Here is a 57671-nt window from a genome sequence, read left to right as displayed (position 1 = left end):
GACCAGGCTGGCCCGCGGACCGTCGAGGCGCCGGGTCAGTCGCGCTTGCGGTGCTCGACGAGGGCGAGCGCGTACGACTCCCACCACTGCCCGGCCGCGGGGCCGCCGTTGCAGGTGCCGTCGCTGAGCCCGGGCGTCTTGACCCAGAGCAGTGCGTCGAGCCGGGTCGAGCCGCCGGTGACGTGCGGCTCCTGGCCGAGGCCCGCGCCCTCGGGGTTGCACCAGGTGCCGCGCCACCCCTGCCCGTTGCGGGAGACGTCGATGACGAAGTGCGGGTCGCCGCCGATCGCGTCGGCGAGCTCGTCGGCGTAGGCGCGCTCCTGGTCGACGCGGTAGAAGTTCGACACGTTCGTGAAGAAGCCCTGCACCTCGTCGACGCCGGCCTGCCGCAGCCAGTCGGCCATGGTCGCGGTCGGGACGCGGTTCTCGTTGCCGCCGTCCAGGTACACGGTCAGGCCGTGACCGGTGAGGGCGTCGACGGCCTTCCGCAGCAGGGGCAGACGTTCGTCCCGCAGCCGCTCGCAGTTCTGGATCTGGGCGATCGAGTCCGGTTCGACGAGCACGACGGCGTGCGAACCGGCCATCGCGCGGACCGCTGACCGCACCCACGGCAGGTACGCGTCGTCCTCGGTGCCGCCCTTCGAGTAGCTGCCGCAGTCGCGGTCCGGGATGCTGTACAGGACGAACACGGGGGTGGCGTCACGCTGCTCGGCGGTGCTGACCACGGACCGGATCGTCGAACGGGTCTCGGAACGCGAGGTGTTCGTCAGCCAGGTCGCGATCGGCTGGTCGGCGATCACCGCGATCTGCTCGGCGGTCTCGGCGTCGCCCTCGGCCCGTGCCTGGCGCTCACGGATGCCGGCCTGGTTCACGGCCGTCGGCTGGCGCGCGAGCCCGCCCGGGAACGCCTCGGCGGCGGACTTCCGCTCCGTGACGGAGCGGCCGCTCGGGGTGGCGCTGCCGTCCGGCTGGCCGCCGTTCCACGGGCCGACGACCACGAGCGTCGTGACGACCGCGGCGACGACGACGGCCGCGACGGCGATCCACCCCCACTGCCGCAGGCCGCCCGTGCGGTTGCGGCGCGGGGTCGGCGGTGCCTCGTGCTCCGGCATGCTGCGGTGCTCCCTGATCTGACCGTTGCGGTGTCGGTGGTCCGGGCGCGGATCGCACCCGGACCCATGCTGACAGGTGCGGGGGAGTCCTGACCAGCACCGACCCGTGATCGCCCAGCTGCCGCACCGGCCCCTGGCAGGAGCGCTCCAGCGACCGTGCAGGACCGTGCAGCACACTGTCCGGATGTTCCGTCGACTGCTCCTCCTCGCCGTGACCGCGGCGTACGCCTGGGTGATCTGGCGGATGACGCTCACCCCGCAGGTCTTCACCTCGGCCCAGAACTCGCTCGTGCTGCACGCGATCGCGTGGGTGCAGCAGCTGCCGCACGGTGCGTGGTTCACCTACGAGCGCACCGAGTTCCTCGCCAACATCGCGATGTTCGTGCCGGTCGGGATGCTCGCGGCCCTCTGGCTGCCCCGGCGCTGGTGGATCCTCGGCGCCCTGGTCGCCGTCGTGCTCTCCACCGGCATCGAGTTCGCCCAGGCCACCTACCTGCCGTACCGCGTCGCGGACCCGCGCGACGTGCTCTCGAACGGCCTCGGCGGGCTGCTCGGCGCGACGCTCGTCGGACTCGTCCGCAGTCTGCTGCCGGAGCGCCGCCGTCGCCGACTGCGCCCCAGGACCGCCTAGGTCTCTGGTAGTCTTGGGCGGTTGCCGTCGAACGGCCGCGGACAAAGAGCGCTCGTGCATCAGGCACGGGCACCGCGCAACGGACAGGAAGGGGATCACCATGGCACTTGACGCACAGGTCAAGCAGGAGATCATCGAAGAGTACGCGACCCACCCGGGCGACACCGGATCCCCCGAGGTCCAGGTCGCCGTTCTGACGCGTCGTATCAACGACCTGAACGAGCACCTCAAGGAGCACAAGCACGACCACCACTCGCGTCGTGGCCTGCTCCTCATGGTCGGTCAGCGTCGCCGTCTCCTCGGTTACCTCTCCGACGTCGACATCGCCCGCTACCGTGCGCTCATCGAGCGCCTCGGTCTGCGTCGCTAGTCGACCGACACACGCTTGACCGAACGCCCCGGTCCTCTTCACGAGGACCGGGGCGTTCTTCGTTCCCGGGGCGTTCGACGCTCGGCGGGGGCGCGCTCCGTCCGCGCTCCGTCCTCGGTCGGTCGCGACACGTCGCCCGCGCTCGTGCGGCGGTCATGATTCGTCGGCCACCGGGGTCCCAAGCGACACTTCGTGACCGGTCCGGAGTCAGCGCGCGGGGAGTCGTGACCGATCGGCACGCTGCTCGATGGCGGGAATGGTTGCGACGATGACCCGGTTGGATGCTATGTTCATGCAAACGCATCGAAAGTCGGGAAGCATCATGACCACCATCGCCGTCGTCTCCGCCGGACTCTCCGAGCCCAGCTCCACCCGCCTGCTCGCCGACCGCCTGGGGGAGGCCGCGGTGTCCTCGCTCGTCGCCGAGGGCACCCCCGCACACGTCGTGCACGTCGAACTCCGACCGCTCGCGCACGAGATCACCGACGCGATGCTCACCGGGTTCGCGGCCCCGGCGCTCTCCGCAGCGACGGCCGCCGTGGTCGAGGCCGACGCCGTCGTGTTCGTCACGCCGATCTTCACCGCGGGCGTCAGTGGGCTGGCGAAGTCGTTCCTGGAAGTGCTCGACAAGGACTCGATGGCCGACATGCCCGTCCTGCTCGGTGCGACCGGCGGGACGTCGCGGCACTCGCTCGCGATCGACCACGCCCTCCGGCCGGTCTTCGCGTACCTGCGCGCGGCGATCGTGCCCACCGGGGTGTTCGCCGCGACCGACGACTGGGGGACCGACGGTGACGCGGCCGCCCTGGACGGTCGCATCCGCCGGGCCGGAGCCGACCTGGCCTGGGCGATCCGGGCCTCCAGGCGGACCCCGCAGGAAGCCGACGCGCTCCCCGCGACCCCGGACTTCGCGAGCCTGCTTGGTGGCCTCGGCCACTGACTCGCTCCCGAGACGCCGTCGTGTTCGCGAGACGCCGCCGAATCCGGCGGCGTCTCGTGCGTTCGGCGGCGTCTCAGTGAAACGACGGCGTCAACCGGACGGTCAGTACCAGTGCGGGTTGACGCTCATCTCGTGGTTCCAGGCGCCGCAGGGTGAGCCGTAGGCGCTCTTGATGTAGGCCAGGCCCCAGTTGATCTGCGTCGCGGCGTTCGTCCGCCAGTCGGCTCCGGCGACCGCCATCTTCTCGGCCGGCAGTGACTGCGGGATGCCGTAGGCGCCGCTCGAGGCGTTCAACGCGTTCGCGCGCCACCCGGACTCCTGCGTCCACAGTGACACCAGGCACGAGAACTGGTCGTCGCCCCATCCGTACGACGCCAGGGCTCCGCGCGCGTAGGCCTGAGCGCCGGCCGGGTCGACGACGACGCCGCCGGTGCTCGGGTAGGACGTGCCGGTCCCGCCGCTGGTCGCGCCGCCGCCGCCGTCGTTCGCCGCTGCCGCGTTCGCCGCTGCCTCGGCCGCTGCGGCTGCGGCCCGCTTGCGCTGCTGCTCCGCCTTCTGCGCGGCGACCCGCTGGCCGAGCTCGTACCCGGCCTCCTGCTTCGCGGTGCTGTCCCTGAGTGACGCGAGCTGCGCGTACAGCTCGTCGCTGTGCCGCTCCGTCGACTCGACGGCGGCGTCCGCCGCCTGTTCCGCCGACTTCGCAGCAGCCGAACGTTCCTCGGCGGCCTGCGCGCGCGTCGCGCGCTCCGTCTCCGCCCGCTGGGCCTGTTCCTGCAGCGACGAGGCCGTTCCGGCGGCGACGGACGCGTCGTCCATGACGCCCGACCAGGTCTCCGACAGCTGGTCGAGCGCGCCGAGCTGGTACAGGAGCTGGTCGGGGTTCGTCGCGGTCGCGATCCGGGTGGTCATCTGGTTCGTGCTGCCGTCGCGGTACAGGTCCGCGGCCAGCTGGCCGGCCCGTTGCTGGGCCCGGTCCGCCGTCTCGGCTGCGTGGTGCGCCTGGGCCTGGAGGCTCGTGGCGGCCTGGGCGGCCGTCGCCAGCTCCGCCTCGGCCGCGTCCGCCTTCGACGAGGCGACCAGGGCGGCCTGCGACTTCGCGGCTGCTTCGTCCTGCGCCGACTGCAGTGCAGCCTGCACCTTCTGCACCTCGGCGCGCTTCGCGGTCTCGTTGCCCTTCGCGCGCTGCACGTCCTGCCAGGTCGGGTACTCGGTCGCGTTCGCGGGCACGGCGGTGAGGGCCGGGGCGACGAGCGCGCCGACGACCACGGCGGCCGCGACGAGCACGCCCCGCGAGGGGGTGAGGCGCATGTCGGCAGGCTACCGATGTTCACCAGGAGTCCAGCGAGCCGCGCCGCCCACAGCCTGAGGACTGGTAAAGTCCATCGTGTCCGAGGACTCATTCCCCGGACGTCACACACAACACTGCGCAGGCCGGGCACGGAGCTGGTCATCGGTGGTGGCTCGCGGGCCGGAACGGTTTCCCGAGTGCTTCTACTGCTGGCCAGACATGCGTCCGGAACGATCGGCGCGCACGCACCATCGAGTGCCGTCGCCACGGCCTGCCGGAAACACATCAAGGAGGCGCCCTTTTGGAGGGTCCCGAGATCAAGTTCGCCGAAGCCGTCATCGACAACGGCAAGTACGGCAAGCGCACCGTCCGGTTCGAGACCGGTCGGCTCGCACAGCAGGCACAGGGCGCGGTCGCCGCGTACCTCGACGAGGAAACGATGCTCCTCTCGGCCACCAGTGCCGGCAAGCACCCGCGTGAAGGATTCGACTTCTTCCCGCTGACCGTCGACGTCGAGGAGCGCTCCTACGCCGCCGGCAAGATCCCCGGTTCGTTCTTCCGTCGCGAAGGCCGTCCGTCGACCGAAGCCATCCTCGTCTGCCGTCTCATCGACCGGCCGCTGCGTCCGTCGTTCGTCGACGGCCTCCGCAACGAGGTGCAGATCGTCATCACCGTCCTGAGCATCGCTCCGGACGAGTTCTACGACGCGCTGGCCATCAACGCCGCGTCCGCGTCGACGCAGATCTCCGGTCTGCCGTTCTCCGGCCCGATCGCCGGTGTGCGCCTCGCGCTCATCGGTGACCAGTGGGTCGCGTTCCCGAAGGCCTCGCAGCTGGCCGACGCCGTGTTCGACCTCACCGTCGCCGGCCGTGTCGTCACGGACGAGGCGGGCAACGAGGACGTCGCGATCATGATGGTCGAGGCCGAGGCCACCGAGCACGCCTGGGACCTCATCCAGGGCGGCGCCACCAAGCCCGACGAGGCCATCGTCGCGCAGGGCCTCGAGGCGGCGAAACCGTTCCTCAAGTCCCTCGTCGACGCGCAGGCCAAGCTCGCCGCGCAGTCGGCCAAGGAGATCCAGGACTTCCCGGTCTTCCCGCCGTACGCGCCCGAGGTCTACTCCGCGGTCGAGGCCCTCGCGCTCTCCGAGCTCGGTGACGTCTACAAGATCGCCGCCAAGACCGAGCGTCAGGACGCCGACGACGCGCTCAAGTCGCGCGTCAAGGCCGCCATCGCGGAGCAGGTCACCGCGGGCTCGCTGCCCGAGGTCGCCAACTCGCAGGTCGGCGCCGCGTACAAGTCGGTCACGAAGAAGGTCGTCCGCGGCCGCATCCTGACCGAGCAGATCCGCATGGACGGTCGCGGCCTCGCCGACATCCGTCCGCTCGACGCCGAGGTCGCCGTGATCCCGCGCGTCCACGGTTCGGCGATCTTCCAGCGCGGTGAGACGCAGATCCTCGGCGTCACCACGCTGAACATGCTCAAGATGGAGCAGCAGATCGACTCGCTGTCGCCCGTCACGAAGAAGCGCTACCTGCACCACTACAACTTCCCGCCCTACTCGACCGGCGAGACCGGCCGCGTGGGTTCGCCGAAGCGTCGCGAGATCGGGCACGGCTTCCTCGCCGAGCGCGCCCTCGTGCCGGTGCTGCCGTCGCGTGACGAGTTCCCGTACGCCATCCGTCAGGTCTCCGAGGCGCTCAGCTCCAACGGCTCGACCTCGATGGGTTCCGTCTGCGCCTCGACCCTGTCGCTGCTCAACGCCGGTGTGCCCCTCAAGGCCCCGGTCGCCGGCATCGCGATGGGCCTGGTCTCCGACACCGTCGACGGTCAGACCCGCTACGCGGCACTGACCGACATCCTCGGTGCGGAAGACGCCCTCGGCGACATGGACTTCAAGGTCGCCGGTACCTCGGAGTTCGTCACCGCGATCCAGCTCGACACCAAGCTCGACGGCATCCCGTCGACGGTGCTCGACGCGGCGCTCAAGCAGGCCAAGGAGGCCCGCTCGGCCATCCTCGGTGTGCTGAACGAGGCGATCGACGCCCCCGACGAGATGGCGGACACCGCTCCTCGCGTGATCTCGGTGCAGATCCCCGTCGACAAGATCGGCGAGCTGATCGGCCCGAAGGGCAAGACGATCAACGGCATCCAGGACACCACGGGCGCCGACATCTCGATCGAGGACAACGGCACCGTCTACATCGGCGCCGTCGACGGTCCGTCGGCCGAGGCCGCTCGTGCCCAGGTCAACGCGATCGCGAACCCGACCAACCCGGAGATCGGGGACCAGTTCCTCGGCACCGTCGTGAAGATCGCCACGTTCGGCGCCTTCGTGTCGCTCCTCCCGGGCCGCGACGGTCTGCTCCACGTCTCCGAGGTGCGCAAGCTCGCCGGTGGCAAGCGTGTCGAGAACGTCGAAGACGTCCTGGGCGTCGGCCAGAAGGTCCTGGTCGAGGTCACCAAGGTGGACGACCGCGGCAAGCTGTCGCTCGCGCCCGTCGTGGCCGACGAGACCGAGGGTGACTCCACCTCGGCCGAGACGGTCCGCGCGCACGCCGAGGACCCGGCCGAGGGCTGATCCTCACCGCGTCCTGACGCACGAACGGCCGCCGTCCCTTCCGGGGCGGCGGCCGTTCGCCGTTGCGGGAGCGTGCGGTGCGTGCGGTGCGTGCGGTGCGCTGCGTCGGTCGCGGAAGTTTCGCGGTGAGCGACACGTCACGGGCGCGGCGCCGCGTGGACTGTCGCTGTGCCCGAAAGGTCGCGGCGCCGGCGCGCACCCGGTCAGGCGGCGGGCGTCTCCTGCGTGCCCATGAGCTGCGCGCGTCCGAGCAGGTGGTCGCGGAGCATGAAGCCCACGACCGCCGGGGTCGCGTCTGCCGGCACCTCGAGCACCGGCACGTCGAGGGCGCTCAGCGTGAAGAAGTAGCGGTGCACGCCGTGGCCCGCGGGCGGTGCGGCGCCGAGGAACGTGTCCGAGCCGAACTCGTTGCGACGGCGGAGCGCCTCGGCAGGCAGCAGGGCGTCATCCGTGCCGGCACCGGCGGGGAGCGAGGTCACCGAGCCCGGGATGTCGGTCAGGCTCCAGTGCCAGAAGCCGGAGCCGGTCGGTGCATCGGGGTCGTACACCGTGAGGACGAAGCTCTTCGTGCCCTCCGGGGCGTCCGACCACTCGAGTGCGGGGGAGCGGTCCTCGCCGCCGACGTCGGAGCCGCGCGCCGAGGTGGGCAGCGCAGCCCCGTCGGCGAAGTCGGGGCTCGTCAGGGTGAAGGACGGGACGTCGGGCAGGTTCCAGTTGGGGTCGTTGGCCATGTCCCCAGCCAACACCCGCCGGCTCGGGCTGCGCTCGATGCGCGCGGCGGGCTGTGGAAGTTCGCACGGGACGGCCTGGAGGCGCGGTGCGGGGCCGCCACGGGCCTCCCGTCCGTCTGCGGTCACCACGACCGCCCCGCGAAGGCGACAGATCTGCGTCACGCGGGTGTATCCCTGCCGCGAAGGCGACAGGATCCCGCGAACTGTTCGCGGTGATCTGTCGCTTTCGTGCAAGCGAGAGCGACAGCCGAACGCGACAGCGCGGGCGGGAGCCGGGCGTCAGCCCGCGAGCACCCGGTCGACCACGCGGTTGAGTGCGGCGGTCGCGGCGATCGCGTCTCCGGCGTAGGCGCCGGCCATCGCTCCGTCACGCGCGAGCATGAGCTCGTCGGCGCCGTCGCCGGGGAGGGGGTGTCCGGCCTCCTGCAACAGGGTCGCGAGCCGCTCCGTGTACCACTCGCGGTGGGTGGCGACGACCTGGCGGACCGGGTCGCGCGGGTCGTGGTACTCGGCGGCGGCGTGCAGGAACGCACAGCCGCGGAACGCCGGGTCGTTGACGTCGTCGGCCAGTGTTGCGACCCAGGCGCGGACGGCGCGCTCGGGGGAGCCAGCGTCGGCGATGAGCTGCTCCATCCGCCCCTGCACGCGCTCGTGCTGGGTGCGGATGTAGGCGAGGATCAGGTTGTCCTTCGACCCGTAGTGCTTGTAGAACGTCGCCTTCGTGACGCTCGCCTCGGAGATGAGACGGTCGACGCCGACGCTGTGGATGCCCTCTTCGTAGAAGAGTCGCGTGGCGGTCTCGAGGACACGGACCTTCGCGCCGCCGGAGCGGGGAGTCGGGGGGACGCTCGACCCGTCCGGCGACGCGAGGTTCTTGCTCGGGCCGGGGAGACGCTGGACGGCCGGTTGGGGGGAATCGACCGTCACAGCGTGTACTCCTCGGACTCATCGGCTCCGCGACCGGAGTGGGGGGACTCGGTGGTCGCGCAGGACTGATGTCCCGAGCCGCCGGATCGGAACTTAGGGGGGCTTTCGATCCGGCGTGAGCAACAGTAGCACAAGGAGGACAGACAGACGAGTCGGTCTGTCCGCACTTTCTGTACCCCACTTCGAGTGTCAGGAGCGCCGGGCCGGGAAACTGGGCGGGCCGCCCCGACGGATCAGTAGGCTCGTCTGCGATGAACCAGCCAGTGCCACTGCCGCTCGGGGCCCCGGACACGTCGTTCCTGACGTCCGGCGGGGCCTTCGTCCGTCGCACCGTGCTGCCGTCGGGTGTCCGTGTGCTGACCGAGGCGGTGCCGGGTGCCGCGTCGACGAGCATCGGGTTCTGGGTCGGCGTCGGTTCGCGTGACGAACGCGACGGTCAGTTCGGGTCGACCCACTTCCTCGAACACCTGCTCTTCAAGGGCACGGAGACCCGATCGGCGCTCGACATCGCCATCGCCTTCGACTCGGTCGGCGGCGAGCACAACGCCGCGACCGCCAAGGAGTACACCTGCTACTACGCACGGGTCCGGGACGCCGACGTCCCGATGGCCGTGAACGTCATCGGTGACATGGTCACCGGCTCGGTGCTCGAGCCGGACGCCTTCGCCGTCGAGCGCGGCGTCATCCTCGAAGAACTCGCGATGGCCGCCGACGACCCGGCCGACGTCGCGGGCGAGGCGTTCTTCGCCGCGGCCTTCGGCGGACACCCGCTCGGCCGTCCGATCGGCGGGACCCCGGACAGCATCCGCGCGGTCCAGCGCGACGAGGTGCTGGCCCACTACCGCGAGCACTACGCACCGAACGGCATCGTCGTCACCGCCGCCGGTGCCGTCGACCACGACCGGTTCTGCGAACTCGTCGCCGGGGTCTTCCACGACGCGCCCGACGCCGACCCGCTGCCACGTCGCACACCCGAGACCGTCGCCGACCCGGTCGAGCCGAAGCTGTCCGTGGTGCACCGACCGACCGAGCAGGTCAGCATGCTCCGGGGCTCGCAGGGCCTCGACCTGCGCGACGACCGCCGGCCCTCGCTCAGCGTCCTGAACGCCGTGCTCGGCGGCGGGATGAGCTCGCGCCTGTTCCAGGAGGTCCGCGAGCGTCGCGGGCTGGCCTACGCGGTGTCGTCGTTCGCCCCGGCCTACCTGGACAACGGCGCCTTCGGTGTCTACGCCGGGTGCGCGCCGGACAACGTCGCCGGCGTCATCGACATCGTCGACGCGGAGTTCCGCCGGATGGTCGACCACGGCATCACCGACGACGAACTCCGTCGCGCGAAGGGCCAGATCGAGGGGGCACTGACGCTCTCGCTCGAGGACTCCGACGCCCGGATGACCCGCCTCGGCCGCTCCGAGCTCGGCACAGGGGAGTACACCGACCTCTCGACCGCGCTCGAACGCGTCGACGGCGTCACCACCGACGGCGTACTCGAACTCGCGCGCGACCTGCTCACCCGACCGACGATCACCTCGGTGGTCGGTGCCGTGCAGCAGGACGAACTCGCCGCGGCCATCGGGATCGGCAGCTGAGCAGGGACATGTCGCACTACCTGTACCTCGTCCGGCACGGCGAACACCAGGACGCCGAACACGGCCTGCGGGACGGCAAGCTCTCGGAGCGCGGGAAGCGTCAGGCGACCCTGATCGCGGACCGACTCGGCGGTGTGCCCTTCGACGGCGTGTACCACTCCCCGCTCGAGGCCCCGAGCGAGACCGCTGCGTTCCTGTCGCAGCGCCTGCCGTCGATCCAGCCGGAGCCCTCGACGCTGCTCTTCGACTGCATCCCCTCCGGTCCGACCCCGGACATGCCGCACGCGTACAAGGGCTGGTACGGCGGCATCACCGAAGAGGAGATCGTCGCCGGACAGGCCCAGATGGGTGACGCCGTGTCGGAGTGGTTCACCCCCGCGCGCGAGGACCGTCACGACCTCCTCATCACGCACAACGCCGTGATCGGCTGGTTCGTGCGCGAGGCGTTCCAGGCTCCGGAGTGGCGCTGGATGGGCACGAACGTCGCGCACACCGCCCTCACGATCATCCGGATCCGCTCGGCGAAGCCCGCCGAGGTCGTCACGCTGAACGACCTGGCGCACCTGCCGGTGGAACTGCGCACCGGTCTGCCGGTCGACCAGCCCGTCTAGCGACGCGCCCTGCCCGGGATCGCCAGCCTGCCTGGAGGCCCGTGGCGGCTCAGGCGATCGGCTTGCGGTACCAGGCGGTCGCGTTCGGGTTGTCGTTGAACGGCTCGACTCGCTCGTAGCCGCGGCTCCGGTACAGCGCGGCTGCGGCGACGAGCGAGTCGTTCGTGTCGAGCACGATGCTCGTCGCCCCGAGGTCGGCCCCGGCACGCTCGAGCAGGTCCATCACGGCCGTCGCGACGCCCTTGCCACGTCCGTCCGGGGCGACGAAGACGTGCTTGACCTCGAACCGGACGTCGACGGCTCCCGACGCGTCGACACCGTCCGCGATCCGGCGGAGCCCACCGCACCCCACGGCGGTGGCACCCTCGTACGCCACCGCGAACACCCCGTTCGGCGGTGTGAACTCGGCCGCCGGGGTGCGTTTCCGCGAGTAGCTGCCCTGCGCGCTCGGGAACGTCGCCTCGCGCTCGTCCAGGTACGCGTCGAGCAGCACGTCGACCTCGGGCAGATCGGCCGGCACGGTCCTGACCTCGACTGACATGCGTCGATCCTAGGATGGACGGCATGGTCACTCCCGTCGCCGTCGTCGGCGCCACCGGTCGTCTCGGGGGCCTCGTGGCCTCCGTCGTCGAGGAACTCCCGGAGTTCGAGCTCGTCGCCCGTCTGTCCTCGAAGGACGGCGCGCACGAGGCGCCGCCCTCGGTCTTCGGCGGCGCGGCAGTCGTCGTCGACGTGACCGTGCCGTCGCTCAGCCCGGCGATCGTGGAGAACGCGCTGTCGAGCGGCGCGAACGTGCTCGTCGGCACCTCCGGCTGGTCGCTCGACCGGCTCGCCAAGCTCCGCTCCGGGCTGCAGGAGCGCCCGGAGCAGGGGGTGCTCGTCGTCCCGAACTTCTCGATCGGCTCGGTGCTCGGCACGCACCTGGCGACGATCGCGGCGCCGTGGTTCCCGGCCGCCGAGATCGTCGAGACCCACCACGCCGGCAAGATCGACTCGCCCTCGGGCACCGCGGTGCGCACGGCGGAGCTGATGGCGGACGCCCGGCGCGAGGTCGGCCCGGTGGACGCCCCGCACGTCGACCAGCGCGCCCGCGGCCAGCAGGTCGCGAGCGTGCCGATCCACTCGCTCCGGCTGCCGGGCGTGAAGGCTGTGCAGGACGTCGTGCTGAGCGGCCCCGGCGAGACGCTGACGATCCGGCACGACACCAACGACGACGTCGCCTACGTGGCGGGCATCCGTGCCGCGCTGGCGAACGTGGTCTCGGCGCGCGGGCTCACCGTGGGCCTCGGCAGCGTCCTCGGCATCGGCTGACGGCCGTGGGTCGGATGGAGCGGGCCGGACGCAGGATCCGCTCACCGTTCTGGGGCGCGGCGCTGATGGCGGTGCTGCTCGCCCTCTACATCGGGCTCGTCGGGCACCGCGCCGTCGCCTTCATCGCGACCGGCGTCCCGATCGGCATCGCCATCGGCGTCGCGCTGTTCGTCGTCGCCGCGATCGGGGCGCTCCTGCTCGTGCTCGAGTTCCGCTTCGGCATCCGCATCACCCGGCTCGGCGCACGGCTCGAGGCCGAGGGTGGGGCACCGGAGGACGTCGTCCCGGTCCGCCCCTCCGGCCGACCGGTGCGCGACGCCGCCGACGAGCTGTTCCCGCAGTACCGCGACGCGGTTGAGCAGGACCCGACCGACTGGCGGGCCTGGTACCGGCTCGGCGTGGTCTACGACGCCGCCGGGGACCGCAAGCGTGCGCGAGCGGCGATGCGCACCGCCCTGGCGCGCGCTGCCGGCCGCTGACCGCTGGCCCGTCAGCCGCTGACCGCTGGCTCGTCGGCGGCCTGCGCGACGGATCAGAAGACGGCGTCGATCGCGTCCGCCGCCTGCGTGTACCGGAACGTGTAGCCGGACTCGAGCAGCTTCGTGGGGACCATCCGCTGGCTCGACAAGAGCATGTCGTCGGCCGCGTCGCGCAGCGCCAGGCGCAGGGCGAACTCCGGGATCCGGAACAGGTACGGCCGGTGCAGCACCTCGGCGACGTGCTTCGTGATGCGGTCGGCGACGACGGGCTCGGGGCCCGCGAGGTTCACCGGACCGGTCACGTCCGGTGCCGCGGTCGCCAGGTGCACGATCGCGCCGACCTCGTCCTCGAGCGCGATCCACGGCCAGTGCTGCCCACCGGTGCCGAGCCGGCTGCCGACGCCGAGCTTCGTGAGCGGGACGAGGGGTGCGAGTGCCCCGCCGCCCTTGCCGATGACGATGCCGGTGCGGAGCGTGACGACGCGGACCCCCGCGGGCGCGGCGTTCGCAGCCGATTCCCACGCCGTGCAGACGTCGGCGAGGAAGCCCGTGCCCGGGGCCGCGTCGTCCTGCAGCACGTCGGCCGGGCGGTCGCCGTACACGCCGGAGGCCGAGCCCGACAGGAACAGTGCCGGGGGAGTGGCGGCGTGCCGCATCGCCTCGACCAGGGTGTCGGTGGCGTCGATGCGCGAGCTGCGGATCTCCTTGCGGTACGCGTCCGTCCACGGCAGCTTGCCGATGTTCGCGCCGGCCAGGTTGATCACGACGTCGGCGCCGTCCACGATCGCGGGGTCGAGGGGACGTCGCCCCGGTGCCCAGCGGAACTCGGTCGCGGTGCGCGCTTCGCGGCGGACGAGCGTGGTGACGTGGTGACCCGCCTCGCGCAGGGCACGGACGAGGGGCGTCCCGATGAACCCGGACGAGCCGGCCACCAGGATCGAGAGCGGTTGTTCCGTCGTGTCGGGCATGCCCGCAACGCTACTCACACCGACGTAGGCTTCTGTGTGTGACCGACAGCGAGACCGTACAGCCCGACGCCTCCGTCCCGACGCCCTACGAAGACCTGCTCCGCCGGGTCCTCACCGAGGGATCGCCGAAGGGCGACCGCACCGGCACCGGGACCCGGAGCCTGTTCGGCGCACAGCTCCGCTACGACCTGTCGGAGGGCTTCCCGCTCGTCACCACGAAGCGCGTGCACTTCAAGTCGGTCGCGTACGAACTCCTGTGGTTCCTGCGCGGCGAGGGCAACGCGACCTGGCTGCAGGAGCACGGCGTCCGGATCTGGAACGAGTGGGCGGACGAGGACGGTGACCTCGGCCCGGTGTACGGCGTGCAGTGGCGCTCGTGGCCGACCCCCTCCGGTGAGCACGTCGACCAGATCGCCCAGGTCATCGAGCAGATCAAGACGAATCCGGACAGCCGCCGGCTCATCGTCTCGGCGTGGAACGTCGCGGACGTGCCGGACATGGCGCTCGCCCCGTGCCACGCCTTCTTCCAGTTCTCCGTCAACGACGGCAAGCTCTCGTGCCAGCTCTACCAGCGCAGCGCCGACATGTTCCTCGGCGTCCCGTTCAACATCGCCTCGTACGCGCTGCTGACCCACATGATCGCGGCGCAGACCGGGCTCGAGGTCGGCGACTTCGTCTGGACCGGCGGCGACTGCCACATCTACGACAACCACGTCGAACAGGTCGAGGAGCAGCTGTCCCGCACCGCCTACCGACTGCCGACGCTCGAGCTCGCCGCGCGCGACTCGATCGACGACTACGAGTACGAGGACTTCACCGTCGTCGGCTACGAGCACCACCCGGCGATCAAGGCCGCGGTCGCCGTCTGATGATCGGCATGGTCTGGGCCCGCTCGACCAACGGCGTCATCGGGGCCGACGGCGGCATGCCCTGGCACGTGCCGGAGGACCTGGCGCACTTCAAGCAGGTCACAGGCAACGCGACCGTGCTGATGGGCCGGCGCACCTGGGGGTCCCTGCCCGAGCGCTTCCGGCCGCTGCCCGGGCGGCGCAACGTCGTGCTGACCCGTGACGCGACGTGGACGGCCGACGGGGCCGAGGTCGTGCACGACCTGCAGGCCGCGCTCGACACCGACGAGACCGTCTGGGTCATCGGCGGCGGCCAGGTGTACGACGCCGCACTCGACGCGGCCGACCACGTCTCCGAGACCCTCATCGACGTCGACGTCGCGGGGGACACCGCGGCGCCCGAGCTCGGCGACGACTGGACCCTGGTCGACGACGGCCCGTGGCAGGAGTCCCGGAACGGCGGCACCCGCTACCGGTTCCTGGAGTGGCAGCGCCGCGCCTGAGTGCCCGGTGTCGCCGGGCGTGACCGGCGGGACGGACGTGATCCGGGCCTCCTGTCCGCGCCGCAGGCGGTCCACCGTCCACACGGACGGCGGTCCTCGCGCGCATCCCCGGTACGCTGGTGCCCGTGTCCCCGCGTGAGAATCCCTTCGGTCAGGTCCTCGTCGCCCTCGTGACCCCGTTCACGGCCGACGGCGAGGTCGACTGGCCCGGCGTCGAGCAGCACATCGACGACTGCATCACCGCCGGCGCCGACGGCATCGTCGTGACCGGTACGACCGGCGAGACGTCGACGCTGACGGACCCGGAGAAGCTCCGGTTGGTCGAGGTCGGCAAGTCCGTCGCCGCCGGCCGCGCGAAGATCATCACGGGTGGTGGCTCGAACGAGACCGCCCACGCGATCCACCTGTACAAGCAGAGCGAGAAGGCCGGCGCCGACGGCGTGATGATCGTCACGCCGTACTACAACAAGCCGACGCAGTCGGGTGTCCTCACCCACTTCCGGATGATCGCGGACGCCACCGACCTGCCGGTGATCCTCTACGACATCCCGGGCCGCACCGGCATCCCGATCACGTACGACACGATCCTGCGTGCGTCGAAGCACCCGAACATCCTCGCCGTGAAGGACGCCAAGGGCGACTTCGCCGAGGTCTCGCGCGTGCTGAACAACACCGACCTGATGTACTTCTCCGGCGACGACACGAACGTGCTCCCACACCTGTCGATCGGCGCCACCGGCCTGATCGGCGTGACCGCGAACATCACGAGCGCGCCGTACCGCACCATCGTCGACGCCGTGAACCGGGGCGACCTGGCCACCGCGACGGCCGAGCACAAACGACTCGAACCGCTCGTCCGCGCCGTGATGACCCACGTTCCGGGTACCGTGGCCGCGAAGTACATCCTGCACGGGCTGGGCCGCATCGGCAGCCCGCGCGTCCGACTGCCGCTCGTCGGCCCCGAGGACTCCGAGGCGTACGCCATCGAGACCTCGCTCGAAGCAGTGTGCGACGTACCCGGCGCCGACTTCTCGAACTTCCGCCCCGACCGCAACGCGGCGGCCGGCGGTGCACTACCGAAGGTGCCAGGCACCACCCGCTAGCGAACACCGCGGCGCGCAGCACGCGCGTCGCCCGAATCCGTAGGACCGAATGCCCACACAGATCTCCGAACCGCAGCCGCTCGAAGCCGGCACCCTCCGCGTCGTCCCCATCGGGGGCCTCGGCGAGATCGGTCGCAACATGACCGTCTACGAGTACGAGGGCAAGCTGCTCATCGTCGACGCCGGCGTGCTGTTCCCCGAGGAGCACCAGCCCGGTGTCGACCTGATCCTGCCGGACTTCTCGCCGATCCGGGACCGCCTCGACGACGTCCTCGGTGTCGTGCTCACGCACGGCCACGAAGACCACATCGGCGCCGTCCCGTACCTGCTCAAGCTCCGCGACGACATCCCGCTGATCGGCTCCACGCTGACCCTCGCTCTGGTCGAGGCGAAGCTCAAGGAACACCGGATCAAGCCGTACACGCTCGTCGTGGCCGAGGACCAGACCGAGCAGATCGGCCCGTTCCACCTCGAGTTCGTCGCCGTGAACCACTCCATCCCGGACGCCCTCGCCGTCGCGATCACGACCCCCGCCGGTCGTGTCCTGCACACGGGCGACTTCAAGATGGACCAGCTCCCGCTGGACGACCGCATCACCGACCTCCGTGCGTTCGCGCGTCTGGGCGAGGCCGGGGTGGACCTGTTCCTGCCGGACTCCACGAACGCCGACGTGCCGGGCTTCACCGCTCCGGAGCGCGACATCGGCCCGGTGCTCGAGAACATCATCATGCGCGCCCGCAAGAAGGTCGTCGTGGCGAGCTTCTCGTCGCACGTGCACCGCGTGCAGCAGGTCCTCGACGCCGCCGCGGCCGCGAACCGCAAGGTCGCGTTCATGGGCCGCTCGATGATCCGCAACATGACGATCGCCGCCGAGCTCGGGTACCTGCGGGTGCCGGAGAACGTGCTCATCGACACGAAGAAGGCGAAGAACGTCCCCGACGACCAGATCGTCTACATGTCGACCGGGTCGCAGGGCGAGCCGATGGCCGTCCTGGCCCGCATGGCGAACCTCGAGCACCAGATCGAGATCGGCGAGGGCGACACCGTCATCCTCGCGTCGTCGCTCATCCCGGGCAACGAGAACGCCGTGTACCGCGTCATCGACGGGCTGACCAAGCTCGGTGCGAAGGTCGTGCACAAGGGCAACGCGAAGGTGCACGTCTCCGGACACGCCTCCGCCGGCGAGCTGCTCTACTGCTACAACATCCTGCGTCCGCGCAACGTGCTCCCCGTCCACGGCGAGCACCGCCACCTGTACGCGAACGCCGACCTGGCGATCCAGACGGGTGTCCCGCCGCGCAACGTCATCCTCGGGCAGGACGGCATCGTCGTCGACCTGAAGGACGGCGTGGCGACGGTCGCCGGGCAGCTCGACATCGGGTACGTCTACGTCGACGGCTCCACCGTCGGCGAGATCACCGACGCCGACCTCAAGGACCGCCGTGTCCTCGCGGAGGAGGGCTTCATCTCGATCTTCGCCGCGGTGGACTTCACCACGGGGCAGTGCGTGATCGGCCCGGAGATCCAGTCGCGCGGGTTCGCCGAGACCGACGCGGTCTTCGACGACGTCCGTCCGCAGATCGCCAAGGCCCTGGCCGAGGCCGCCGCCAACGGCACCCGCGACTCGCACGCGTTCGCGCAGGTCGTCCGCCGCACCGTCGGCCGCTGGGTGAACACGAAGCACCGTCGCCGTCCGATGATCGTCCCGGTGGTCATCGAGGCGTAGCGCGCCACGATCGCGTTCGTCGCGTTCGTCGCGTTCGTCGCGTTCGGCCGGGAGGCCCGTCCAGCGTCCGTCACGGACGCTGCGGCGGGCCTTCCTGCGTTTGTCCTGAGCGGGCGTTAGGGTTCTGCCCATGGCCGGAGGCACCAAGTCGACCACGCGCTCGCGCGCGTCCACGTCGTCCCGTGGCAACGGGACGCGCGGTTCGTCGCGCACCCAGGCCACGACGAAGAAGCTGCCGCAGGCCGCACCGACACCGGTGTTCCGCGAGCAGAACCCGCTCGTGACCTTCTGGCTCGCGATGGCGCACGGCGTCGGGGCGATGTTCCGGCTGCTCGGCAAGGAGACCCTCGAGAAGGACCAGCGGCGCGACGGGTTCCCGTTCCTGCTGTTCCTGCTCGCCATCGCCGGCGGGGTCGTGGAGTGGCTCAACCCGACCAACAGCGTCTCCGTCGCTCTCGACGCGTACACGTTCGGCGGGCTGTTCGGCCGTCTGGCGTTCGCGCTGCCCGTGATCATGATCGTGTTCGCCGGGTGGCTGTTCCGGCACCCCGCGTCCGTGCACGACAACACCCGGATCGGCATCGGGCTGGGCATCCTGATCGTGTCGATCGCCTCGCTCTGCCACGTGTTCGGCGGCCGACCGAGCGCGGCCGACGGCATGCCCGCGCTGGCCGCGGCCGGCGGTGTCCTCGGCTGGGTCGTCATCGGCTGGCTCGTCACCATCGCGACCGCCTGGGTGGCCGTGCCCGTGGCGATCGTGCTGCTCGTGCTCTCGCTCTTCATCATCACCAAGACCCCACCGAACAAGCTCGGTCGGCGTCTGCACGAGCTCTACTCCTACCTGTTCGGCGCACCGGCCCCCGCGGCCGAGCCCGAGGTCGACGCAGCCGCCGTCGCGGAGCCCGCCGCCCGTGCCCGTGCAACCAAGCGGGGCAAGAAGGGCGACACCGACTTCCAGCTGTTCGACGACCTCGGGTTCGGTGACCAGCAGGCGGCCGCCGCGGCCGAAGCCGAGGCCGGTGGCGACACCGTGCCGTGGTGGCGCCGGAACAAGTCCGGTCGCGAAGAAGACCCGGCGTACGACAGCCCGGTGCTGCCCCCGGCCACCGGTGTGGCCCCGGCGGCCCTGCCGGCCGCGCCCGCCGCCGCCGCACCCGCTGCACCGGTCGTCAGCCCGAACGCCGGCGCTGCTGCCGGGCTCGTCGACCTGACGCCGGCCGAGCCCGCGTCGGTCAACCTCAACGACTCCGTCGAGCAGGACCTGCAGGACGCCGAGCAGGCCCTCCGCGCGTTCGGCACCGACGTCCCCGCGCGGCCGGAGCCGACCGCCGACATCCGTCCCGTGGTCCCCGAGGTGCTCTCCGAGCCCGAGGTCGTCGACGAGCCGGAGGACATCGACGCCGCCGCCGAGCTCAGTGCGGCCGCCGCCGGCTCCGACGAGGACCCTTCGAAGCCCTACCGCCTGCCCGCCGCGACGACCCTGAGTTCGGGCACACCCTCGGTCGCTCGCAGCCAGGCGAACGACGACATCGTCGCGGCCATCACCGGCGTGCTCACCGAGTTCAAGGTCGACGCGAAGGTCACCGGCTTCTCCCGCGGGCCGACGGTCACCCGGTACGAGATCGAGCTCGGCCCCGGCGTCAAGGTCGAGCGCGTGACGGCGCTGTCGAAGAACCTGTCGTACGCGGTCGCCTCGAACGAGGTCCGGATCCTGTCGCCGATCCCGGGCAAGAGCGCCATCGGTGTCGAGATCCCGAACACCGACCGCGAGATCGTGTCCCTCGGCGACGTCCTGCGTTCGAACGCCGCACGCAAGTCGAAGCACCCGATGACGATCGGCGTCGGCAAGGACGTCGAGGGCGGCTTCGTCGTCGCGAACCTGGCGAAGATGCCGCACCTGCTCGTCGCCGGCTCCACCGGTTCCGGCAAGTCGGTGTTCATCAACTCGATGATCACGTCGCTGCTCATGCGGGCGAAGCCGTCCGAGGTCCGCATGGTCCTGGTCGACCCGAAGCGCGTCGAGCTCTCGATCTACGCCGGTGTCCCGCACCTCATCACGCCCATCATCACGAACCCGAAGAAGGCGGCAGAAGCGCTGCAGTGGGTCGTGAAGGAGATGGACATGCGGTACGACGACCTGGCGTCGTTCGGTTTCCGCCACGTCGACGACTTCAACAAGGCGATCGAGAACAACGAGATCGTCCTGCCGTCGGGCAGCGAGCGGAAGCTCAAGCCGTACCCGTACCTGCTCGTCGTCGTCGACGAGCTCGCCGACCTCATGCTCGTGGCGCCGCGCGACGTCGAGGAGTCGATCGTCCGCATCACCCAGCTCGCCCGTGCCGCCGGCATCCACCTGGTGCTCGCGACGCAGCGCCCGTCGGTCGACGTCATCACCGGGCTGATCAAGGCGAACGTGCCGTCGCGCATCGCCTTCGCGGTGACGAGCGTCACGGACTCCCGCGTCATCCTCGACCAGCCCGGTGCCGACAAGCTGATCGGCCAGGGCGACGCGCTGTTCCTGCCGATGGGTTCGTCCAAGTCGCTCCGTGTGCAGGGCGCCTGGGTGCAGGAGGGCGAGGTCGCCGAGGTCGTCCAGCACGTGACGCGCCAGGCCCAGCCCGAGTACCGCCAGGACGTCCAGGCCGTGGTCGAGCGCAAGGAGATCGACGCCGACATCGGCGACGACCTCGAACTGCTGCTCGCGGCCGTCGAGCAGGTCGTCTCGACCCAGTTCGGTTCGACGTCGATGCTGCAGCGCAAGCTCCGCGTCGGTTTCGCCAAGGCCGGTCGTCTGATGGACCTGATGGAGTCGCGCGACATCGTCGGGCCGTCCGAGGGCTCCAAGGCCCGCGACGTCCTGGTGACCGCCGACCAGCTGCCCGCGGTGCTCGCGAAGCTCCGCGGCGAGGAGCCGCCCGCCGCAGCCGCTCCGGCAGCAGCCGCGCCGACACCGTCCGCCGACGCTGACCGGTACGGCGCCGACCCCGTCGGGGACATGACCCGCGGGTACGATGAAGTCCACGACGAGCCCGATGAGGACGCGTGGGGACTGACGGGCAGGGAGTGACGGCGATGACCGCCTCGGACAGCACGAACACCACGCACGGCGCACGGTTCCCGTGGCGCGGCCGGTTGCTGCGCAAGGGCCCCGGCCCGGCGTCGACCGCCAACGTGGCGAACATCATCACGGTGGTGCGCATCCTCATGGCGCCGCTGTTCTTCGTCCTGCTGCTGGCCGACACCGGCAACGACGGACCACTGCGCATCTGGGCGGCGGTCGTGTTCGTCGTCGCGATCGTCACGGACAGCGCCGACGGCATCATCGCCCGCCGCCAGAACCTGGTCACCGACTTCGGCAAGCTCGTCGACCCGATCGCCGACAAGGTGCTCATCGGTGGTGCGCTCGTCGCCCTGTCGATCCTGCAGGAACTGCCCTGGTACGTGACAGTGCTGATCATGGTGCGCGAGATCGGCATCACGGTGTTCCGCTTCGCCGTGCTGTCGGACCGGGTGATCCCGGCCAGCCGCGGCGGCAAGATCAAGACCGTGCTGCAAGCCGTCGCCCTGACGGCCGCGCTGTTCCCCTGGTGGAACCTCGTCGGCGACTGGGCGCACTGGGTCAACGGCATCCTGATGACGGCCGCGTTCCTGGCAACGATCCTGAGCGGGATCGACTACCTGTGGCAGGCATGGAAGCACAACCGCACCACAGCGTGACCGGGCCCGACCGCTCGACGCAGGCCGCGCCTCCCGTCCCGGTCGCACCAGGACTCATCGCCGAGCTGACGGCACGGGGGGAGACCCTCGCAGTGGCGGAGTCGCTCACCGGCGGGCTCGTCGTCGCGACGCTCGTCGACGTGCCGGGCGCCAGTGCCGTCGTGCGCGGCGGCGTCGTGGCGTACGCGACGCCCGTGAAGCACTCTGTGCTCGGGGTGTCGGCGTCCCTGCTCGAGGCGGAGGGGGCCGTCCACCCGGAGGTCGCTCGGCAGATGGCCGCCGGTGTCCGGATCGCGCTGTCCGTCGACGGGGAACCCGCGACGTGGGGGATCAGCACGACGGGCGTCGCCGGTCCGGACCCGCAGGACGGCAAGCCCGTCGGCACGGTGTACGTCGGGATCGCGTCCGCCGCCGGGGCCGAGGCCTTCGCGCTCCACCTCGACGGTGACCGGGAAGCAATCCGGCACGCCACCGTCTCCGAACTCCTGTCACGGATGTCGTCCGAAGTCCGGGGCCGGGAATAGGTCCCGTTTCCGCCGGGTTACATCTCACGAAATCTCCAGCAGTACGGCAGCCAGCCTGGCTAGCATGCTGCAACCGGCAACGCTACTGTTGCTGAACCCGAACTCGATCCACCGGACCGAGCGGGCGCGGAGACGACAGAGAGGAGGAGTTCTCATGGTTCTCGTTCGTCAGGAAATCGGCGATGTGCTCCGGGACTTCCGCTTGCAGAAGGGCCGGACCCTCCGTCAGGTCGCGTCCAAGGCCAGTGTCGCGCTCGGGTACCTCAGTGAGGTCGAGCGCGGGCAGAAGGAAGCCAGCTCGGAGATCCTCGCGTCCGTCGCGGACGCTCTGGAGACGCCCATCTCGACCATCATGCGCGAAGTGGGTGACCGCCTCGCGATCGTCGAGGGGCTGACCCCTGTCCCCGACACGCTCCCGGACGACCTCGTCGCCGAGTTCGACAACGACCTCGCGGTGCGCTGACCCGCACCGCACCGAACGCCCCCGCCGGTCCTTCCCGGCGGGGGCGTTCTGCGTTCCGGCCCACGACCGCACGCTTAGGCTGGTCGGATGCGCGTGAGTGAGTTCTGGCGAGCCGTCGACCAGGTGTTCGGGGAGGCCTACGGGTCCGTGGTGACCCGCGACGTCGTGCTCGAGCAACTGGGTGGTCGCTCGGCCGTGGATGCCATCGACGCCGGCATCGACGCCCGCCGGGTGTGGGACGCCCTGTGCGACTCGCAGGACGTTCCGATGGACCGACGGCACGGCAAGGGGCTCGCCGAACCCCAGGACTGACCAGGTTCCACGGAGCCGGTACCCGAAACTGTGTTCGGCGTGTTGCTCGAACGCGTGTTCGATCGGTGGTAGCTTCCTCCACAGCGGCGTCGCCCGGGTGTTCCATCCACAGATCGCGTGACCGTCGGCAGTGATGTCGGTGGCCCGCCATAGGTTGATGGACATCGGGAACAGCCCGAAGCCTTGTCGCAGAACCACCGGCCTTGCACCATCGGCCGGCGTGGACGCGACAGCCTACAGGCGGCCGAACACGAGCACGAAGGAGCACCCCATGCCATCACCGGCAGACCGCGAGAAGGCCCTCGAGACCGCACTCGCTCAGATCGACAGGCAGTTCGGCAAGGGTGCGATCATGCGCCTCGGTTCGGACGAACGCGCCCCCGTCAACGTCATCCAGACCGGGTCGGTGGCGCTGGACGTCGCGCTCGGCATCGGTGGCCTGCCCCGTGGCCGCATCGTCGAGATCTACGGCCCGGAGTCGTCGGGTAAGACGACCCTCACCATCCACGCCATCGCCAACGCCCAGCGCGCCGGTGGCATCGCAGCCTTCATCGACGCGGAGCACGCGCTCGACCCCGAGTACGCCAAGAAGCTCGGTGTCGACATCGACGCCCTGCTCGTGTCGCAGCCCGACACCGCCGAGCAGGCGCTCGAGATCGCGGACATGCTGGTCCGCTCTGGCTCCATCGACCTCATCGTGATCGACTCCGTCGCAGCCCTCGTGCCCCGCGCCGAGATCGAGGGCGAGATGGGCGACTCGCACGTCGGTCTGCAGGCCCGCCTCATGTCCCAGGCGCTGCGAAAGCTCGCCGGTGGCCTGAACCAGACGCAGACCACGATGATCTTCATCAACCAGCTGCGCGAGAAGATCGGCGTGTTCTTCGGTTCGCCGGAGACCACCTCGGGTGGTAAGGCGCTGAAGTTCTACGCGTCCGTCCGCCTCGACATCCGTCGCATCGAGACGCTCAAGAGCGGCACCGACGCCGTGGGCAACCGCACGCGCGTCAAGGTCGTCAAGAACAAGATGGCGCCGCCCTTCAAGCAGGCCGAGTTCGACATCCTGTACGGCGTCGGCATCTCGCGCGAAGGCTCGCTGCTCGACTTCGGTGTCGACCACGGCATCGTCAAGAAGTCGGGTGCCTGGTACACCTACGACGGCGACCAGCTCGGGCAGGGCAAGGAGAACTCGCGTTCCTTCCTGATCCAGAACCCCGAGATCGCTGCCGAGATCGAAGGCAAGATCCTCGCCAAGCTCGGCGTCGGTGGCGCCAAGGCCGAGGACGCCCCGGTCGAGTCGATCGCGCCGAAGCTCGCGGAGCGCAAGGGCGCGTGAGCACCGACCACGACGACGACGGCCTCGCACCGGTCACCGACCTGTTCGGTGCGAGGTCGCGTCGTCGCGCTCCGGTGTCACCCGCGATGCCGGACATCCCCGCACCCCCGGTGTCACCGGACGAGCCGCGTGACGCCGATGGCTGGGCGCTTCCCGGGCCGGACGACGTCCGGCCGGACGAGGCCCCTACCGCGTTCGACGCGGACACGCCCGTGCCCCTGCCCTTGCACGGTGCCCGTGGTCCGGCCGCGTGGGTGTCGCCCGTCATCGGCGACGGCAGCGGGCGCTCAGCGCGTTCCGAGCAGGACGGCTACGCCTCCGAGACCGCCGACGCCACCACGGCCTCGGTCTTCTCGATCGCCGGGGGCGAGGAGATCGACCCCGCCGACGCGCCTCGTCCGCTCGACGAACAGCGTGCCGACGCCGAGCGGCTCAGCCTCCGTGCCCTCGGGCGCAAGGGCGTGAGCGAGTCCGAGATGCGGACGCTGCTGCTCCAGCAGGACCTCGACCCCGACGTGGTCGAGCACGAGATCGAACGGCTGACCCGTGTCGGCCTGCTCGACGACGTCGCCCTCGCCACCGACCTGGTGGACCGCCTGCACGCTCGCAAGGGCCTCGGCCGACAGGGCGTCGTGACCGAACTCCGTCGCCGGGGCATTGACCAGGTGGCGATCGACACCGCGCTGGACGAAGCAGCCGACGACGAGGACGACGAGTTCCTCCGCGCCCAGGAGCTCGCCGACAAGCGTGCTCCGCAGATGCGCGGCCTCGACCGGGCCACGGCGGAACGTCGGCTGTCCGGCTTCCTGATGCGCAAGGGCTACAGCTCCGGCGTCGTCCGGATCGCCGTCGAACGGGCCCTCGGCGGCGGCGGGAAGCGCCCACGACCCGGCGGCGGGACCGTTCGGTTCGAGTAGTCGGCCCGACCTACACTGGGACGACCATGGCCACCGTCGCAGCGCGCCCCCGCACCTACGAAGTCCGCACCTACGGGTGCCAGATGAACGTGCACGACTCCGAGCGGTTGAGTGGGTCACTGCAGGCCGCCGGGTACACCGCTGCCGACGGCGAGCAGGCCGACGTCGTGGTCATCAACACCTGCGCGGTGCGCGAGAACGCGGACAACCGCCTGTACGGCAACCTCGGACAGCTCGCGGGCATCAAGCGCGAGCACCCCGGCATGCAGATCGCTGTCGGCGGGTGCCTGGCGCAGAAGGACAAGAACGTCATCCTCGAGAAGGCGCCGTGGGTCGACGTCGTCTTCGGGACGCACAACATGGGGTCGCTGCCGACGCTGCTCGAGCGGGCGCGGCACAACGACGAGGCGCAGATCGAGATCCTCGAGGCGCTCGACGTGTTCCCCTCGACGCTGCCGACCAAGCGGGACTCCACGCACAGCGGCTGGGTGTCGATCTCGGTCGGCTGCAACAACACCTGCACGTTCTGCATCGTCCCCTCGCTCCGCGGCAAGGAGAAGGACCGCCGCCCCGGTGACGTCCTCGCCGAGATCCAGGCGCTCGTCGACGACGGCGCGATCGAGGTCACGCTGCTCGGCCAGAACGTCAACTCCTACGGCGTGGAGTTCGGCGACCGGCAGGCGTTCGGCAAGCTGCTGCGCGCTACCGGCACGATCGAGGGGCTGGAGCGCGTTCGGTTCACGAGCCCGCACCCGGCGGCCTTCACCGACGACGTCATCGACGCGATGGCCGAGACGCCGAACGTCATGCCGCAGCTGCACATGCCCCTGCAGTCCGGTTCCGACCGGATCCTCAAGGCGATGCGGCGGAGCTACCGCAGCGAGCGGTTCCTCGGCATCCTCGACCGAGTCCGCGCGAAGATCCCGCACGCGGCGATCTCCACCGACATCATCGTCGGGTTCCCCGGCGAGACCGAGGCCGACTTCGCGGACACCCTGCGCGTCGTCGAGCAGGCCCGCTTCGCCTCGGCCTTCACGTTCCAGTACTCGATCCGCCCGGGCACGCCGGCCGCCACGATGGCCGACCAGCTGCCGAAGCAGGTCGTGCAGGAGCGCTACGAACGACTCGTCGCCCTGCAGGAACGCATCACTGCGGAGGAGAACGCCCGCCAGGTCGGTCGCAGCGTCGAGGTCCTCGTCGCCTCGGGCGAGGGGCGGAAGGACGACGCCACCCGTCGGCTGTCCGGCCGTGCCCAGGACTCCCGGCTCGTGCACTTCGCCGTGCCCGCCGGCTCTGAGGTCCCGCGCCCCGGCGACGTCGTGACGGTGGACATCACGCGTGCTGCGCCGCACTTCCTGCTCGCGGACGACGACGCTCCGCTGCGCATCCGGCGCACCCGGGCCGGGGACGCCTGGGACCGCGCGCAGGCCGAGAGCTGCGGCGTGCCCACCCCGGCCGCCGAAGCCGGTGGCCCTCGTCCGGTCTCGCTCGGGCTGCCAACGCTCCGTGTCGGCCGCTGAGCTCCCCGGGGCTGCGCCGACGAGCGCCGCATCGCCCGCGTCCGGTGACGCCGCCGAGTCGCCCGCGTCCGGTGACGCCGCCGAGTCGCCCGCAGACGGTGACGCCGCGGACCTGATCGCAGTCGTCGGGGCGACCGGGACGGGCAAGTCCGACCTCGGCATCGCGATCGCCGACCGACTCCGTGCCGCAGGCCGGAACGCCGAGATCATCAACGCCGATGCGATGCAGCTGTACCGCGGCATGGACATCGGGACCGCGAAGCTCCCGCCGGGCGAACGACACGGGGTCCCGCACCACCAGCTCGACGTGCTCGACGTCACCGACGAGGCGAGCGTCGCCGCGTACCAGGTCGCCGCACGGGCAGACGTCGAACGGATCCAGGCCGACGGCGGCGTGGCCGTCCTCGTCGGCGGAAGCGGCCTCTACGTCTCCGCGGTGCTGTTCGACCTGTCGTTCCCCGGCACCGACCCCGAACTCCGCGCACAGCTCGAGCGGGAGCACGAGGAACTCGGTCCGGGCATCCTGCTCGAACGGCTCCGCACCCTCGACCCGGCGGCCGCAACGACGATCGACGCACGCAACCCACGGCGGTTGATCCGGGCACTCGAGATCGCGAGCCGATCCGAGGTCGTGACCCCGAGCCTCCCGGCCGCGCCCCCCGCCTGGCGACCGTCCCGCATCCTGCACCTGCGTCGTGACCGTGAGCAGCTGGTGTCGGCGCTGCACGCGCGGGCGGCACGGATGTTCGACGCCGGACTCGTCGACGAGGTCGCTGCGCTCCGCGAGCAGGGGCTGGAGCAGGGCAAGACGGCGCGGGGCGCGATCGGGTACTCGCAGGCACTCGAGGTGCTGGGCGGCACGTCGACGGTCGACCACGCGGTGGAGGCGACCGGCATCGCGACCCGGAAGTACGCCAGGCGCCAGGTCTCCTGGTTCCGGCGCTACGCCGACGCCGAGACGCTCGACGTCACCGGGGCGGACCGCGGCGACCTGTCGGCACTGGCCCGTAGGATCGTGCCGTGACCGAGCTGCACTTCACCAAGGGCCAGGGGACCGGCAACGACTTCGTCCTGTTCGCCGACCCCGACGCCACCGTCGACCTGACCCCCGAGCGGGTCCGTGCCATCGCGGACCGACGCTTCGGCGTGGGCGGCGACGGCGTGATCCGGGCGGTGCGGTCCGAGGCGATCCCCGAGGGGCGCGCGCTCGTGGCCGTCGAGCCCGAGGCCACCTGGTTCATGGACTACCACAACGCCGACGGCACGGTCGCGGAGATGTGCGGCAACGGCATCCGGGTGTTCGCCCGGTACCTGACCGAGTCCGGCCTGGTCGACCTCGCCCCCGGTGAGACGCTGACGGTGGGCAGCCGCAAGGGCCTGGTCGACATCCGACGCACGACGAACGGGTTCACCGCCGATCTCGGGCGCTGGGGCCTCGGGATCGAGGGAGGTGGGTCCGACGACGTGCTCGTCCGGGCGAAGAACCTCGACGGGGCGCGGCCGGGCATCGGCATCGACGTCGGCAATCCGCACGTGGTCGTCGCCGTCGAGACCGAAGACGAACTGGCCGACCTCGACCTGACCTTCCTGCCCGTGCTCGACCCGGCGCCGGAGCACGGTGCGAACGTCGAGTTCGTGCTGCCGGGCGATCCGCTCATCAAGGACGGCGTCGGCGAGATCACCATGCGGGTGCACGAGCGGGGGAGCGGTGAGACGCTCTCGTGCGGCACCGGGGCCGTGGCGGCCGCCCTCGCGACGCGCTACTGGGTCGGGGCTGGTGCGCCGGACACCTGGCGCGTGCGGGTGCCGGGTGGGCTGCTGACCGTGCGGATGACGGCGACCGAGGACGGCGAGCACGTGTCGCTGTCCGGGCCGGCCGAGCTCGTCTTCTCGGGCGACCTGACGGTCTGACGCAGGTGCGCGGTGCGCGCGGCTCGGCGCGTGGGCGCTTCGCCCCGCGGCGCTTCGTGAGCAGAAGTGGTCGGGTGCCCAGCGGCAGCCCGACCATTCCTGCTCACGAAGTGCAGACACACGAAGTGCACGCACACGAAGTGCAGACACACGAAGTGCACGCGCACGAAGTGCGCACGCGCCCTACGCGCTGCGCTGCACGCGGATGACGCGGAAGCCCTTGGCAGTCGACTCGCGGGTGACGGAGAACCCCGAGCCGAGCGCCCCGACGAGCCACTTCTGCAGCGAGTCGCCGCCGAGGTCCTTCGACACGACGAGCCAGGCGTCACCCCCGACCTCGAGCCGGGGCAGCCAGGTCAGCAGGATCTCGTGCAGCTCGTCCTTGCCCACGCGGATCGGCGGGTTCGACCAGATCGTGCGGAAGCGCAGGTCGGCCGGCACGTCGTCGGGGAGCGCGATCGTCACGTTCGTCGCCCCGGCGGTCACAGCGTTGGCGCGGGCGAGTCCGAGCACCCGCTCGTTCACGTCGACGCCCCAGACGTGGGCGTCCGGGGACTGCAGCGCCATCGTGATCGCGATCGGACCCCAGCCGCAGCCGATGTCGAGCAGCGCGCCGTCAGCCGCGGGTGCCGGCACCGAACCGAGCAGGACCTTCGTGCCACGGTCGACACCGTCCGGGCTGAAGACCCCGGCAGCGGTGGCCAGGGTGAGGGGCTGACCGGCGAGCGTGACGTCCACCTGGCGGGGCCGGACGTCGCTCTCGGGGTTGGCCGAGAAGTAGTGGTCGTTCGCCATGGATGAACCGTACCGGCAACCGAGTGTGTCGGAGGGCCGCCGGAGGTAGCCTGTGCACAGGATGACGGATACCCATCAGCAGAACCACCAGACCAACGACGACAGCGCAGACGGTGTCGTCGAGAGGGTGTTGCGCAACGCAGACCGCCGCGCGGCATCGTCCATCTTCGCACCCGCCCAGGCCATCCAGACGCAGTCGGTCGACGACCGCAGCTGGACCGGCGACGGCGACCAGTACGACCGTGAGGACCGTGCGGCGCTGCGCCGTGTCGCCGGCCTCTCCACCGAACTCGAGGACGTCACCGAGGTCGAGTACCGCCAACTGCGGCTCGAGCAGGTCGTCCTCATCGGCGTGTACCCCCAGGGCGACGCGCAGGACGCCGAGAACTCCCTGCGCGAGCTGTCCGCCCTGGCCGAGACGGCCGGCGCAGTCGTGCTCGACGGGCTCCTGCAGCGCCGACCGCACCCGGACGCCTCGACCTACCTCGGCAAGGGCAAGGCGGAAGAGCTCGCGATGATCGTGAAGGCCACCGGCGCCGACACCGTGATCGCGGACACCGAGCTCGCTCCCTCGCAGCGTCGTGCGCTCGAGGACGTCGTGAAGGTCAAGGTGATCGACCGCACGGCCGTGATCCTCGACATCTTCAGCCAGCACGCCAAGAGCCGCGAGGGCAAGGCGCAGGTCGAACTCGCCCAGCTCGAGTACCTGCTGCCGCGGCTGCGCGGGTGGGGTGACTCGATGTCCCGGCAGGCCGGTGGCCAGGTCTCGGGCGGTGCGGGCATGGGCTCGCGCGGCCCCGGTGAGACCAAGATCGAGCTGGACCGCCGTCGCATCCACACCCGGATGGCCAAGCTGCGCCGCCAGATCGCCGGGTTCCGCCCCGCGCGTGAGGCCAAGCGCGCCGAGCGCAACCGCAACGAGGTGCCGAGCGTCGCGATCGCGGGCTACACCAACGCCGGCAAGTCGTCGCTGCTCAACCGGCTGACGAGCGCGGGCGTGCTGGTGCAGAACCAGCTGTTCGCGACGCTGGACGCCACGGTCCGCCGGACCGAGAGCACCAAGGGCCGTGAGTACACGTTCGCCGACACCGTCGGCTTCGTGCGCAACCTGCCGCACCAGCTCGTCGAGGCCTTCCGCTCCACCCTCGAAGAGGTCGGCGACGCCGACGTCATCGTGCACGTGGTCGACGGCTCGCACCCCGACCCCGGGGCGCAGCTGTCCACCGTGCGCGAGGTCATCGGCGACGTCGGGGCCGGCGACATCCCGGAGATCGTCGTCTTCAACAAGGCCGACCTGATCGACGACGCGCAACGCCTCGTGCTCATCGGACTCGTGCCGGACGCGGTGTTCGTGTCCGCACGCACCGGCGAGGGCATCCCGGAGCTCCTCAGCGTCATCGAGGACCGCCTGCCCGAGCCCGACGTCGACCTGACGATCGTGGTGCCGTACGACCGCGGCGACCTGGTGTCGTCGCTGCACGACGCGGGATCGGTCGAGTCCGTCGACTACGCCGAGGACGGCACGCGCCTGCGGGTGCGCGTCTTCCAGCGGCAGGTCTCCGAGCTCGAGCCGTACGTGGTCACGCCCGCCACGACCGTCTGACGGTCGGCTCCGGCAGGCGCTGCCGCGCGGTCTGGAGGCCCGTCACGGGTCCGCTAGACGCCGTCGCGTCACCGAGACGCCCCGGAACACACGAAACGCCGCCGATTCCGGCGGCGTTTCGTCGTGCAGGGGGCGTCGGACGGTGACGACGGCGTCTCGCGCCGGTGCAGCGCGAGTCGCGGGCCGCGCTCAGAGGGAGCGGAGGACCGCGACGACCTTGCCGAGGACCGAGGCCGCGTCGCCGAGGATCGGCTCGAAGGCGGAGTTGCGCGGCAGCAGCCACGTGTGACCGTCGCGCTGGCGGAAGACCTTGACGGTCGCCTCTTCGTCGAGCATGGCCGCGACGATGTCACCGTTCTCGGCGGTCTGCTGTGACCGGACGACGACCCAGTCGCCGTCGCAGATCGCGGCGTCGATCATCGACTCGCCGACGACCTTGAGCATGAAGAGCTCACCGGTGCCGACGAGCTGGCGGGGGAGCGGGATGATCTCGTCGACGTGCTGCTCGGCGGTGATCGGGACACCGGCGGCGATCCGGCCGACGAGGGGCACGAGCGTGGTGGCGTCGATGTCCGGGCCACCGGCGTCGGAGGACGGCTCGTCCACCAGGACCTCGAGCGCACGAGGGCGGTTCGGGTCGCGACGGATCCAGCCGCCGAGCTCGAGCTGGCCGAGCTGGTGGGAGACGCTCGAGAGCGAGGAGAGCCCGGCCGCGTCGCCGATCTCACGCATGCTCGGCGGGTAGCCCCGGGAGGCGATCGACGCGCGGATCGCGTCGAAGATCGCCTGCTGCTTCGGCGTCAGCGGCTTCTGGCCCCGCAGTTCGTCCACCACGTCGTCTCGCTTTCGTCGGTGCCGGTCCGGCCGCGGCGGGAATGTCGGTGGTCCCCGTCAGGCTTGTCCCAGTCGATCGAAACAGTATCCGACCAGCCAGGGCCGGACAAACACCTGTTCGAGCGTGTCGCAAGAAAACCCCGCAGAAATCCTCTCCCAGGACTTGTGCGTCGTCTGATTCGAAACTATGTTCGGTACACGACTTCGGTTCCACCGAACGGGAAGGCAAGAACGACATGAGCACCATCGCCATCGCTGACATCCAGCGCACCGCGGCGCCCGCCGTGCGTACCCGCCTGCGTCTGACGCGTCGCGGCCGCATCGTCTTCACGACGCTCGCTGCGATCCCGCTCCTCATCGTCGTCGCCCTCGGCGTGCTCAACGGTGGACAAGCGTCCGCCGGTGACGCCACCGCCGGCGGCACCCGTACCCCGTTCGAGACCGTGACGATCCAGCCCGGCGAGACGCTCTGGCAGCTCGCCGAGCAGACCGCGCCCAACTCCGACCCGCGCGATTTCGTGCAGGACGTCGTGAGCCTCAACGCGCTCGACGGCTCCGCGCTGCAGGCCGGCGAAGAGATCGCCATCCCCACCAAGTACACCAACGGCGAGTAGTCAGCCGGACAGCGCCGTCCAGACGGCTGGTGGTCGCACGGTGACAGCGGCCTACGATGGATCGGTGGCATTCACGCTCGAAGACCTCCCGATCCGAGACGACCTGCGCGGGCAGAGCCCCTACGGCGCCCCGCAGAAGCACGTCCGCGTGCAGCTCAACGTCAACGAGAACACGCATCCCGTTCCGGACGACGTCGCTGCCGACATCGTCGAGTCGATCCGGCAGGCCCTGTTGACGGTCAACCGGTACCCGGATCGCGAGTTCACCGAGCTCCGGCAGTCGCTCGCCAACTACCTCGGGCACGACCTGACCGCCGAGCAGCTCTGGGCGGCGAACGGGTCGAACGAGGTGCTGCAGCAGCTCCTCCAGGCGTTCGGTGGACCCGGTCGCTCGGTCCTCGGGTTCCCGCCCACGTACTCGATGCACTCGATCCTCGCGTCGGGCACCGGAACCACCTGGATCCCGGCGCAGCGCGACGACGAGTTCGGCATCTCGCCCGAGACCGTCGTGGCGGCGATCCGCGAGCACCAGCCGGACATCGTGTTCCTGTGCGGGCCGAACAACCCGACGGGCACGCCGCTCGACATCGAGACGATCGCGGCCGCCTACGACGCGACCGACGGCATCGTGATGGTGGACGAGGCGTACGCCGAGTTCATGCCGTCCGAGGCCCCGAGCGCCCTCACCCTGCTGCCCGGTCGTGAGCGCCTGGTGGTCTCCCGCACGATGAGCAAGGCGTTCGCGTTCGCTGGCGCCCGGGTCGGGTACATGGCCGCGCACCCCGCCGTCGTCGACGCCGTCCGGCTGGTCCGACTGCCCTACCACCTGTCCGCGCTCACGCAGGCTGCGGCGATCGCGGCACTCCGGCACGCGCCCGAGATGCTGGCGATGGTCGACGACATCAAGGCGCAGCGTGACCGCATGGTCACCGAGCTCCGGGCGATGGGGTACCGCACGTACGAGACCTGGTCGAACTTCGTGCTGTTCGGTGGTGTGGCCGACCCGCACGCCGCGTTCGAGGCACTGCTCGAGCGCGACGTCATCGTGCGCGACCTCGGGATCCCGAACCACCTGCGAGTCAGTGCGGGGACCGAAGCCGAGACGACCGCGTTCCTCGACGCCATGCGGCAGGTCGCCGCCGAGCAGCCGCCGGTTAGGGTTGAGGCATGACCGCCCGCACCGCCTCGATCAGCCGTTCGACGAGCGAATCGAGTGTCGAACTCGAGCTCGACCTGGACGGCACCGGGACCTCGTCGATCTCGACCTCCGTCCCGTTCTTCGACCACATGCTGACCGCGTTCAGCAAGCACTCCCTCATCGACCTGCGGGTGCGCTCGACCGGCGACACCGACATCGACGTGCGCCACACGGTCGAGGACACCGGCATCGTGCTCGGACAGGCGATCAAGCAGGCCCTCGGTGACCGCTCCGGCATCGGCCGGTACGGCGACGCCCTGGTCCCGCTCGACGAAGCGCTGGCCCAGGCCGTCGTGGACGTCTCGGGGCGCCCGTTCCTGGTGCACTCCGGCGAGCCCGCGGGCTTCGAGTTCCACCGCATCGGTGGCCACTTCACCGGCTCGATGGTCCGCCACGTGTTCGAGGCGATCACGTTCAACGCCGGCATTACCGTCCACGTCCGCGTGCTCGAGGGCCGCGACCCCCACCACATCGCCGAAGCCGAGTTCAAGGCGTTCGCCCGGGCCATGCGCACGGCGGTCGAACTGGACCCGCGCGTCGACGGCATCCCCTCCACGAAGGGCGCCCTGTGACCGCCGCCAAGCCGAACGTCGTCGTCCTCGACTACGGGTCGGGCAACGTCCACTCCGCCGCCAAGGCGCTCGAGCGCGCCGGTGCCGACGTCACCCTGACCTCGGACAAGCAGGCGGCGCTCAAGGCCGACGGTCTGCTCGTCCCCGGCGTCGGGGCGTTCGCCGCCGTGATCGACCAGCTCGAAGGCGTGCAGGGCGGCGAGATCGTCGACCACCGTCTGGCCGGCGGGCGACCGGTGCTCGGCATCTGCGTCGGCATGCAGGTCCTGTTCTCGCGCGGCATCGAGCGCGGTGCCGACGTCGAGGGGCTCGGCCAGTGGCCCGGCACCGTGCAGGAGATCCAGGCCGAGGTGCTGCCGCACATGGGCTGGAACACCGTGCAGGCCCCCGAGGACTCCGTGCTGTTCGACGGGCTGCACGACGAGCGCTTCTACTTCGTGCACTCCTACGGCGTGACCGACTTCCCGCTCGAGGCGTACGGGCCGTTCCGCGCGCCCCGTCTGACCTGGGCCGAGCACGGGCAGCCGTTCATCGCCGCGGTCGAGAACGGGCCGCTCACCGCCACGCAGTTCCACCCCGAGAAGTCCGGCGAGCCGGGCATCCGCCTGCTCTCCAACTGGGTGCGCTCGCTTTGAACCCGGCCGGCGCCGGGCGTGACGGCCGTGCCGGACGCGCACCGGGCCTCCAGGCCGAACGCAGCCCCTTCTCCACCGCAACGAAACCGACAGGACCATGACCGACCTCACCGACACCCCGCCCCTCGTCCTGCTGCCGGCCGTCGACGTCGTCGACGGGCAGGCGGTGCGGCTCACCCAGGGCGAGGCGGGGAGCGAGACCGGCTACGGCGACCCCGTCGCCGCCGCACGCACCTGGCGTGACCAGGGTGCGGAGTGGATCCACCTGGTGGACCTCGACGCCGCCTTCGGTCGTGGCGACAACCGCCGGGTCATCGCGCACGCGATCCGCGAGGTCGAGGGCGTGTCCGTCGAGCTCTCCGGTGGTATCCGCGACGACGCCTCGCTCGAGGCAGCGCTGGCGACCGGCGCCGCTCGCATCAACCTCGGCACCGCAGCGCTCGAGAACCCCGACTGGGCCGCCCGCGTGATCGGAGAGTACGGCGAGCAGATCGCCGTCGGGCTGGACGTCCGCGGCACCACGCTCTCGAGCCGCGGCTGGACCGAGGACGCCGGTGACCTGTGGGAGGTCCTCGACAGGCTCGAGGCCGCCGGGTGCGCCCGCTACGTGGTGACCGACGTCACCAAGGACGGCACGCTGCAGGGGCCGAACGTCGAACTGCTCCGCCAGGTGTGCGACCGGACCGACCAGCCCGTGGTGGCCTCCGGCGGGATCTCGACCCTCGACGACCTGCGTGCGCTGCGCGAACTCGTGCCGTACGGGCTCGAGGGCGCCATCATCGGCAAGGCGCTGTACTCCGGGGCGTTCACGCTGCCGGCCGCGCTCGACATCGCCACCGAGTAACGCCGTGGCGGGCATCTCCAACGGCCGCGGCACCGGGCCGGACGCCGACGACGCGCACACCCCGGGTGGTGCGGCGGACTCGGCGGGCTTCTCGTGGGAGGGCCGCACGTTCGACCACCACGGCACCGCCTTCGCCGACGACGACGGGCTCGCCGATCCCGCAGTGGTCGCCGCGATCGGCTCGCTCGCCAGCGGCGGGTCCCAGGCGACGATCGTCGAGTCACTCCGCACCGCCCGTCTGCTCATCCCGCTCATCGCCGAGGCCGGCGACGTGGGGGAGACCGACGCGGGCAAGCTCGTCGACAAGACCCAGGAACTCTCGATCGTGACGGTCGCCGGCCCGGACGGCCGCAGTGTCATGCCGGCGTTCACCTCGGTCGACGCGATGCACGCCTGGGACCCGGACGCGCGCCCCGTGCCGGTGGAGTCCCGCCGTGTGGCGATGGCCGCGGCGAGCGAGGACACCCAGCTCGTCGTGCTCGACCCGAAGTCGCCGACCGAGTTCGTGCTGCGTCGTCCGGCGGTGTGGGCACTCGGACAGGACCTGCCGTGGACCCCGTGCTTCGAGGACCCCGAGGTCGCGCAGGCCTTCGCGACATCAGTAGCCCAGGAGCCCAGCGTCGCCCGTGTCGAACTCGCGCCCGGCGACCCGGTCGGTCGGTTCGCCGGGCCGGAGCTGACGGTGGGCCTGGCGCTGCACCCGGGGCTCGACCGCGAGCAGGTCGGCGAGCTCGTCGGCCGGCTGCAGCAGCGGTGGTCGACCGACCCCGTGATCGCCGAGCGGGTCGACAGCATGCGCGTCGCCCTGCGCGCTGCCTGACGAGCTGCGGCGCTGCGGTCCCGCGGCGGTGCGGCCCGGCCCAGCCCGAGGTCGCCGGTACGATGGCGGGGTGAGCCCGAACCCGACGACCAACCCCACCGGCGCGACCACCCACGGTCCGACGGGGCGTCCCGTCCGGGAGTTCCCCGTGCCCGAGGAGCTCGACAGCACCGGACCCGCCCGCATCATCGCGCTCTGCAACCAGAAGGGCGGCGTCGGCAAGACCACGACGGCCATCAACCTCGGTGCGGCGCTCGCGGAGTACGGCCGCAAGGTCCTGGCCGTCGACTTCGACCCGCAGGGCGCGCTGTCCGCGGGCCTCGGCGTCCGGACGCACGACATCCACACCGTGTACGACCTGCTCATGGGCGCCGTGAAGGACCCGAACCAGGTCATCCAGCCGACGAACACCCCCGGTCTCGACGTCATCCCCGCGAACATCGACCTGTCCGCGGCCGAGGTGCACCTGGTCAACGAGGTCGCCCGCGAGCAGATCCTGGCCAGCGTGCTGCGCAAGGTCGCGAACGACTACGACGTCATCCTGGTCGACTGCCAGCCGTCGCTCGGCCTGCTCACCGTGAACGCCCTCACCGCCGCGCACGGCGTGCTCATCCCGCTCGAGTGCGAGTTCTTCGCGCTCCGCGGTGTCGCGCTGCTCATCGAGACGATCGACAAGGTGCGCGACCGGCTCAACCCGGCGCTCAAGCTCGACGGCATCTTGGCGACGATGTACGACTCGCGCACGCTGCACTCGCGCGAGGTCATGGAGCGCGTCGTCGACACCTTCGACGACCGCGTGCTCGACACGGTCATCGGCCGCACCGTGAAGTTCCCGGACGCCACGGTGTCCGCGCGCCCGATCACGCAGACCGCTCCGGACCACCCCGCCGCCCACGCCTACCGGCAGCTCGCACGAGAGCTCGTCCAGCGTGGCGCCGTCGCCTGACGCGGGGTTCCGGGTCCGGCTCACCAACTTCGACGGACCGTTCGACCTCCTGCTGTCGCTCATCACGAAGCACGAGCTCGACATCACCGAGGTCTCCCTCGGCGCCGTGACGGGGGAGTTCATCCAGTACGTCCGCCAGGCCGAATCGGCCGACGAGCTCGACGAGGCCAGCGAGTTCCTCATCGTCGCTGCGACCCTGCTCGACCTGAAGATCGTCGGGCTGCTGCCACAGGGTGAGCTCGTGGACGCCGAGGACGTCGCCCTGCTCGAGGCCCGCGACCTGCTGTTCGCCCGTCTGCTGCAGTACAAGGCGTTCAAGCAGGCGGCCCAGTGGTTCGGGGAGCGGTGGGGCGTGGAGTCGCGCCGGCACGTCCGCAGTGTCCGGCTCGAGGAGCGCTTCCGAGCCCGGACCCCGGAACTCGTCTGGACCCTGTCGGTGCAGGACTTCGCCGCCCTGGCCGCGCTGGCGTTCGCGCCGCGGGAGATCCCGACCGTCGGCCTCGACCACCTGCACGCCCCGCTCATCAGCATCCGGGAGCAGGCCGCGATCGTCGTCTCGATCCTCCGCACCCGCGATGGTGAGGGCGTCTCGTTCCGCGAACTGGTCGCGGGCGTCGACCAGGCGGGTATCGTGGTGGCTCGCTTCCTCGCGATCCTCGAGCTGTACCGGAACGCGTCGATCTCGTTCGAGCAGCTCGAGCCGCTCGGGGAGCTGACACTGCGGTGGACCGCCGAGGACTGGTCCGACGAGAGCCTCGCGAACCTGGGAGCCGACTATGACGGATGACGTGCACGACACGTCCAGCGCCGAACCCGGCGGCGCCGACGAGATGGCCGATGCCCGCGCCATCGAGCGCGAGATCCACGCCCGCGCCGCCCACGCCGCGCCGACCGCTCCCGATGGCGCCGAGCCGCAGGCCCACCCCGCCGTCCCCATCGACCGCCAGCTCGAGGCCATCCTGATGATCGCCGACGAGCCCCAGTCGCTCGTCGCCCTCGGTGCCGCCGTGAGTGCCCCCGTGCCCGCAGTCCGCCAGGCGATCGAACGCCTGGTCGCGGACTTCGACGGCGTCGACGGCACGATCCGCCGCGGCTTCGAGCTCCGCGAGGTCGGTGGCGGCTGGCGCTTCTACGTCCGCGAGGACCTCGACTCCGTCGTCGAGCAGTTCGTCGAGGCCGAGCGCCCCTCGCGGCTGTCGCAGGCCGCGCTCGAGACCCTGGCGGTGGTCGCCTACAAGCAGCCGATCACCCGCTCGCAGATCGCTGCGATCCGCGCCGTCAACGTCGACGGCGTCGTCCGAACCCTGGTGGCACGCGGCCTCATCGAGGAGTCGTTCACCGACGCCGAGACCGGCGCCATCAACTACGTCACGTCCGACCTGCTCCTGCAGCAGCTCGGCATCAACTCGCTCGACGAGCTGCCGCTCATCTCGCCCCTCCTGGACGACGGTGCGGACGGCTTCGAGCAGAACGAAGGGATCCCCGATGGCAGGGTTTGACGACCGGGGGCGCGGCGCGCCCCGAGACCGAGACGACCGCAACGGACGTTCGGGAGGCCCGGATCGCTCCGGCCGCCCGGCCGGCGGGCGCGGCGGGGCCGGCTCCAGTGCCGGTGGCCGCTCCGGCGGGTACGGTCGCGACGACCGCGGGGGCGCACGCCCGCCGCGTGACGACGACCGTCGTGGCGGGTACCCGTCGCGTGACGACCGCGGCGGCGACCGTGGCGGGTACCGCGGGGCTTCGGCTCCGCGTGACGACCGTGGTGGCTACCGGGGTCGTGACGACCGCGGTGGCTCCGCTCCGCGTGATGACCGTGGTGGCTACCGGGGCAACTCCGCGCCGCGTGACGACCGTGGTGGGTACCGCGGCTCGGCCCCGCGCGACGACCGCTCCGGGGGCGGCGACCGTGGTGGCTACCGTGGGTCTGCTCCGCGTGACGACCGTGGTGGGTACCGGGGTTCTGCGCCCCGAGACGACCGTGGTGGCTACCGGGGTTCTGCTCCGCGCGATGACCGTTCCGGTGGCGGCGACCGTGGTGGGTACCGGGGCAACTCGGCTCCCCGTGACGACCGCGGCGGCTACCGGGGTCGCGACGACCGTGGTGCGTCTGCTCCGCGCGACGACCGCGGCGGCTACCGGGGCTCGGCTCCGCGCGACGACCGTGGTGGGTACCGGGGCCGTGACGACCGTGGTGCGTCTGCTCCGCGTGATGACCGTGGCGGCTACCGTGGCTCTGCTCCGCGCGATGACCGTTCCGGTGGCGGCGACCGTGGTGGGTACCGGGGCAACTCCGCGCCGCGTGACGACCGTGGTGGCTACCGGGGTCGCGACGACCGCAGCGCCGCTCCGCGTGACGACCGCGGTGGGTACCGCGGCCGGGACGACCGTGGGGCTTCGGCTCCGCGTGACGACCGTGGTGGGTACCGCGGCCGCGACGACCGTGGCAGCTCCGCTCCCCGCGACGACCGGCGCGACGACCGCGGTCGCGATGACCGCCGCGGCCCCGACGGCCAGCAGAGCCGCGTCTGGCACAACGGCCGCCGCTACGTCGGCGGCACCACGAGCGTCCGCAACAGCGACCGCACGACGCCGAAGCCGAGCGGGCAGCGCGACGACCGGGGCAACCCGGCCGAGGGCACGCCGGAACGGCCGATCATCGAGGACTGGGACGCGGCGGACGGATCGGCGCCTGCCGGGGCCGAGCCGGGCCTCCAGGCAGAGGGTGAGCGCCTGCAGAAGGTGATCGCCGCTGCCGGCGTGGCATCCCGCCGGGTCGCGGAGAACCTGATCGTCGAGGGCCGCGTGACGGTCAACGGCGAGGTCGTGGATGCCCTCGGGCGTCGCGTCGACCCCGAGAAGGACGCGATCAGCGTCGACGGCGTGCCGGTGCAGATCGACTCGTCGCGGCGCTACATCGTGCTGAACAAGCCGACCGGTGTCGTCTCGAGCCTGCAGGACGAGCGCGGTCGCCGCGACCTGACGGAGTTCGTGGACCGCTACGAGGAGCGCCTGTTCAACGTGGGCCGTCTCGACACCGAGACCTCCGGACTGCTCGTCCTGACGAACGACGGCGACCTGGCACACGTGCTGGCGCACCCGTCGTTCGGCGTGCAGAAGACGTACATCGCGAAGGTCCACGGCAACGTCAACCCCGCCGTGGTGCAGCGCCTGACCGAGGGCGTCGAGCTCGAGGACGGTCCGATCAAGGCCGACAAGGTGCGGTTGCTCGAGTCCTCGCGGGGTGAGTCGCTCGTCGAGATCACGCTGCACTCCGGGCGCAACCGCATCGTCCGTCGCATGCTCGAGGCGGTCGGCCACCCGGTCCTCGAACTCGTCCGCCGGTCGTTCGGGCCGCTGCACCTGGGCAGCCTGCCGCCGGGCAAGATGCGCGAGCTCGGCACGGTCGAGGTCGGCAAGCTGCTCAGCACGGTCCGTGACGCCAAGCCGTCCGCTCGTGACGACCGCGACGTCGCGCTCGACCAGGACGACGACGAGTACGAGGACGAGTCCGCGGACTGACCGACCCCGAAGCTCGGGCATCGACCGATGCCCGAGCCTCGATCGGTAGGCTTGCCCGGTGACCGACGTGACCCCGACCGACATCGACCGCCGTCTGCGCGGCCCGGTCCGGGTCGTCGGTGCCGGGCTGCTCGGTGCTTCGATCGGTCTCGCCCTGCGCGAGAAGGGTGTGGACGTCGTCCTCGACGACGTCTCGCCCGCCGCGCTGGCGCTCGCCGTGGACTACGGCGCCGGGCGTCGACCGGCTGCCGGCGACCAGCCGGAGCTCGTCGTCGTCGCGGTGCCGCCGGACGTCGTCGCGACCGTGGTGGAGCGCGAACTCGCCGCGTACCCGGACGCCGTGGTGACCGACGTCGCCAGCGTGAAGTCCGGGCCGCTCGCCGCCCTGGTGGCGGCCGGGGCCGACGTCTCCCGCTACATCGGGTCCCACCCGATGGCCGGACGCGAGCGCAGCGGTCCGACCGCCGCCCGCGCCGACCTGTTCGTCGGCCGCCCGTGGGTCATCGCCGGGCACGACGGCATCACGTACCAGCGCGCCGCGGTGGTCGAGGACCTCGCGCTCGACGTCGGCGCCACCGTGGTGCCGATGGACCCCGAGTCCCACGACCTCGCCGTGGCGTACGTCTCGCACGCACCCCAGCTCGTGTCGACGCTGATGGCCTCGCGCCTGCGGGACGCCCCCGACGGGTCGCTCGGCCTCGCCGGTGGCGGCGTCCGTGACGTCACCCGGATCGCCGCGAGCGACCCCGGGCTCTGGGTGCAGATCATCGGTGCGAACGCCGGGCACATCCGGCCGGTGCTCACCGACCTGCGCGACGACCTGTCCCGCGTGATCGACGCGCTCGGCGACCCGGACGGTGCCGGTTCGCCGCGCACCATCGCCGAGACCATCGCCGACGGCAACCGCGGGGTCGAACGGCTGCCGGGCAAGCACGGCACCACCAAGCGCTTCGCCCAGGTGGTCGTCCTGGTCGACGACACCCCCGGGCAGATCGCCGCACTCCTGACGTTCATCGGGGAGATCGGCATCAACCTCGAGGACATGCGCCTCGAGCACTCACCGGGCGCACAGATCGGCATCGTCGAGGTGTCGGTGCTGCCCGAGCAGGAACAGCGACTCGTCGAGGAACTCGAGGGGCGCGGATGGAGGATCGCAGCAGCATGGGCCTGAACGACGACACGAACGCAGCGATGAACGACTCGGGTGTGACCGGCGGACGCGCTCCGGCCGGTGGGACCGACGGGCCCGACTCCGGCCTGCCGACGCCCGGTACCGGCGGTGCCGGTGGTCCGCTCGGCGGCCCGGGCGACGGCTCCGGCGGTGACGGCGGTCCGCTCGGTGGCCCCGCCGGCGGGCTCGGCGGACCCGCCGGGGAGCCCGGTTCGACCAGCGCCCCGGTGCCGTCCGGCCTGGCCGACGGCGCCTACGTGGCGAAGATCGTCATCGCGGTCGACGGCCCCGCCGGCAGCGGCAAGTCGAGCGTGTCCCGTGCTGCCGCCCGCGCCCTGGGCTACGGCTACCAGGACACCGGCGCCGCCTACCGTGCGCTCGCCTGGCACGCCCTGCAGCAGCGGGTCGACCTCGACGACCCCGCGGCGATCCTGGCGAGCTGGGACACCTTCGACTACGCCATCGGCACCGACCCCGACGACTACTACGTCAAGGTGGGGGAGACCGACGTCACCGAGGCCATCCGCACCCCCGACGTCACCGGCGCGGTCGCCCACATCGCGAAGCTCCCGGACGTCCGGAAGCGCCTGGTTCAGCTCTTCCGCAACGTCATGCGGAAGACCGACGCCCCGGGCATCATCACCGAGGGCCGGGACATCACCACGGTCGTCGCACCCGACGCCGAGGTCCGGATCCTGCTGACGGCCGACGAGTCCGTTAGAATGGCCCGACGCTCGGCAGAGGTCACGACCCAGTCGGCCGCCGAGACCTCCGCAGCACTCGCTCGTCGCGACGCGGCGGACGCGAAGGTCGTCGACTTCATGAACGCCGCCGACGGCGTCACGACGCTCGACTCCACCGACCTCGACTTCGACCAGACCGTGCAGGCGGTCGTCGACCTGGCCCGCGCGGCCACGCACTGACGCACGACCGGACGGCCTCGGCCGCCTGGTCACACCACGGCCGGACCCCCGGCCCCGGCCGGCAACGGCCACCGACACCGCGGCCCCGGCCGCTCGCGAGGAACCCAAGATGGCTCAGCTGGACAACCCGGACAACGACGACTTCCCCCGGTACGACGACGCCCTCGGCGAGCGGCTCGCCGGACTCGACGAGGCCGAGGCCGAGCAGCGCGCGACCGCGCTCCGCGCCGGACTCGAGGAGTACGACCTCGAGGACGAGGACCTCGCCCTGCTCGAGGCCGGTCAGGTCGGCGAGGACGGCGTCCACTACCTGCCCGCCTACCCGGTGCTCGCGATCGTCGGCCGCCCGAACGTCGGCAAGTCCGCGCTCGTGAACCGCATCCTCGGTCGTCGTGAGGCCGTCGTGCAGGACGTCCCCGGCGTCACCCGCGACCGTGTCAGCTACAAGGCCGACTGGAACGACAAGCGCTTCACGCTCGTCGACACCGGCGGTTGGGAGCCCGGCGCCGAGGGCATCAACGCCTCGGTCGCCGCGCAGGCCGAGGTCGCGATCGACCTCGCCGACGCCGTGCTGTTCGTCGTGGACGTCACGGTCGGGATCACCGCCACCGACGAGCACGTCGTCAAGATGCTCCGCGGCACCGACCGCCCCGTCATCGTCGTCGCGAACAAGGCCGACGACGAGCGCCGTGAACTCGACGCCTACGAACTCTGGAACCTGGGGCTCGGCGAGCCGCACCCGGTGTCGGCCCTGCACGGTCGCGGCGTCGCGGACCTGCTCGACCTGATCATCAAGACGCTGCCCGACACCTCGGCCGTCGCCAAGCAGGAGGTCGGCGGCCCCCGCCGCGTGGCCATCCTCGGGCGCCCGAACGTCGGCAAGAGCTCGCTGCTCAACAAGGCCGCCGGTGAAGAGCGGGTCGTCGTGAACGACATCGCCGGTACCACCCGCGACCCGGTGGACGAGCAGATCGAGCTCGGCGGCAAGGTGTGGCGCTTCGTCGACACCGCCGGCATCCGGAAGCGCGTCCACATGCAGCAGGGCGCCGACTTCTACGCCTCGCTCCGCACCACCGCCGCGCTCGAGAAGGCCGAGGTCGCCGTCGTCGTCCTCGACGTCACCGAACCGGTGTCCGTGCAGGACCTCCGCATCATCGACCTCGTCCTCGAGTCGGGCCGTGCCCTCGTGCTGGCCTACAACAAGTGGGACCTGCTCGACGACGAGCGACGCCGCTACCTGGAGCGCGAGATCGAGCAGGACCTGGCGCACGTCGCCTGGGCCCCGCGCGTGAACATCTCCGCCCGCACCGGCCGCCACCTCGAGAAGCTCGTGCCCGCGCTCGAGACCGCACTCGAGTCGTGGGACACCCGCATCCCGACCGGCAAGGTCAACGCCTTCATCGCCGAGCTCGTGCAGGAACACCCCCACCCCGTGCGCGGCGGCAAGCAGCCCCGCATCCTGTTCGGGACCCAGGCGTCGAGCCAGCCGCCGACGTTCGTGCTCTTCACGTCGGCGTTCCTCGACCCGCAGTACCGACGCTTCATCACGCGTCGACTCCGCGAGGTCTGGGGCTTCTCTGGCACGCCGATCAACGTCAACATGCGGGTGCGCGAGCGCCGGAAGCGCTGAGCCCTCCCACTCGTCACGCAGAACGCGCCCCGATCCGTCGGGGCGCGTTCTGCGTCCGCGTTCGGCCTGGAGGCCCGGGGCCGGTCCGGTGCGCCGGTGCGGCATCATGGGGGCGTGGGGATCAGGCTGTGGGCAGCGGACCGACGTCGGCTCGCCCTGGTGGGTGTCCTCGTCGGTGTGGTCGTCGTGGGTTCGGTGTCCCTGTGGACGATCTCGCACGCACCGGACGACGGCGACTCGGTCACCCGTGCCGACTCCGTGCCCTCCGAGCCGGCGCGGTCGCCCGACGTCCGGCTGCCGCCGTCCGCCGGCCTCGAGGAACCGATCGAGCCCGAACCCGTCCGTCCGGTCGACGGTTCGCCCATCGACCCGTGGTGGCGCCGCGTCCCGCCGGTCTCCGGTGACATCGTCGGCATCGGGGCTGCTGCCGCCGGACACGTCCGGATCGCCGCGAACACGAGCGACGAGACCCTCGCGGTGGAGATCGACCACCTGGAGACCGGCGGGGACGGCCCGGTCGACGTCGTGCTCTCCGCGGGGACGGTGCGCGGTGGCTCGAAGCCGGTGTGGACACCCGCCGGGGAGTCCTACGACCTGTTCCAGGCCGCCGGGGTCGAACAGGGGCTGACCGTGGTGCTCGGCGAACCGTGGACGCTGCCCGACGAGGTCCGGTCCCTCGTCTTGCTCGACGCCGACACCGGCACCGTGCTGGGCGGCGCGGCACTCGTCCCGTCCGACTGAGCGGGGCGCGCTGGCCGGGGCTGTGCTGAGCCGTGCTGGGCCGACGCAGAACGACGGTGTCGTGGTCGTCCGACGTCGACAGTGTCGTTCCGCGTCCGCAGACCGGCCCGTGCCGCGTCCGCTGCCGCCCTCGGGATGGGGCACGATGTACTGGTGACGCAGCAGAACGACGGACTCGGTGTGCTCGCCGACCGTGTGTGGTGCCGTCTGCGGCTCGACCGGTTGGCCGGAGGCCGGCAGTCCGGGTACGTGATCCGCGAGGACATGCTCGAACACCCGGACACCGTGCGATCGTTCCGGCGGATCCGGTGGCTGCTCGTCGCGGAGACCGTCGTCGGCCTGACCGCCATCGTGGTCGCCGTGCTGCTGACCCGCGCGGGGGACACCCTGTCGTGGGCGGTGTGGTTCCGGTCCACCGTGGTGCTGCTCATCACGCTGACGCTCTACGTGTTCGCCTGGCGGGCACAGCTCGGGTACTACTGGGCGTACCAGCGGCTGCGGTTGTTCAGCCGGATCTTCCCGATCGTGACGCTCATCGTCGCGGCGATCCCGGGGCTCTACCCGTTCTGGATGGTGATCGAGCAGATCCTGTTCTCGGTGCTCATGGTCGGCATCGGCGACGTGCTGACGAGCGACCACATGCGGGCGACGTTCCCGAAGCCCGCGCGGCGGTAGGGCTCCGGCCGGGCGGGTATCGACGCCGAATGACGATGTCGGTGTCGTACGACGTCGGTGGTGTCGCTTCTTGCGGGCGCGGGTGGTTGCACGCGCCCAGGAGCGGCGATGTCGGTGTCGTACGACGTCGGTGGTGTCGCTCGGCGTCGGCGGCGCGGGTGGACCGGCACGGCGTCAGAACACGCGCCGATCGACACGTGGACTGTCGCAACGGTGGTGCGAGGCCGGAGCGACCGCAGCGACCGGAGCGACCCGGAGCGACCGGTGCGCCTGGACTACGCGACCGTGGCCAGGGCGAACGGGAGCACGGCGGAAGCCCCGGCGCGCCGGAGCTCCCGGCCGGCGACGGTCATCGTCCACCGGCTGTCGACCAGGTCGTCGACGAGCAGCACCGGGCCCTCGTGCGACTGCAGGGCAGCGGCGAGCGACGGATCGACCACGAAGGTGTCCCACACGCCGGACAACCGGTAGGCACTGTTCGTCGCACCGTCGCCACGAGGGGTCCCGCCGGCACGGCCGAGGGTGCCGAGGAACTGCAACCGCCCGATGGTGGACAGCGCCTGGGCGAGGGACCCCACGAGCTCGGGCCGTGACCGTGACGACATCGCCACGACGCCGGTCGGCCGGGTCTCCCACGGCCAGTCCTTGAGCGCCCGGACACAGCCGTCGACGAGCTCGCGCGAGATCGGGGCATCGGGGGTGGACGGCGAGAACAGTGCACGCAGGGGACCGCCCCAACCGAGGTCGGTCAGACGCGCCACCGCACGGCCCGGCTGTACGAGCTCGTCCGCGCCGATCTTGCCCCGCACCGAGACCCCGAGCGACGACATGCCCGAGGGCCACTGGGCACGCGGGGCGATCTCGACACCGACCTTGTCGAGTGCGGCCGCGGCACCGGATGAATCGGTGTCGGACACGGCGGTCGGGAACCACGAGCCGGCGCAGTTGTCGCACCGGCCGCAGGGCTCGGCCGAGGGGTCGTCGAGGTCCTGCTGCAGCAGTTGCATGCGGCAGGCCGAGGTGGACTCGTAGTCGAGCATCGACGCGGCCTCGGCAGCGCGGGCCGCGGCGACCCGCTCGTACCGGGGCGCGTCGTACTCCCACGGCTGCCCGGTCGACACCCAGCCGCCGGTGACCCGTCGGACGGCGCCGTCGACGTCGAGCACCTTGAGCAGGAGTTCGAGGGTGGAGCGCTTGATGTCGACCAGACCCTCGAGTGCGACGGTTGACATCGCCGAGTCGGTGGACAGGGCCCCGAGCACGGCGGCGGCGCGGGCCTCGGTCGGCATCGAGGCGCTGGCGAAGTACTGCCAGATCTCGCGGTCCTCGCGCCCGGGCAGGAGCAGGACGTCGGCGTTGTCGGTCGCACGACCCGCACGACCGATCTGCTGGTAGTAGGCGACGGGGGACGACGGAGCGCCCACGTGCACGACGAACCCGAGGTCGGGCTTGTCGAACCCCATGCCGAGCGCGCTCGTGGCGACCAGGGCCTTCAGCTCGTTGCCCTTGAGCTGCTGTTCGAGCTGTTCGCGCTCGTCGGTGTCGGTGCGCCCCGTGTAGGCGCGGACGGCGTACCCGTTGTCGCGCAGCAGCCGGGCGATGTCCTCGGCCGCCGAGACGGTGAGCGTGTAGATGATGCCGCTGCCGGGTAGGTCGCCGAGGTGGGCGAGGAGCCACCCGAGCCGCTGCCGGGCATCGGGCAGCGTGAGCACGCCGAGGCGCAGGGACTTGCGGGCCAGGGACCCGCGGATCGTGAACACCGGGTCGGCCGGGCCGGCGGTGAGCTGTTCGGCGACGTCCTCGACCACGCGCTCGTTCGCCGTCGCGGTGGTCGCCAGGACGGGGACGCCGTGGGGGAGCGACCGGATGAGCTCGGCCAGTCGGCGGTAGTCCGGCCGGAAGTCGTGGCCCCAGTCCGAGATGCAGTGCGCTTCGTCGACCACGAGCATGCCCATCCGGGCGATCAGGGTCGGCATCTGCTCGTCGCGGAACTTCGGGTTGTTCAGGCGCTCGGGGGAGACGAGGAGCACGTCGACCTCGTCACGGGCGAGGGCGGCCTGGGTCTCGCCCCACTCGTGGGCGTTCGCGGAGTTGATCGACACCGCACGGACACCGGCCCGCGCGGCTGCGGCGACCTGGTCGCGCATCAGGGCGAGCAGCGGCGACACCAGGACGGTCGGGCCGCCCCCGCGTCGGCGCAGCAGGAGCGTCGCCAGGAAGTACACCGCCGACTTGCCCCACCCGGTGCGCTGCACGACCAGGGCGCGCTGCCGGTGCTCGACCAGCGCGGAGATGGCCTCGAGCTGGCCGGGGTGGAACACCGCGTCGGGGCGCCCCGTGAGCGCAGCGAGCGCCTGCTGCGCCTCGGCGGCGATGTCTGCAGAAGGCGGGGCGGTGGTTTCCATGCCCCCATGCTGTCAGCACCGACCGACGGAACGCAGGCACCTCCCTCGCAGGCTCGGTCGGCGCGCCCCGCGCAACGCTTCGCGTCGCCGCTGAGCGGAGCGCGCCACGCTGTGGAGAAGCGCCCTACTGGTACGTGACCAACGACGGCGTCGGCTGCACGTCCTGCATCGTCTGCGCGGGCGTCAGCATGGGCGTGTCCTCGTCGTAGAAGTTCTTCCAGCCCCAGTGCAGCCCCTCCGGCGCGCCGACGTGCAGCGCGTTCCAGGTCGCCTGCTTGTCCGGCTGCGACCCCTGCCCGTCGACGTGCACGAGCATGTCGAGCTCCGGGTGGGTCTTCAGGGCGGAACGGTCCTGGATCATCGACAGCCGGAACTGGTGCAGCACCAGGGCCTTCGGCGGCAGCCCCTCGTCACGCACGAGCCCAGCCAGCCACGAGGACACCTCGTTCACCTCGGACGCCGACACGCTGCCGATCTGCTCGAGCGGCACCTGGTCCTTCGTGAGCCGCCACTCCGGGTCGAGCGCCAGCCAGACGCCGGGCTTCTTCAGCAGCGACTCGTACTTCTTGGCCTGCGACAGGAAGTCCGACCGGCCGGGCTGCAGGTCGATGATGACCGGCATGTCCGCCTCGTGCGCAGCGTCGACGTAGGGTTCGAGCGTCGACACCGGCAGCTCCGTCGAGTAGTCGCCGTCGGCTCCGGCGTCCCCGGCGGCGACGGTCGCGATGACCTCCATCGCGGGCGTCACGAGCTCGTCGGACTCGGCACGGTACGGCTTCGCGACCTGCTCGGCCCGCTGCACGGTCTCCTTCGGCCCCTGTTCGCCGAGCACGCCCAGCGCCGGCGCCCCGGGAGCCCCGTACAGCGCGACGTACCGGTGCCCGTCGAAGGGCCGCTGGCCGCCGTTCCGCAGCTGGAACCCACCCTCGGCAGCCCGGACCGTCCACTCCGGGTCCGGCAGCGCGTCGAACGCCGCACCGACCAGGACGGTCGGGTGCTTCGCCCGCTCGTGCAGCGCCCTCACCACGTCGGGTGCGGCAGCCGGGTCCGTCACGCCCTCCGGCATGGTCACCACCCGCGCGCCGGCGGCCTTCGCGGTCGCCACGGCAGCGGCATCGGCACGCGCGTCCGCCACCACCACGGTCGCCGGCCGGGAGGCCCGGGTCGACTCCGGCGCGTCACCGCCGTCCGGCGCCTGCCGCTGTTCGACGTCCGTGTCGAGCGACACGTCGCCTTCGGCCTGGTACCAGTCGGCACCGAGCCGGTCGAGCTCGCGGGCGACGACAGTGCTCGTGTTCTTGGTCGTCAGCAGCACCGGGACGCGGGCGCTCGCCGCAGCCTTGCTCGCCGCGCTGATGCCCTCGGTGTCGCCGGCCCGGGCGACGACCGCTCCGGGAGCACTCGCGAACAGGGCCTTGCTGACACGGACGGACCGGGCTGCGGCGTCCGCAGCATCGGCCACCGTGACGGTGTCGGCCGAGGCCTTCGCCAGTGTCGGGCGGCTCGTGTCCGGTCCGCTCGACGTACACCCGGCGGCTCCGAGCAGCAGCCCGGAGACCGCGATCGCGACGAGGAGACGAGGGGTGGAACGAGAACGCATCGGGCCACCCTACGAGCCAGACGGAGAGGTCCCTGGGAATCCGACGGGTGTCGTCTCGTAGAAGGGAGGCATGCCCGACCACCCCGACGACCGCCCGCTCATCGGACCGGTCCGGTCGCCCGAGGTGCACTGCATGACGCTCAACGTGCGTCGCCGCGTGCCGCGACAGCCGACCCACCTGGACGCCTGGGAGCGCCGCCGCGACGCCGTCCTCGCGCTCGTCACCTCCGAAGCGCCCACCGTCCTCGCCGTCCAGGAGGCCCTCCCCACCCAGGCGGACGACCTCACCGCTGGCCTCGGGTCGGGTTGGGAGCCCGTGCTGGCCGGACGGGGAGCGCGTGGCGGTGGTGAGCAGGTCGGCCTGTTCCTCGACCGCTCCCGCCTCGACGTCGTCGAGCGCCGCACCTGGGCGCTCTCCCGCACACCCCACCGCCCCGGCTCGCGGTCGTGGGCCACGTCCTTCCCCCGGCACGCCGTCGGAGCCGTCGTCGACGACCGCGCGACCGGCGTTCGGTTCCTGGCGATCGCCACCCACCTCGACGTCGCCTCGCCGTGGGCCCGGCTGCGGTCCGCCGAACTGCTCGGCCGGATCGTCCGGCAGCGCGGCCTGCCCGCCGTGGTCATGGCCGACTGGAACAGCCCCGCCGGATCCGCACCATGGCGAGCCCTGGCGGAGGCGGGGGTCGAGGACAGCTGGGGGCGGGCCTCCAGGCAGGTGGGTGAGCCCTCCGGGACGTACCCGCACTACGGGAGTCCGCGTGTCGGTGGCCGGCGGATCGACGGGGTGCTCGTGACGTCCGAGGCGGAGGTGGACCGCGTCGCGGTCGACGTGCGACGGCCGGGCGGCGTGTGGCCGTCCGACCACGCCGCCGTGCACGCGGTCGTGCGGTGGGCGTCGTGATCCGGGCGCTCGGGTCGACGTTCCTGCGGCCGCGGTTCCTGGTGGCCGACGTGGTGCGGGCGCTGACGCTCGTGAGCGTCGTCGTGGCGAGCGTCGGGTGGGGCGGGACGGCGTTCCCGGTCATGGCGCTGGCGCTGCTCGGGGTCGTCGTGCCGCGGATGCTCGGGCTGCGGCCCGCCTTCGACCTGGCGGTGTGCGTGCTCGTGCTCGTCGCCGGGTGGTCGAGCGTGCTCGAGTGGTACACGTCCGTCTTCCTGTGGGACAAGTTCATGCACGTCGTGCTGACGGGGCTGCTCGCGGCGGTGCTGTACGTCATCGGTGCCGACCTGCGTGCGGTGCCGGCTCCGCACGCCGAGCGCCGGGCGGTCGTCGCGGTGCTCGCGCTGTGTGCGGGACTCGCGGTCGGGGCCGTCTGGGAGATGGGGGAGTGGCTCGGGCACAACTTCGTCGACTCGAAGATCTTCGTGGGGTACGACGACACGGTCGGGGACCTGGCGGCGGACGGGTCCGGTGGGTTGCTCGTCGGGCTCGGGTTGCCGTGGTTGGCGGCGCGGCGCGAGGTGGTGCGGGCGGGCTGAGCGTGCGTGCGTGCGTGCTCGTGGTCTCCGCTCGTTCGGTACCCGTTCGGTGTTCGTTCGGTTCGACTCGCCGTGGCACGGAGGGGGTCTGACGTCCGCTATGCTGGACCGGTCGCTCGCGCTCCGGTCGGACGCGGGCGAGGATCCTCCGGGATCCTGAGTTCTCCGGAACTCGCGGGCTGTGGCGCAGCTTGGTAGCGCACTTGACTGGGGGTCAAGGGGTCGCAGGTTCAAATCCTGTCAGCCCGACCGAAACGTGTCGGACACGACGACAGAAGCCCACCGAGGATCTCGGTGGGCTTCTTCGCTGTGATGGCCGTGGGGCCGTTCGCATGGGGTGCCCTCACTGCGATGATCACCGGACCACCTATCTGAGACACGGCACTCCTGGCCGCTGCGGGCTGGTCCATTCCGATACCGCGTTCCGGGGAGGGACCTTACTTACGGGCACGTTCGGAGCACAGTGGCGATCCGATCGGACCGCGATAGTAGGGCGCGGATCGTGATGACCCGGAAGTGTGGGTGTCGAAGGAGGCGGCATGATCGCGGAGCTGAACAGACTGGTCGGACTGGTCGAAGGTCGTCTGGACGACGACCTCGACGTTGCATCCTTGGCGAGAGAACTCAGCACGACGGAGTACCACCTCCGTCGGATGTTCTCGTCGCTCGCTGGGATGCCGCTGTCGGACTACATCCGGCGTCGCCGCATGTCAGTCGCGGCAGCAGATGTTCTCGGAACCGACGACCTGCTGAGCATCGCGGTGCGCTATGGCTACGGATCGACCGAAGCCTTCGGCCGGGCATTCCGATCGGTACACGGCGTCAGCGTCGGCGACGTCAAGCGAGACGGCGGCCCCCTTCGAACACAACCGCAGCTCAGGTTCCGCCTGACCGTAGAAGGGAACATCACCATGGACACCCGAATCACCGAGCGACCGGCGTTTCTCCTAGTCGGCCGCGCCACCCGCGTGCCCCTCATCCACGAGGGCGTCAACCCGCACATCCAATCCCATATAGCCTCCCTGCCGACGGCAGAACACGCACGACTCAAAGCCCTGAGCGACACCGAGCCGGCCGGCCTGCTCCAGGTCAGCGCCGACGTCGACCCGGACTACACCGAGGGAAGCGAACTGACCTACCTGCATGGAGTTGCTGTCCAGGGCACGGCCCCGGTGGCCGACGATCTCGACACGATCGAGGTTCCGGCTGGCACGTGGGCGATGTTCCACACCGAGGGTGAGTACCCGATTGCGCTGCAGGAGGCATGGGCTGCGACCGCGACTGATTGGTTCCCGTCGAACCCATGGCGGCTCCGGCCTGGTCCGACCATCGTCGCGGTAGTCGAACGCGCCGACGACTTCAGCACGGCCACCTGCGAGCTCTGGCTCCCCGTCGAGCGCGCCTAGTGGCGTGGACCCGTCGGCCGTGGGATGCCGGCAGGTCCGCCGCCCGCTCAAGGATCGGTCAAGCCCCCGCAGCGCGGCGGATGTCCTCGAGAGCGGTGTGTTCCCCGATCCTGGTGATGCCCCACGGTTCGGGGACCACGACATGATCGGCGGGTATGTAGTGGGCGCTGTACACGCGGAAGGGGGTCCCATCGATTGGTTCGATTACAACCCGCATCCGCGACCCTGACCTTCCTGCTGCGACTCTGATCCGGCCCCGGTGTTGCCAGCACGCAGGACAGGATTGAGCCTCAGCTATGCGGAAGCTTCCAGTAATCATCGCTCTGGCCATCTCGGCGGTCCTGTTCACGCCCCTTGCTGCACACGCCGACCCACCGGGTTGGAAGGTGTACACGGAGCCGACGCGCGCGCAGTGCGACGCCTCGCGAAAGGCCTTCCAGTCGGCTGGGTATCAGGTGACTGGGTGCCATCCGATCCTCACTGATCAGTGGTATTTCCAGTACCAGTAGTCGGAGCGACGAGGCCACGATCCGGAAAGCCGCAGTCGATACCGAGCGTGCGAAACCGCGACGCGATACGCAAGCGCTGCAGGGAACGAGAGCGGCGCCTTGCCTGCGAGCACCCACGGGCCGCCGTGCCGATGCGGCTGTGGCAGTGGGAGCCATGGTTGTGCTGGCGGTCGTCGCGACCGTCCTCGCCGGTATTGCCCTCGCTCGTAGCTAGCGAATTGCGGTCCGTGGGCGCCGGCGTACGAAGGGCGGGGTGGCCGGGGCCGCCTGTCGGTTAGCGTGCGTCGATGCGCGCGTTGGGCCATGATCGCGAATAGCAGCAGGGTGGTTTTATGACCTCTCGTATCCGAACGGTGTGCTGGGATTCAGTTTGCGCTCCTGCCCGCCGCGGCGCGGTAGTAGTCGGCGAGCTGCAGCCCGGCGGCGGCTTCCTCGTCGACGACGACGGTCGCGTGCTCGTGCAGCTGCAGCGCGGACCCGGGGACGAAGGAGCTGAGCGGCCCCTCGATCGCGGCGGCGACGGCCGCTGCCTTCGTCGGGCCCTGGGCGACGAGGACGAGCTCACGCGCCTCGAGGATGGTGCCGAGCCCCTGCGTCATGCAGTGCGTCGGGACCTGCTCGGGCGAGTCGAAGAAGCGCGCGTTGGCGTCACGGGTCGACGGCGCGAGGGTCTTGATGCGGGTGCGCGAGGCGAACGACGAGGTCGGCTCGTTGAACCCGATGTGCCCGTTGGCCCCGATGCCGAGGATCTGCACGTCGATCCCGCCTGCGGCACGGATCGCGGCGTCGTACTCCTTCGCCGCGAACTCCAGGTCGGCGGCACGGCCGTCCGGCACCCGCACGCGCGAGGCGTCGAAGCCGAGCGGTGCGACGACGTCGCGGGCGATCACGGCCGCGTACGACTCCGGGTGCTCGAGCGGGATGCCGACGTACTCGTCGAGGGCGAACCCCCGGGCTTCGGCGAACGAGATCTCGCCCGCCTGCACCCGGCGCCGCAGGTCGGCGTAGATGCCCTGCGGGCTGGATCCGGTGGCGAGACCGATGACGGCGGACGGCTTCTTGGCGACGACGGACGCGATCTTGGCCGCGGCGACGCGACCGACCTCGTCCGGCGTGGGCAGGATGATGATCTCCACTTGTGTCCTCGTCAGCGATCGGCGAAGCCGCCGAGCATGCCGGAGATGAACCGCTTTTGCAGGAAGAAGTACAGGACCACGATTGGCAGAGCGACGATCACCCCGGCTGCGGAGAGCAGGGAGTAGTCGGTCAGGTGGGCCCCCTTGAAGAACGCCAGGCCGAGGGGCGCCGTGCGGTGGTCTTCGCTGGTGATGAGGACGAGGGGCAGCAGGAACTCGTTCCAGGTCCACATCGTGATCAGGAGCGCCATCGTCATGATCGGGGCGAGGGCAGCGGGCACCATCACCTGCCAGAGCAGGCGGACGTCGCGTGCTCCGTCGAGTCGAGCAGCTTCGATGACCTCGCCGGGGAAGCTGCGGAACTGGCTCCGCATCCAGAAGATTCCGAACGCCAGGGACTGCGCGGTCTGCGGCAGGATGAGCGCCGGGTAGGTGTCGGTGAGCCCGACCGAGCGCAGGTTGAAGTAGAGCGGGATGATGAACGCCTCGGCGGGGAGCATCAGGCCGGCGAGCATCACGAAGAAAATGACGTTCGATCCGAAGAAGTCGAGTCGCGCGAACGCGAATCCCGCGAAGACGGCCAGCACGGTCGTGAGCGCGACGACGGAGACCGTCACGAGGACGCTCGAGAACATGTACGACGCGAAGTGCCCCTGCGACCACGCGGCGCCGTAGTTCCCCAGGTCGATCCCGGTCGGCATGCTGAAGCCGCCGGAGTTCTGCGCGGCGGGGGTGACGGACGACAGCAGTACGCCGAGCAGGGGGATGATCGCGAAGAGGGCGAACACCGACAAGATGACGTAGTTGACGGTCTTCTCGCGGACGGAGATCCTCATGCGACGTCCTTCGGCTGGAGGCGGTTGATCAGTGCCGTGACGATCATGATGACGACGGTCAACGACACGGCGACGGCGGCTGCCGATCCGACCTGCCCGGTCTGGAACGCCCTGCTGTACGCCTCGAACGCCGGGACCGACGTGGAGTTGCCGGGACCGCCGCTCGTGGTCACGTAAACCAGGTCGAAGGTCTTCAGCGCGGACACCACCGTCAGGGTGAGGGCCGCGGCGATCTGCCCACGGAGCGATGGCAGCGTGATCGAGAAGAACTCTCTTGCGGCCCCCGCTCCGTCGATGCGCGCCGCTTCGAAGAGACTCGGGTGGATGTTGCCGACCCCGGACAGGAAGAGGACCAGGCAGAGTCCGACGTTCAGCCAGGTGCCGACGAAACCGATCGCCGGCAGGGCCGTGTCGTACCCGCCGAGCCAGACCTGCGCGAGCTGCCCGAGGCCGACCAGGCGCAGTGCGTCGTTGAGCAGCCCGTCCGCGGAGTAGATGGACACCCAGATCGTGGCCACGACGACGGACGCGATGACCTGGGGCAGGAACAGCACCGTGCGGAAGAACGACATCCCCGGCAGGCCGTTCGCCCGCGAGATCAGCGCTGTCAGGAACAGTGCCACCGCGACGGGGATCGCCGCGTAGAAGACCATCAGCACGAGTGCGTGCCCGAACGACGCCCGGAGCTGCGCGTCCGTCACGACGGCGACGTAGTTGGACAGCCCCGTCCAGGTCGCGGTCGACAGTCCGTCCCAGTCATAGAAGGAGTACTGGATGCTCTGCAGGAACGGCCAGCCGAGGAACACCGCGAACACGAGGAACGCCGGGAGGATGTAGAGGTACGGAACGAGGCTCCGGCGCTGCTTGCGGGTGCCGACGGCCGTTCCGCCGCGCCCTGCCCGGCGGGCGCCGCGGTCAACGGCGCCCGCCGGGGCTCGGGTGATCTGGGTCACGGGGTCCTCGCCTACTTCTGCACGAAGGCGGCGTAGTCGTCCTGGAGTGTCTTGGTGTACTGCTCCGGTGTTGCCTTCCCCGCGACGAGGTCCTGCATGGCTGCGGTGAGCGTGTCGTAGAACGTCGGGGTCGCGTAGTCGAGGTACGGGGTGATGCTGTTGGCGCTGGAGATCGTCTTGTAGTTGCTGGTGATGTCCCCGGCGATCGTGCCCTCGGCGGGAGTGTCGTCGTCGGGCACCACGGTCGGCAGGTTGCCCTTGTCGACGAGCGTCTTCGCGGCCTTCGCGTTCGTCACGAAGTCGATGTACGCCGCGGCGGCGTCCGCGTTCTTCGTCTTCGACGTGATCGCCCACGCCAGACCCTCACCGCCCATGGTGACCGGGGTCGATGCGCCGGGCGGGGTGAGCGCCGTGAAGCCGATGTCCTTCGCGGCCGTCGCTGCCTCGAGGGTGGCCTGGTACCACGTGCCGGTGATGAGGAAGGCGGACTCGCCCTTGCCGAAGGCGCTCACCGCGTCGTCGCGGGAGACACCGTTGGCGCCCTCGGTGACGTAGCCCTTGTCGACCCAGCCCGAGATCGTCTTCGCCGCCTCGACCTCGTCGTCGCCGGTCCAGGTGCCGGACTTGCCGGCGACGAGGTCGTTGACCGCATCGTGCCCGGCGAGGGCGGAGAGCACGAGACCGTAGAGGTGGATTCCCGGGCTCTTCTCCACGTCTCCGTAGCTCAGCGGCAGCGTGCCGGCCGCCTTGACCTTCTGCATGTCCGCGGTCAGCTCGGCGACGGTCGTGGGCGGGGAGTTGATGCCGGCCTCCTTGAGCACGTCCTTGTTGTAGTACAAGCCGACGAGCTCACCGGTCTGCGAGACGCCGTAGAGGTCGTCTCCCTGCCAGGTTGTGCCGTCGGGCGAGAACGAGTTCAGCTTGAGCAGGCTCGAGGGGTAGTAGTCGTCCCAGCCGTACAGCTTCGAGTAGTCGTCCACGGGCCGCAGGAAACCGGCCTTCACGAAGGCGCCCATGTCGGGGTACCCCTGGTTGGCCTGCACGACGTCCGGCGGGTTGTCGCCCGAAAGAGCCAGCTTCAGGGTCGTCTTCAGGTCCGCGAACGAGCGCGAGACGCGTTTGATCGTGATGTTCGGATGCGCCTTTTCGAACTCGTCGTTGAGCTCCTGCTGCGCGTCGTTGATGCCGGTGTCGGTGTTCTGGTCCCAGACGGTCAGTGTCGTCTTGCCCGAGCCGACGTCCTTCGAGACCGGTCCGAGACTCTGGGAGGCAGCCGGTGCCGCGGACCCGCCGGGCGTGCAGCCGGTCAGGCCGATGGCGACCGCTGCGGTGACGCCGATGAGCATCGTCGCCTTGCTGAAGTGCTTCATGGTGGTCCAGTTCTGCGAGGGGAAAGGGGAAAGGGGAAAGGGGAG

General features: G+C 70.9%; 55 protein-coding genes and 1 tRNA gene. 42 read left to right on the top strand and 14 right to left on the bottom strand.

The genetic code is table 11. The annotated features are described in order from the left end of the window. Window positions 1-35 precede the first annotated feature (35 nt). Window positions 36-1112, bottom strand: a complete 1077-nt coding sequence (locus KK097_RS02835) for a glycoside hydrolase family 6 protein (protein WP_214530681.1) — start codon at window positions 1110-1112, stop codon at window positions 36-38. Between the two features lie 166 nt (window positions 1113-1278). Here KK097_RS02835 and KK097_RS02830 point away from each other — a divergent pair, with 166 nt between their 5' ends. The 3 genes from KK097_RS02830 to KK097_RS02820 all read left to right on the top strand — a co-directional run bounded on the left by KK097_RS02830 (window position 1279) and on the right by KK097_RS02820 (window position 3053). After that, on the top strand, window positions 1279-1743 hold the full coding sequence (locus KK097_RS02830) for a VanZ family protein (RefSeq protein WP_214530682.1): 465 nt from the start codon (window positions 1279-1281) through the stop codon (window positions 1741-1743). Between the two features lie 100 nt (window positions 1744-1843). Beyond that, window positions 1844-2113, top strand: a complete 270-nt coding sequence (gene rpsO, locus KK097_RS02825; RefSeq protein ID WP_071270776.1) for a 30S ribosomal protein S15 — start codon at window positions 1844-1846, stop codon at window positions 2111-2113. Between the two features lie 322 nt (window positions 2114-2435). After that, entirely contained in the window at window positions 2436-3053 is a 618-nt protein-coding gene (locus tag KK097_RS02820; protein ID WP_214543630.1) for a CE1759 family FMN reductase, read from the top strand. A gap of 102 nt (window positions 3054-3155) precedes the next feature. Here the strand turns inward: KK097_RS02820 and KK097_RS02815 are convergent, their stop codons facing one another. Next, the gene (locus tag KK097_RS02815; RefSeq protein ID WP_214543629.1) at window positions 3156-4361 is read right to left on the bottom strand and encodes a coiled-coil domain-containing protein; all 1206 of its coding nucleotides are present in this window, start codon (window positions 4359-4361) and stop codon (window positions 3156-3158) included. 281 nt (window positions 4362-4642) lie between these two features. On the opposite strand from KK097_RS02815, the gene KK097_RS02810 reads away from it, so the two are divergent. Further along, window positions 4643-6922 (top strand): polyribonucleotide nucleotidyltransferase, encoded by a 2280-nt coding sequence (locus KK097_RS02810; RefSeq protein ID WP_110864729.1) that lies wholly within the window; start codon window positions 4643-4645, stop codon window positions 6920-6922. Window positions 6923-7125: 203 nt separating this feature from the next. Here the strand turns inward: KK097_RS02810 and KK097_RS02805 are convergent, their stop codons facing one another. Then, window positions 7126-7653 carry a YbhB/YbcL family Raf kinase inhibitor-like protein gene (locus tag KK097_RS02805; protein WP_214543628.1) on the bottom strand — a complete coding sequence of 176 codons (528 nt, stop codon included), beginning with the start codon at window positions 7651-7653 and terminating at the stop codon, window positions 7126-7128. Between the two features lie 279 nt (window positions 7654-7932). Next, entirely contained in the window at window positions 7933-8580 is a 648-nt protein-coding gene (locus KK097_RS02800) for a TetR/AcrR family transcriptional regulator (protein ID WP_214530686.1), read from the bottom strand. 251 nt (window positions 8581-8831) lie between these two features. Between KK097_RS02800 and KK097_RS02795 the strand changes: the two genes are divergently transcribed. Together KK097_RS02795 and KK097_RS02790 are read left to right on the top strand one after the other, a co-directional pair. Beyond that, entirely contained in the window at window positions 8832-10166 is a 1335-nt protein-coding gene (locus KK097_RS02795) for a M16 family metallopeptidase (RefSeq protein WP_214543627.1), read from the top strand. Window positions 10167-10174: 8 nt separating this feature from the next. Next, complete coding sequence (locus KK097_RS02790) at window positions 10175-10777, top strand: histidine phosphatase family protein (RefSeq protein WP_214530688.1); 603 nt, start codon at window positions 10175-10177, stop codon at window positions 10775-10777. A gap of 49 nt (window positions 10778-10826) precedes the next feature. Here the strand turns inward: KK097_RS02790 and KK097_RS02785 are convergent, their stop codons facing one another. Beyond that, entirely contained in the window at window positions 10827-11318 is a 492-nt protein-coding gene (locus KK097_RS02785) for a GNAT family N-acetyltransferase (protein ID WP_214530689.1), read from the bottom strand. Between the two features lie 23 nt (window positions 11319-11341). On the opposite strand from KK097_RS02785, the gene KK097_RS02780 reads away from it, so the two are divergent. Both KK097_RS02780 and KK097_RS02775 read left to right on the top strand, forming a co-directional pair. Beyond that, the gene (locus KK097_RS02780; RefSeq protein ID WP_250896385.1) at window positions 11342-12088 is read left to right on the top strand and encodes a 4-hydroxy-tetrahydrodipicolinate reductase; all 747 of its coding nucleotides are present in this window, start codon (window positions 11342-11344) and stop codon (window positions 12086-12088) included. Window positions 12089-12102: 14 nt separating this feature from the next. Beyond that, window positions 12103-12567: a tetratricopeptide repeat protein gene (locus KK097_RS02775; RefSeq protein ID WP_214543625.1), complete on the top strand. Its 465-nt coding sequence runs from the start codon at window positions 12103-12105 to the stop codon at window positions 12565-12567. A gap of 53 nt (window positions 12568-12620) precedes the next feature. Here KK097_RS02775 and KK097_RS02770 read toward each other — a convergent pair whose 3' ends face one another. Next, a complete protein-coding gene (locus tag KK097_RS02770; RefSeq protein ID WP_214543624.1) occupies window positions 12621-13535 on the bottom strand; it encodes a TIGR01777 family oxidoreductase in 915 nt (304 codons plus the stop codon). A 38-nt stretch (window positions 13536-13573) separates the two neighbouring features. On the opposite strand from KK097_RS02770, the gene KK097_RS02765 reads away from it, so the two are divergent. The 14 genes from KK097_RS02765 (at window position 13574) to dapF (ending at window position 28412) form a co-directional block, all read left to right on the top strand. Further along, window positions 13574-14404 carry a thymidylate synthase gene (locus KK097_RS02765; RefSeq protein ID WP_214543623.1) on the top strand — a complete coding sequence of 277 codons (831 nt, stop codon included), beginning with the start codon at window positions 13574-13576 and terminating at the stop codon, window positions 14402-14404. After that, window positions 14404-14886 carry a dihydrofolate reductase gene (locus KK097_RS02760; protein WP_214543622.1) on the top strand — a complete coding sequence of 161 codons (483 nt, stop codon included), beginning with the start codon at window positions 14404-14406 and terminating at the stop codon, window positions 14884-14886. Before KK097_RS02765 ends, KK097_RS02760 begins: the two co-directional genes overlap by 1 nt. A gap of 125 nt (window positions 14887-15011) precedes the next feature. Then, entirely contained in the window at window positions 15012-15989 is a 978-nt protein-coding gene (dapA, locus tag KK097_RS02755; protein ID WP_214543621.1) for a 4-hydroxy-tetrahydrodipicolinate synthase, read from the top strand. 49 nt (window positions 15990-16038) lie between these two features. Then, window positions 16039-17715: a ribonuclease J gene (locus KK097_RS02750; protein ID WP_214530694.1), complete on the top strand. Its 1677-nt coding sequence runs from the start codon at window positions 16039-16041 to the stop codon at window positions 17713-17715. A gap of 130 nt (window positions 17716-17845) precedes the next feature. Further along, on the top strand, window positions 17846-20782 hold the full coding sequence (locus KK097_RS02745) for an FtsK/SpoIIIE family DNA translocase (RefSeq protein ID WP_214543620.1): 2937 nt from the start codon (window positions 17846-17848) through the stop codon (window positions 20780-20782). A gap of 5 nt (window positions 20783-20787) precedes the next feature. After that, window positions 20788-21432 (top strand): CDP-diacylglycerol--glycerol-3-phosphate 3-phosphatidyltransferase, encoded by a 645-nt coding sequence (gene pgsA, locus KK097_RS02740; RefSeq protein WP_250896384.1) that lies wholly within the window; start codon window positions 20788-20790, stop codon window positions 21430-21432. Further along, the gene (locus KK097_RS02735) at window positions 21429-21956 is read left to right on the top strand and encodes a CinA family protein (protein WP_214530696.1); all 528 of its coding nucleotides are present in this window, start codon (window positions 21429-21431) and stop codon (window positions 21954-21956) included. Before pgsA ends, KK097_RS02735 begins: the two co-directional genes overlap by 4 nt. 154 nt (window positions 21957-22110) lie before the next feature. After that, entirely contained in the window at window positions 22111-22419 is a 309-nt protein-coding gene (locus KK097_RS02730) for a helix-turn-helix domain-containing protein (RefSeq protein ID WP_214530697.1), read from the top strand. An 87-nt stretch (window positions 22420-22506) separates the two neighbouring features. Beyond that, on the top strand, window positions 22507-22731 hold the full coding sequence (locus KK097_RS02725) for a DUF3046 domain-containing protein (protein ID WP_214543618.1): 225 nt from the start codon (window positions 22507-22509) through the stop codon (window positions 22729-22731). A 271-nt stretch (window positions 22732-23002) separates the two neighbouring features. Continuing rightward, window positions 23003-24064: a recombinase RecA gene (gene recA / locus KK097_RS02720; protein ID WP_214530699.1), complete on the top strand. Its 1062-nt coding sequence runs from the start codon at window positions 23003-23005 to the stop codon at window positions 24062-24064. Beyond that, window positions 24061-24981 (top strand): regulatory protein RecX, encoded by a 921-nt coding sequence (locus tag KK097_RS18560; protein ID WP_214543617.1) that lies wholly within the window; start codon window positions 24061-24063, stop codon window positions 24979-24981. Before recA ends, KK097_RS18560 begins: the two co-directional genes overlap by 4 nt. 26 nt (window positions 24982-25007) lie before the next feature. Further along, the gene (gene miaB, locus KK097_RS02710) at window positions 25008-26501 is read left to right on the top strand and encodes a tRNA (N6-isopentenyl adenosine(37)-C2)-methylthiotransferase MiaB (protein WP_214543616.1); all 1494 of its coding nucleotides are present in this window, start codon (window positions 25008-25010) and stop codon (window positions 26499-26501) included. Beyond that, a complete protein-coding gene (miaA, locus tag KK097_RS02705; protein WP_307858324.1) occupies window positions 26488-27525 on the top strand; it encodes a tRNA (adenosine(37)-N6)-dimethylallyltransferase MiaA in 1038 nt (345 codons plus the stop codon). Before miaB ends, miaA begins: the two co-directional genes overlap by 14 nt. Next, a complete protein-coding gene (gene dapF / locus KK097_RS02700; protein ID WP_214543615.1) occupies window positions 27522-28412 on the top strand; it encodes a diaminopimelate epimerase in 891 nt (296 codons plus the stop codon). The genes miaA and dapF overlap by 4 nt, the downstream gene beginning before the upstream one ends. 183 nt (window positions 28413-28595) lie before the next feature. On the opposite strand, the gene KK097_RS02695 is transcribed toward dapF, so the two are convergent. After that, window positions 28596-29207: a class I SAM-dependent methyltransferase gene (locus KK097_RS02695; RefSeq protein ID WP_214530703.1), complete on the bottom strand. Its 612-nt coding sequence runs from the start codon at window positions 29205-29207 to the stop codon at window positions 28596-28598. A 61-nt stretch (window positions 29208-29268) separates the two neighbouring features. Between KK097_RS02695 and hflX the strand changes: the two genes are divergently transcribed. Then, a complete protein-coding gene (hflX, locus tag KK097_RS02690; RefSeq protein ID WP_214530704.1) occupies window positions 29269-30810 on the top strand; it encodes a GTPase HflX in 1542 nt (513 codons plus the stop codon). A gap of 189 nt (window positions 30811-30999) precedes the next feature. Here the strand turns inward: hflX and lexA are convergent, their stop codons facing one another. Continuing rightward, window positions 31000-31644: a transcriptional repressor LexA gene (lexA, locus tag KK097_RS02685; RefSeq protein ID WP_214530705.1), complete on the bottom strand. Its 645-nt coding sequence runs from the start codon at window positions 31642-31644 to the stop codon at window positions 31000-31002. A gap of 236 nt (window positions 31645-31880) precedes the next feature. Here lexA and KK097_RS02680 point away from each other — a divergent pair, with 236 nt between their 5' ends. From KK097_RS02680 to KK097_RS02610, 15 genes are all read left to right on the top strand, one after another. Beyond that, the gene (locus tag KK097_RS02680) at window positions 31881-32258 is read left to right on the top strand and encodes a LysM peptidoglycan-binding domain-containing protein (RefSeq protein WP_214530706.1); all 378 of its coding nucleotides are present in this window, start codon (window positions 31881-31883) and stop codon (window positions 32256-32258) included. 64 nt (window positions 32259-32322) lie between these two features. Beyond that, window positions 32323-33429, top strand: coding sequence for a histidinol-phosphate transaminase (locus tag KK097_RS02675; RefSeq protein ID WP_214543614.1), 1107 nt, complete (start codon window positions 32323-32325; stop codon window positions 33427-33429). Beyond that, on the top strand, window positions 33426-34028 hold the full coding sequence (gene hisB / locus KK097_RS02670) for an imidazoleglycerol-phosphate dehydratase HisB (RefSeq protein WP_214543613.1): 603 nt from the start codon (window positions 33426-33428) through the stop codon (window positions 34026-34028). The genes KK097_RS02675 and hisB overlap by 4 nt, the downstream gene beginning before the upstream one ends. Further along, window positions 34025-34663, top strand: coding sequence for an imidazole glycerol phosphate synthase subunit HisH (hisH, locus tag KK097_RS02665; RefSeq protein ID WP_017885903.1), 639 nt, complete (start codon window positions 34025-34027; stop codon window positions 34661-34663). The genes hisB and hisH overlap by 4 nt, the downstream gene beginning before the upstream one ends. A gap of 97 nt (window positions 34664-34760) precedes the next feature. Further along, window positions 34761-35507: a bifunctional 1-(5-phosphoribosyl)-5-((5-phosphoribosylamino)methylideneamino)imidazole-4-carboxamide isomerase/phosphoribosylanthranilate isomerase PriA gene (gene priA / locus KK097_RS02660; RefSeq protein ID WP_214543612.1), complete on the top strand. Its 747-nt coding sequence runs from the start codon at window positions 34761-34763 to the stop codon at window positions 35505-35507. Window positions 35508-35511: 4 nt separating this feature from the next. After that, complete coding sequence (locus KK097_RS02655) at window positions 35512-36327, top strand: SseB family protein (RefSeq protein ID WP_214543611.1); 816 nt, start codon at window positions 35512-35514, stop codon at window positions 36325-36327. A 70-nt stretch (window positions 36328-36397) separates the two neighbouring features. Next, entirely contained in the window at window positions 36398-37273 is an 876-nt protein-coding gene (locus tag KK097_RS02650) for a ParA family protein (RefSeq protein WP_110893155.1), read from the top strand. Then, window positions 37257-38060 (top strand): segregation and condensation protein A, encoded by an 804-nt coding sequence (locus KK097_RS02645; RefSeq protein ID WP_214543610.1) that lies wholly within the window; start codon window positions 37257-37259, stop codon window positions 38058-38060. Before KK097_RS02650 ends, KK097_RS02645 begins: the two co-directional genes overlap by 17 nt. After that, a complete protein-coding gene (gene scpB, locus KK097_RS02640; RefSeq protein ID WP_250896383.1) occupies window positions 38050-38772 on the top strand; it encodes an SMC-Scp complex subunit ScpB in 723 nt (240 codons plus the stop codon). Before KK097_RS02645 ends, scpB begins: the two co-directional genes overlap by 11 nt. Before the next feature lie 1231 nt (window positions 38773-40003). Next, a complete protein-coding gene (locus tag KK097_RS02635) occupies window positions 40004-40792 on the top strand; it encodes a pseudouridine synthase (protein ID WP_250893284.1) in 789 nt (262 codons plus the stop codon). Between the two features lie 58 nt (window positions 40793-40850). Then, the gene (locus tag KK097_RS02630) at window positions 40851-41963 is read left to right on the top strand and encodes a prephenate dehydrogenase (protein ID WP_214543609.1); all 1113 of its coding nucleotides are present in this window, start codon (window positions 40851-40853) and stop codon (window positions 41961-41963) included. Window positions 41964-42202: 239 nt separating this feature from the next. Further along, entirely contained in the window at window positions 42203-42886 is a 684-nt protein-coding gene (cmk, locus tag KK097_RS02625) for a (d)CMP kinase (RefSeq protein ID WP_250896396.1), read from the top strand. Between the two features lie 109 nt (window positions 42887-42995). Next, the gene (gene der / locus KK097_RS02620) at window positions 42996-44516 is read left to right on the top strand and encodes a ribosome biogenesis GTPase Der (RefSeq protein WP_071405612.1); all 1521 of its coding nucleotides are present in this window, start codon (window positions 42996-42998) and stop codon (window positions 44514-44516) included. Window positions 44517-44630: 114 nt separating this feature from the next. Then, window positions 44631-45257: a hypothetical protein gene (locus KK097_RS02615; RefSeq protein ID WP_214543608.1), complete on the top strand. Its 627-nt coding sequence runs from the start codon at window positions 44631-44633 to the stop codon at window positions 45255-45257. A 153-nt stretch (window positions 45258-45410) separates the two neighbouring features. Beyond that, window positions 45411-45932 carry a hypothetical protein gene (locus KK097_RS02610; RefSeq protein ID WP_214543607.1) on the top strand — a complete coding sequence of 174 codons (522 nt, stop codon included), beginning with the start codon at window positions 45411-45413 and terminating at the stop codon, window positions 45930-45932. A gap of 275 nt (window positions 45933-46207) precedes the next feature. On the opposite strand, the gene KK097_RS02605 is transcribed toward KK097_RS02610, so the two are convergent. Both KK097_RS02605 and KK097_RS02600 read right to left on the bottom strand, forming a co-directional pair. Then, window positions 46208-48337, bottom strand: coding sequence for a RecQ family ATP-dependent DNA helicase (locus KK097_RS02605; RefSeq protein ID WP_214530714.1), 2130 nt, complete (start codon window positions 48335-48337; stop codon window positions 46208-46210). Window positions 48338-48461: 124 nt separating this feature from the next. Next, window positions 48462-49937, bottom strand: a complete 1476-nt coding sequence (locus KK097_RS02600; RefSeq protein WP_214543606.1) for a hypothetical protein — start codon at window positions 49935-49937, stop codon at window positions 48462-48464. Window positions 49938-50007: 70 nt separating this feature from the next. On the opposite strand from KK097_RS02600, the gene KK097_RS02595 reads away from it, so the two are divergent. The 4 genes from KK097_RS02595 to KK097_RS02580 all read left to right on the top strand — a co-directional run bounded on the left by KK097_RS02595 (window position 50008) and on the right by KK097_RS02580 (window position 52822). Continuing rightward, a complete protein-coding gene (locus KK097_RS02595; RefSeq protein ID WP_214543605.1) occupies window positions 50008-50838 on the top strand; it encodes an endonuclease/exonuclease/phosphatase family protein in 831 nt (276 codons plus the stop codon). Next, complete coding sequence (locus tag KK097_RS02590) at window positions 50835-51416, top strand: DUF2238 domain-containing protein (protein ID WP_214543604.1); 582 nt, start codon at window positions 50835-50837, stop codon at window positions 51414-51416. Before KK097_RS02595 ends, KK097_RS02590 begins: the two co-directional genes overlap by 4 nt. A 175-nt stretch (window positions 51417-51591) precedes the next feature. After that, window positions 51592-51665 (top strand) — tRNA-Pro (locus KK097_RS02585). A 290-nt stretch (window positions 51666-51955) separates the two neighbouring features. Further along, window positions 51956-52822: an AraC family transcriptional regulator gene (locus tag KK097_RS02580; RefSeq protein ID WP_214543603.1), complete on the top strand. Its 867-nt coding sequence runs from the start codon at window positions 51956-51958 to the stop codon at window positions 52820-52822. An 874-nt stretch (window positions 52823-53696) separates the two neighbouring features. Here KK097_RS02580 and nagB read toward each other — a convergent pair. Genes nagB through KK097_RS02560 form a run of 4 tightly spaced genes read right to left on the bottom strand, consistent with a single transcriptional unit; the run spans window position 53697 to window position 57626 of the window. Continuing rightward, window positions 53697-54467 (bottom strand): glucosamine-6-phosphate deaminase, encoded by a 771-nt coding sequence (nagB, locus tag KK097_RS02575; protein ID WP_214543602.1) that lies wholly within the window; start codon window positions 54465-54467, stop codon window positions 53697-53699. An 11-nt stretch (window positions 54468-54478) separates the two neighbouring features. After that, window positions 54479-55303, bottom strand: coding sequence for a carbohydrate ABC transporter permease (locus KK097_RS02570; RefSeq protein ID WP_194624536.1), 825 nt, complete (start codon window positions 55301-55303; stop codon window positions 54479-54481). Continuing rightward, complete coding sequence (locus KK097_RS02565; RefSeq protein ID WP_307858323.1) at window positions 55300-56256, bottom strand: carbohydrate ABC transporter permease; 957 nt, start codon at window positions 56254-56256, stop codon at window positions 55300-55302. Before KK097_RS02565 ends, KK097_RS02570 begins: the two co-directional genes overlap by 4 nt. An 11-nt stretch (window positions 56257-56267) precedes the next feature. Continuing rightward, window positions 56268-57626 (bottom strand): extracellular solute-binding protein, encoded by a 1359-nt coding sequence (locus KK097_RS02560; protein WP_214530720.1) that lies wholly within the window; start codon window positions 57624-57626, stop codon window positions 56268-56270. Window positions 57627-57671 lie beyond the last annotated feature (45 nt).

It is taken from the genome of Curtobacterium flaccumfaciens (genome assembly GCF_018598405.1).
GTDB classification, from domain to species: domain Bacteria; phylum Actinomycetota; class Actinomycetes; order Actinomycetales; family Microbacteriaceae; genus Curtobacterium; species Curtobacterium aurantiacum.
The sequence above is the reverse complement of the archived record's forward strand: the minus strand, read 5'-3'. Positions and strand labels throughout refer to the sequence as shown.

Coding starts and splice junctions, on each gene's coding strand:
- hflX (WP_214530704.1), top strand. CDS start 29,269: ATGACGGATACCCATCAGCAGAACCACCAGACCAACGACGACAGCGCA.
- KK097_RS02795 (WP_214543627.1), top strand. CDS start 8,832: ATGAACCAGCCAGTGCCACTGCCGCTCGGGGCCCCGGACACGTCGTTC.
- KK097_RS02605 (WP_214530714.1), bottom strand. CDS start 48,337: ATGGAAACCACCGCCCCGCCTTCTGCAGACATCGCCGCCGAGGCGCAG.
- KK097_RS02570 (WP_194624536.1), bottom strand. CDS start 55,303: ATGAGGATCTCCGTCCGCGAGAAGACCGTCAACTACGTCATCTTGTCG.
- hisB (WP_214543613.1), top strand. CDS start 33,426: ATGACCGCCCGCACCGCCTCGATCAGCCGTTCGACGAGCGAATCGAGT.
- recA (WP_214530699.1), top strand. CDS start 23,003: ATGCCATCACCGGCAGACCGCGAGAAGGCCCTCGAGACCGCACTCGCT.
- der (WP_071405612.1), top strand. CDS start 42,996: ATGGCTCAGCTGGACAACCCGGACAACGACGACTTCCCCCGGTACGAC.
- KK097_RS02560 (WP_214530720.1), bottom strand. CDS start 57,626: ATGAAGCACTTCAGCAAGGCGACGATGCTCATCGGCGTCACCGCAGCG.
- KK097_RS02815 (WP_214543629.1), bottom strand. CDS start 4,361: ATGCGCCTCACCCCCTCGCGGGGCGTGCTCGTCGCGGCCGCCGTGGTC.
- KK097_RS02745 (WP_214543620.1), top strand. CDS start 17,846: ATGGCCGGAGGCACCAAGTCGACCACGCGCTCGCGCGCGTCCACGTCG.
- KK097_RS02750 (WP_214530694.1), top strand. CDS start 16,039: ATGCCCACACAGATCTCCGAACCGCAGCCGCTCGAAGCCGGCACCCTC.
- scpB (WP_250896383.1), top strand. CDS start 38,050: ATGACGGATGACGTGCACGACACGTCCAGCGCCGAACCCGGCGGCGCC.
- KK097_RS02595 (WP_214543605.1), top strand. CDS start 50,008: ATGCCCGACCACCCCGACGACCGCCCGCTCATCGGACCGGTCCGGTCG.
- priA (WP_214543612.1), top strand. CDS start 34,761: ATGACCGACCTCACCGACACCCCGCCCCTCGTCCTGCTGCCGGCCGTC.
- KK097_RS02600 (WP_214543606.1), bottom strand. CDS start 49,937: ATGCGTTCTCGTTCCACCCCTCGTCTCCTCGTCGCGATCGCGGTCTCC.
- KK097_RS02725 (WP_214543618.1), top strand. CDS start 22,507: ATGCGCGTGAGTGAGTTCTGGCGAGCCGTCGACCAGGTGTTCGGGGAG.
- KK097_RS02835 (WP_214530681.1), bottom strand. CDS start 1,112: ATGCCGGAGCACGAGGCACCGCCGACCCCGCGCCGCAACCGCACGGGC.
- KK097_RS02780 (WP_250896385.1), top strand. CDS start 11,342: ATGGTCACTCCCGTCGCCGTCGTCGGCGCCACCGGTCGTCTCGGGGGC.
- rpsO (WP_071270776.1), top strand. CDS start 1,844: ATGGCACTTGACGCACAGGTCAAGCAGGAGATCATCGAAGAGTACGCG.
- KK097_RS02775 (WP_214543625.1), top strand. CDS start 12,103: ATGGAGCGGGCCGGACGCAGGATCCGCTCACCGTTCTGGGGCGCGGCG.
- KK097_RS02760 (WP_214543622.1), top strand. CDS start 14,404: ATGATCGGCATGGTCTGGGCCCGCTCGACCAACGGCGTCATCGGGGCC.
- KK097_RS02805 (WP_214543628.1), bottom strand. CDS start 7,653: ATGGCCAACGACCCCAACTGGAACCTGCCCGACGTCCCGTCCTTCACC.
- KK097_RS02730 (WP_214530697.1), top strand. CDS start 22,111: ATGGTTCTCGTTCGTCAGGAAATCGGCGATGTGCTCCGGGACTTCCGC.
- KK097_RS02680 (WP_214530706.1), top strand. CDS start 31,881: ATGAGCACCATCGCCATCGCTGACATCCAGCGCACCGCGGCGCCCGCC.
- pgsA (WP_250896384.1), top strand. CDS start 20,788: ATGACCGCCTCGGACAGCACGAACACCACGCACGGCGCACGGTTCCCG.
- KK097_RS02695 (WP_214530703.1), bottom strand. CDS start 29,207: ATGGCGAACGACCACTACTTCTCGGCCAACCCCGAGAGCGACGTCCGG.
- KK097_RS02820 (WP_214543630.1), top strand. CDS start 2,436: ATGACCACCATCGCCGTCGTCTCCGCCGGACTCTCCGAGCCCAGCTCC.
- miaB (WP_214543616.1), top strand. CDS start 25,008: ATGGCCACCGTCGCAGCGCGCCCCCGCACCTACGAAGTCCGCACCTAC.
- KK097_RS02790 (WP_214530688.1), top strand. CDS start 10,175: ATGTCGCACTACCTGTACCTCGTCCGGCACGGCGAACACCAGGACGCC.
- KK097_RS02580 (WP_214543603.1), top strand. CDS start 51,956: ATGATCGCGGAGCTGAACAGACTGGTCGGACTGGTCGAAGGTCGTCTG.
- KK097_RS02785 (WP_214530689.1), bottom strand. CDS start 11,318: ATGTCAGTCGAGGTCAGGACCGTGCCGGCCGATCTGCCCGAGGTCGAC.
- KK097_RS02770 (WP_214543624.1), bottom strand. CDS start 13,535: ATGCCCGACACGACGGAACAACCGCTCTCGATCCTGGTGGCCGGCTCG.